At 61.6% G+C, this 41326-nt stretch carries 41 protein-coding genes and 2 pseudogenes; 15 read left to right on the top strand and 28 right to left on the bottom strand.

The genetic code is table 11. From position 1 onward, the window contains the following. Positions 1-397: 397 nt before the first annotated feature. The 4 genes from HMPREF2875_RS14190 to HMPREF2875_RS11060 all read right to left on the bottom strand — a co-directional run bounded on the left by HMPREF2875_RS14190 (position 398) and on the right by HMPREF2875_RS11060 (position 4261). A complete protein-coding gene (locus tag HMPREF2875_RS14190) occupies positions 398-646 on the bottom strand; it encodes a hypothetical protein (RefSeq protein ID WP_070673156.1) in 249 nt (82 codons plus the stop codon). A gap of 431 nt (positions 647-1077) precedes the next feature. Further along, on the bottom strand, positions 1078-1434 hold the full coding sequence (locus tag HMPREF2875_RS11050) for a hypothetical protein (RefSeq protein ID WP_010187715.1): 357 nt from the start codon (positions 1432-1434) through the stop codon (positions 1078-1080). An 11-nt stretch (positions 1435-1445) separates the two neighbouring features. Beyond that, positions 1446-1838, bottom strand: a complete 393-nt coding sequence (locus tag HMPREF2875_RS11055; RefSeq protein WP_070673158.1) for a TetR/AcrR family transcriptional regulator — start codon at positions 1836-1838, stop codon at positions 1446-1448. 182 nt (positions 1839-2020) lie between these two features. Further along, positions 2021-4261 (bottom strand): LamG-like jellyroll fold domain-containing protein, encoded by a 2241-nt coding sequence (locus HMPREF2875_RS11060; protein ID WP_070673160.1) that lies wholly within the window; start codon positions 4259-4261, stop codon positions 2021-2023. Positions 4262-4398: 137 nt separating this feature from the next. Here HMPREF2875_RS11060 and HMPREF2875_RS11065 point away from each other — a divergent pair, with 137 nt between their 5' ends. Continuing rightward, a complete protein-coding gene (locus HMPREF2875_RS11065; RefSeq protein WP_070673162.1) occupies positions 4399-4827 on the top strand; it encodes an OsmC family protein in 429 nt (142 codons plus the stop codon). 407 nt (positions 4828-5234) lie between these two features. Next, positions 5235-6164, top strand: a complete 930-nt coding sequence (locus HMPREF2875_RS11070; protein WP_070673164.1) for a DUF1906 domain-containing protein — start codon at positions 5235-5237, stop codon at positions 6162-6164. Between the two features lie 7 nt (positions 6165-6171). Here HMPREF2875_RS11070 and HMPREF2875_RS11075 read toward each other — a convergent pair whose 3' ends face one another. The 7 genes from HMPREF2875_RS11075 to HMPREF2875_RS11105 all read right to left on the bottom strand — a co-directional run bounded on the left by HMPREF2875_RS11075 (position 6172) and on the right by HMPREF2875_RS11105 (position 12265). Further along, the gene (locus HMPREF2875_RS11075) at positions 6172-6975 is read right to left on the bottom strand and encodes a hypothetical protein (protein ID WP_246817100.1); all 804 of its coding nucleotides are present in this window, start codon (positions 6973-6975) and stop codon (positions 6172-6174) included. A gap of 264 nt (positions 6976-7239) precedes the next feature. Continuing rightward, the gene (locus tag HMPREF2875_RS11080) at positions 7240-8886 is read right to left on the bottom strand and encodes a solute symporter family protein (RefSeq protein ID WP_070673169.1); all 1647 of its coding nucleotides are present in this window, start codon (positions 8884-8886) and stop codon (positions 7240-7242) included. A gap of 3 nt (positions 8887-8889) precedes the next feature. After that, positions 8890-9234: a DUF485 domain-containing protein gene (locus tag HMPREF2875_RS11085; protein ID WP_070673170.1), complete on the bottom strand. Its 345-nt coding sequence runs from the start codon at positions 9232-9234 to the stop codon at positions 8890-8892. A gap of 251 nt (positions 9235-9485) precedes the next feature. After that, positions 9486-9773 carry an HAD family hydrolase gene (locus tag HMPREF2875_RS11090; protein ID WP_246817101.1) on the bottom strand — a complete coding sequence of 96 codons (288 nt, stop codon included), beginning with the start codon at positions 9771-9773 and terminating at the stop codon, positions 9486-9488. Then, positions 9766-10164: a hypothetical protein gene (locus tag HMPREF2875_RS11095; protein ID WP_034989679.1), complete on the bottom strand. Its 399-nt coding sequence runs from the start codon at positions 10162-10164 to the stop codon at positions 9766-9768. Before HMPREF2875_RS11095 ends, HMPREF2875_RS11090 begins: the two co-directional genes overlap by 8 nt. Before the next feature lie 24 nt (positions 10165-10188). After that, positions 10189-11403 carry a cysteine--1-D-myo-inosityl 2-amino-2-deoxy-alpha-D-glucopyranoside ligase gene (mshC, locus tag HMPREF2875_RS11100; RefSeq protein WP_005390932.1) on the bottom strand — a complete coding sequence of 405 codons (1215 nt, stop codon included), beginning with the start codon at positions 11401-11403 and terminating at the stop codon, positions 10189-10191. A 16-nt stretch (positions 11404-11419) separates the two neighbouring features. Continuing rightward, positions 11420-12265, bottom strand: a complete 846-nt coding sequence (locus HMPREF2875_RS11105; protein ID WP_005396288.1) for an undecaprenyl-diphosphate phosphatase — start codon at positions 12263-12265, stop codon at positions 11420-11422. 70 nt (positions 12266-12335) lie between these two features. Between HMPREF2875_RS11105 and HMPREF2875_RS11110 the strand changes: the two genes are divergently transcribed. Both HMPREF2875_RS11110 and HMPREF2875_RS11115 read left to right on the top strand, forming a co-directional pair. Continuing rightward, positions 12336-13388, top strand: a complete 1053-nt coding sequence (locus HMPREF2875_RS11110; RefSeq protein ID WP_011116971.1) for a YncE family protein — start codon at positions 12336-12338, stop codon at positions 13386-13388. A gap of 11 nt (positions 13389-13399) precedes the next feature. Beyond that, a complete protein-coding gene (locus HMPREF2875_RS11115) occupies positions 13400-14479 on the top strand; it encodes a quinone-dependent dihydroorotate dehydrogenase (RefSeq protein WP_005390938.1) in 1080 nt (359 codons plus the stop codon). On the opposite strand, the gene HMPREF2875_RS11120 is transcribed toward HMPREF2875_RS11115, so the two are convergent. From HMPREF2875_RS11120 to HMPREF2875_RS11150, 8 genes and pseudogenes are all read right to left on the bottom strand, one after another. Next, positions 14476-14832, bottom strand: a complete 357-nt coding sequence (locus HMPREF2875_RS11120; protein ID WP_005390939.1) for a hypothetical protein — start codon at positions 14830-14832, stop codon at positions 14476-14478. The two genes, HMPREF2875_RS11115 and HMPREF2875_RS11120, sit on opposite strands and share 4 nt — an antisense overlap. Before the next feature lie 10 nt (positions 14833-14842). Then, the gene (locus HMPREF2875_RS11125) at positions 14843-15376 is read right to left on the bottom strand and encodes a YbhB/YbcL family Raf kinase inhibitor-like protein (protein WP_005390941.1); all 534 of its coding nucleotides are present in this window, start codon (positions 15374-15376) and stop codon (positions 14843-14845) included. Positions 15377-15397: 21 nt separating this feature from the next. Beyond that, a pseudogene (locus HMPREF2875_RS14195) lies at positions 15398-16097 on the bottom strand (ATP-binding cassette domain-containing protein); the annotation flags it as partial. A gap of 219 nt (positions 16098-16316) precedes the next feature. Next, a pseudogene (locus HMPREF2875_RS14200) lies at positions 16317-17203 on the bottom strand (ABC transporter transmembrane domain-containing protein); the annotation flags it as partial. Further along, entirely contained in the window at positions 17204-18766 is a 1563-nt protein-coding gene (gene tetA / locus HMPREF2875_RS11135) for a tetracycline efflux ABC transporter TetAB subunit A (protein ID WP_349018405.1), read from the bottom strand. It abuts the pseudogene before it with no gap. A gap of 195 nt (positions 18767-18961) precedes the next feature. Then, positions 18962-19822, bottom strand: coding sequence for an aldo/keto reductase (locus HMPREF2875_RS11140; protein ID WP_070673174.1), 861 nt, complete (start codon positions 19820-19822; stop codon positions 18962-18964). A gap of 62 nt (positions 19823-19884) precedes the next feature. Next, complete coding sequence (locus HMPREF2875_RS11145) at positions 19885-20241, bottom strand: FKBP-type peptidyl-prolyl cis-trans isomerase (protein WP_039674461.1); 357 nt, start codon at positions 20239-20241, stop codon at positions 19885-19887. Between the two features lie 166 nt (positions 20242-20407). After that, positions 20408-21700, bottom strand: coding sequence for a citrate synthase (locus tag HMPREF2875_RS11150; protein WP_083311926.1), 1293 nt, complete (start codon positions 21698-21700; stop codon positions 20408-20410). 151 nt (positions 21701-21851) lie between these two features. On the opposite strand from HMPREF2875_RS11150, the gene serC reads away from it, so the two are divergent. From serC to HMPREF2875_RS11165, 3 genes are all read left to right on the top strand, one after another. Then, a complete protein-coding gene (gene serC / locus HMPREF2875_RS11155; RefSeq protein ID WP_070673176.1) occupies positions 21852-22982 on the top strand; it encodes a phosphoserine transaminase in 1131 nt (376 codons plus the stop codon). 156 nt (positions 22983-23138) lie between these two features. Continuing rightward, positions 23139-24341: a septation protein SepH gene (gene sepH, locus HMPREF2875_RS11160; protein ID WP_070673178.1), complete on the top strand. Its 1203-nt coding sequence runs from the start codon at positions 23139-23141 to the stop codon at positions 24339-24341. A 16-nt stretch (positions 24342-24357) separates the two neighbouring features. Then, positions 24358-25188, top strand: a complete 831-nt coding sequence (locus HMPREF2875_RS11165) for a DUF6928 family protein (RefSeq protein WP_070673180.1) — start codon at positions 24358-24360, stop codon at positions 25186-25188. Here the strand turns inward: HMPREF2875_RS11165 and HMPREF2875_RS11170 are convergent. From HMPREF2875_RS11170 to HMPREF2875_RS11180, 3 genes are all read right to left on the bottom strand, one after another. Beyond that, a complete protein-coding gene (locus HMPREF2875_RS11170) occupies positions 25140-25961 on the bottom strand; it encodes a TrmH family RNA methyltransferase (RefSeq protein WP_070673182.1) in 822 nt (273 codons plus the stop codon). The genes HMPREF2875_RS11165 and HMPREF2875_RS11170 overlap by 49 nt on opposite strands. A gap of 38 nt (positions 25962-25999) precedes the next feature. Further along, on the bottom strand, positions 26000-27403 hold the full coding sequence (locus HMPREF2875_RS11175) for an NCS2 family permease (protein WP_070673184.1): 1404 nt from the start codon (positions 27401-27403) through the stop codon (positions 26000-26002). A gap of 124 nt (positions 27404-27527) precedes the next feature. Then, entirely contained in the window at positions 27528-28157 is a 630-nt protein-coding gene (locus HMPREF2875_RS11180; protein ID WP_295805759.1) for a DUF3027 domain-containing protein, read from the bottom strand. 56 nt (positions 28158-28213) lie between these two features. On the opposite strand from HMPREF2875_RS11180, the gene HMPREF2875_RS11185 reads away from it, so the two are divergent. Next, positions 28214-29080, top strand: coding sequence for a glutaminyl-peptide cyclotransferase (locus tag HMPREF2875_RS11185; RefSeq protein ID WP_070673186.1), 867 nt, complete (start codon positions 28214-28216; stop codon positions 29078-29080). Positions 29081-29091: 11 nt separating this feature from the next. After that, positions 29092-29691: a DUF2771 domain-containing protein gene (locus HMPREF2875_RS11190; protein WP_070673188.1), complete on the top strand. Its 600-nt coding sequence runs from the start codon at positions 29092-29094 to the stop codon at positions 29689-29691. Between the two features lie 120 nt (positions 29692-29811). Here HMPREF2875_RS11190 and HMPREF2875_RS11195 read toward each other — a convergent pair whose 3' ends face one another. Beyond that, positions 29812-30192 carry a cold-shock protein gene (locus HMPREF2875_RS11195; protein ID WP_039674441.1) on the bottom strand — a complete coding sequence of 127 codons (381 nt, stop codon included), beginning with the start codon at positions 30190-30192 and terminating at the stop codon, positions 29812-29814. A gap of 530 nt (positions 30193-30722) precedes the next feature. Between HMPREF2875_RS11195 and HMPREF2875_RS11200 the strand changes: the two genes are divergently transcribed. Beyond that, entirely contained in the window at positions 30723-31409 is a 687-nt protein-coding gene (locus HMPREF2875_RS11200) for a resuscitation-promoting factor Rpf1 domain-containing protein (protein ID WP_070673190.1), read from the top strand. An 85-nt stretch (positions 31410-31494) separates the two neighbouring features. On the opposite strand, the gene HMPREF2875_RS11205 is transcribed toward HMPREF2875_RS11200, so the two are convergent. Further along, positions 31495-32493 carry a hypothetical protein gene (locus HMPREF2875_RS11205; RefSeq protein ID WP_070673192.1) on the bottom strand — a complete coding sequence of 333 codons (999 nt, stop codon included), beginning with the start codon at positions 32491-32493 and terminating at the stop codon, positions 31495-31497. A 67-nt stretch (positions 32494-32560) separates the two neighbouring features. On the opposite strand from HMPREF2875_RS11205, the gene HMPREF2875_RS11210 reads away from it, so the two are divergent. Further along, positions 32561-33163 carry a TetR/AcrR family transcriptional regulator gene (locus tag HMPREF2875_RS11210; protein WP_246817102.1) on the top strand — a complete coding sequence of 201 codons (603 nt, stop codon included), beginning with the start codon at positions 32561-32563 and terminating at the stop codon, positions 33161-33163. Between the two features lie 115 nt (positions 33164-33278). Here HMPREF2875_RS11210 and HMPREF2875_RS11215 read toward each other — a convergent pair whose 3' ends face one another. The 3 genes from HMPREF2875_RS11215 to HMPREF2875_RS11225 all read right to left on the bottom strand — a co-directional run bounded on the left by HMPREF2875_RS11215 (position 33279) and on the right by HMPREF2875_RS11225 (position 35224). Further along, positions 33279-33464 (bottom strand): hypothetical protein, encoded by a 186-nt coding sequence (locus HMPREF2875_RS11215; protein ID WP_042529958.1) that lies wholly within the window; start codon positions 33462-33464, stop codon positions 33279-33281. A gap of 201 nt (positions 33465-33665) precedes the next feature. Continuing rightward, positions 33666-34802 carry an MFS transporter gene (locus HMPREF2875_RS11220; RefSeq protein WP_070673196.1) on the bottom strand — a complete coding sequence of 379 codons (1137 nt, stop codon included), beginning with the start codon at positions 34800-34802 and terminating at the stop codon, positions 33666-33668. Continuing rightward, on the bottom strand, positions 34799-35224 hold the full coding sequence (locus HMPREF2875_RS11225; protein WP_370552135.1) for an ArsR/SmtB family transcription factor: 426 nt from the start codon (positions 35222-35224) through the stop codon (positions 34799-34801). Before HMPREF2875_RS11225 ends, HMPREF2875_RS11220 begins: the two co-directional genes overlap by 4 nt. A 74-nt stretch (positions 35225-35298) precedes the next feature. Here HMPREF2875_RS11225 and HMPREF2875_RS11230 point away from each other — a divergent pair, with 74 nt between their 5' ends. The 4 genes from HMPREF2875_RS11230 to HMPREF2875_RS11245 are packed head-to-tail and all read left to right on the top strand — an operon-like array spanning position 35299 to position 40843. Further along, complete coding sequence (locus tag HMPREF2875_RS11230; protein WP_070673211.1) at positions 35299-37401, top strand: helicase-associated domain-containing protein; 2103 nt, start codon at positions 35299-35301, stop codon at positions 37399-37401. A gap of 30 nt (positions 37402-37431) precedes the next feature. Then, positions 37432-39069 (top strand): DNA repair helicase XPB, encoded by a 1638-nt coding sequence (locus HMPREF2875_RS11235; RefSeq protein WP_070673200.1) that lies wholly within the window; start codon positions 37432-37434, stop codon positions 39067-39069. A gap of 4 nt (positions 39070-39073) precedes the next feature. Beyond that, positions 39074-39712 (top strand): DUF3239 domain-containing protein, encoded by a 639-nt coding sequence (locus HMPREF2875_RS11240; RefSeq protein ID WP_070673202.1) that lies wholly within the window; start codon positions 39074-39076, stop codon positions 39710-39712. Next, positions 39713-40843, top strand: a complete 1131-nt coding sequence (locus HMPREF2875_RS11245; protein ID WP_070673204.1) for an aminotransferase class I/II-fold pyridoxal phosphate-dependent enzyme — start codon at positions 39713-39715, stop codon at positions 40841-40843. A gap of 228 nt (positions 40844-41071) precedes the next feature. Here the strand turns inward: HMPREF2875_RS11245 and HMPREF2875_RS14100 are convergent, their stop codons facing one another. Then, positions 41072-41194, bottom strand: a complete 123-nt coding sequence (locus HMPREF2875_RS14100) for a hypothetical protein (protein ID WP_256389716.1) — start codon at positions 41192-41194, stop codon at positions 41072-41074. Between the last annotated feature and the right edge of the window lie 132 nt (positions 41195-41326).

Genomic DNA, 41326 nt, shown 5'->3' on the forward strand with positions numbered 1-41326 from the left:
CCCTAGACGTTGACACCGACATGCCCCGCCGAGATACAGCAGGTCATAGGACAAAGACCTCTTACTCCGGTCATCACTGAATCGATCATCAAACCACCCCGGCGGGAGCTGACGGAAAATCTCTGAAGTCAAACCCTCATCAGAGATGACTTTCTTTGCACGGGATACTTCCCGTCGTGAACACCCCAATGCGTGTGTGATCTGCGCCTAGCTAGCACCATCAAGGCACATCGCAATGATCTGCTTGAAGTTGGCCACAAGGACCAGCTCCTTCCAAGTAGAAGTTGACGCAACACCAGCGGATTGTGGTGTCGCCAACATCAACTATGAAAGAAAACCCCATGCAGTACCGGATACACGGAACACCGGTACCAACTACGCGGACTCGCGGTACCAACTACCCCAAATCGACACCGATTGCCATGGCTGCCAGCACCAGGCCAGACAACATCGTGCAGAGGTCCAACGTATTAATCAGGTACAGCGGCAACACGAAGATGATGGCAAACTCGCCGATTGCTACCGCACCAGCGGTGATATTGCCCCACGAGAACGTGGAATAAGAAAACAATTCAAGATACAACAGCGCCGAGCGGTGACCCCGCTCGCGGTGCTTTTCCAACCTGATTAACAGCGCGAAGCCCACGGCCGAAATCGTGCGCCCTAGCGGAACCGGTGAAATAGCCGCGTTTTCGAACCAGGTCCAGCCAAAGAAGCTGAATGAGGATTGGGGCTCCCACCAGCCTAGGTCGGGCCCTCGATAATCGCGAATACCAGGACACCCATTCCGTCAGTGCACCACCGGCAAGCGGTCCGACCGCTGCCGCACCGGAAATCACCGCGCCCCACACACCAAAGGCTGCTGCGCGGTATTTGCCGCGGAATACTGAAGCGTCCCAGGTTTTGTTCCGTCCGAGTAGATAGGACAAAAACTGGGGCACTTTAACTCCAGAACCGAGAGCCGTTCAGCCTAAACGTGTCATTCACGGTAAATAATGGACGAAAACTCGCCGCCGCGGTTTTCACACGCTTTTTACTGTGAATGACATCAGGTTCTGGCGCTGGCTCACGTCAGGCTCAGGCGGCCTGAGCCTTTTCGTTGATGCGCGCTACACATTCAGCCGGGTTATCCAAGGACACGATGAGCCGATCGAAGTGCTCTTCCTTGAGCTCAATGACAACGGCATTCTCATAGCCGCTGACGTTCCAGAATTGTCGGCCACCATCCGCGTGGAAGGTGCCCGCTAGCTTCTGTCCACTGCGCAGCCCCGGCGCACGGAAACCTTTTGGTTCGTGCTTCATGCCGGGGTCATGAGTAGCGCCGCGCACATGCTCCCACGGAATCGTGATGCTGCCGGTCAGAGACCAAAGCTTGTCTAGCCCGAGAGGTTCGACGATGAGCTCAGCATCTGTCAGAGTGAGTTTGTTGTTCATGATGGTTCTCCTTAGTGTTCGGTTTCTTGTGCACGGGCCAGCACGTGCTTCCCTAGCGCTTCTGAACTGTCGAAGCACAGTTCACAAGCTCGCTGAATAAGCTCGCGTAAATCTTTACTGACTGGCGCCACCTCAACCAGTGCCACCACCACGAAGTCCTTTGCAGCATCCGATACTCGGCCGCCTTCAGCTTCAGCACACACGGTTTCTGCCGCAGCACGAAACAATCCATGCTTTGAGCCATAGAGGTTGTAGAAGCTGGACCGGTTAAGCCCCAGTTGATTGACCACCACGTCCACTGACACTGCATTGAATCCGCTCCTGCCAAACAACGTGATCGCGCCAGAGAGAACTTCTTTTTCATTGAATTTACGAGGCCGTCCCACGAGTTTCATACTACTCATTCCAGAATAGTTTGTCCATAACTGGATTAGCTTCGACTACACTGCGAAGCCGATTCACTCAAGCCACATTTCTAACAACTAGCCATATTTCTAACAATCAGGGGCCGAAATCGGGTCGTGCCGTGCAGCAAAAATCCCCCGCCTCAGTGCGAAGCGGGGGACGGAGTTTCGTGGGCTGAGCGCTAGTTCAGGCCCGGAATCTTCGGCAACTTCGGCTGCGGGATGTTGAGGCCGAAGAGTTGGTTGATGGTCGGGATAAGGGCGTAGGCGGCGGCGCCGACGGCTGCAATGACGGCGACGATGGGGAGGATGATCTTCGCGCCGTGGCTGGAGCCGGCGAAGAAGGCCTGGCCAATGTCACCAGAGGAAGGCTCCTTCGTGTTGGTCGGCTTAGCGGGCGTGCTCGGCTCGGTGGTGGTCGTCTCAGCCGGGGAGGTGGTCGCGGAGGAGGACGGTTCCTCATCCTTCACGGCTGGGCGGGCGGTCAACCACTGGTCGGAGTCCAGAACACCCTGGGTCAGGCGGGTCTCACCAATCCAGCCGTACCACGGGTCCTGTGGCTTGCGGTTATCAAAGCCAGCGCCCATGACCCACTGCAAATCGCGCGGGAGAAGCCCCTCAGCACCCTTGGCGTTGCGCAGGATGGGGGCACCGTTGATGAACATCTCCACGGTGTCGGAATCCGGCTTGTTCACCACGGCGATGTGCATCCACTCATCGGTAGGTACCTCGTGAGACCAAACGGTGGAACCTTCGCCTTCCTTGGGCTCCGCCCACCAGCGCAGCTCACGCAGGTTGGAGATGCCGAACATGACGGTGGGGTCGGTGTCGTCGGAGCCGTCGACAAGCTCAGCGATGCTGGAGTCACGGGAAAGCGCACTGCCCCAGCCGTGCTCAGAGCCGTTGAAGTCCTTCGGAATCTTCACGAAGGACTCGAAGGTGTAGCCCTCGGAGGTATCAACCTTGTTAATCTCAGCGCCCTCCTTGGAGCGGAACTCCGCCATGGCGGCCTGACCAGCCGGGTCGGACCAGTAGAGGGAACCAGAGTCGGAGGACAGCGGGTGGTGGTCCTTGGTGTAGGTGATGCGTTCGCCCTCATTGGACGGGCCACCTTCGCGAACGAGGTCACCGGCACCATCAGCACCGAAGGCATCCGGAATGATGGCGCCTTCGGTGGCCACGTCGCCGTCGGCAAGCTGCTTGCCGTCCTTGTTCTTGGTCTGGCCCGGGCGCCAGTGGAAGACGGTCTTGTCAGACTTCACGAAGTCATTCGGACCCTCCGGAAGCTGGTCCTCCGGGATGGTGTACGGGGTGTAGCCTTCCTCAACGATGTCGCGGGCCTTCTTGCCCAAATCGGCGTCGTCCTCATCACCGATGGTCCACTCCGGAGCGAAGTCAGCAAAGCGCTCCTTGAAGTTGAGCGGCACGTGGTAGCTATCGCCCTTGCCGTCGAGGATGAGCTTGTCGAACTGCGTGAGCTCCTTAGCCGGCTTCTGCGCGACCCACGGGGACAGGGCGGTCATCTCCAGCTCATTGCCGCTCAGGTCGAACTCGAGCACGCCGAGCAGACCGTTACCGCCCTGGTAAGCCATCTGGTAGTCCTGCAGGATGCCGACGACATCGTGTCCAGCATCGTTCTTGTCCACGCGGTAGCCCGCGCCGTGGTGGTGGCCGCCCATGGTGAGGAAGATCTGGTCGTTCTTCTTAATGAACTTGTCCCACAGGCCCTTACCGTAGTCCTCGGAGTAGAAGACCTCGCCGGCGCCATCGATGTTGAGCACCTCATGGCTGGTGAGGATGACCGGCAGGTCTGGGTGCGCGTCGAGAACTCCCTGCGCCCAGTCCAGCGCCGCATCATCCGCGCGCCACGCCAGTGCCAGGACCAGGTACTTCTGGCCCTCGGCCTCAAAAATGTGGTACTCGGAGTCATTGTTGACCGCGGTGTGACGCTCCTGGAAGGTATCCGGGTTAGCACCCTTGGCACGCTCGGCGCTGAAGTAAGCGTTGTACGGGTGCGCCGACTTGTCCTCAATCATATCGTGGTTGCCCGGCAGGATGGAGTAGTTCAGGTCGGAGTCATCGAGGACCTTCATGGCCTTGTCAGCGATCTTCCACTCCCCTTCAACATCTGCCTGGTCCACCACGTCACCGAGGTGGGTAGCGAAGTCCATGTTCAGGGCCTTCTGGTTCTTCACCAGCCATTCGGTCTGCGCGGTGTAGGGCTCGCTGCCGTAGCGCGCCTGGGCCAGGTTGCCGGTCTCCGGGGTGGAGTAACGGGAGTAGAACTGCGTATCCGGCAGAACGCCGATGGTGAAGCGAGAGCCCATGCCCTCCTCTGGTTCAGCAGCAGAAGCAGGAGCAACCAAGAAGGTTCCGGCCACCGAAGCGGTGACCACGGTGCCGAGAAGGCGGCGAGTAGTCATAGTTCTTCCTATCCAAGTGAGGGTTGACGTTATTCAATTGAAAGAGACGAAGAACAGAATATGATTCGCAGTTTGCAGCCACGTGACCGCGATATTAACTTCTTTTTAAATCGCGGCTCACCGCTAGGATGGCGGGCATGAGCGAAGTCACCAAGAAGTACGGAGTCGACGTCACCCGCGTCAATACAGGCCACTACCGCGCAACGAATGCTGACGGGGCGAGCCTCGAGTTCGGAAGCGGCGAAGGGCTTTTGAGCCCGGTGGAACTACTCCTGGCCGCGGTCGCGGGCTGCTCGGCAGTTGACGTCGATGTCGTCACTTCGCGGCGAGCAGAACCAGAGCTTTTCGACGTCCACGTGGATGGCACCCGCGTCAACGAAGACGGCGCCTCACGGCTGAGCGAGGTCAACGTGGAGTTCTCCCTCCGCTTCCCTGATACCGACGCCGGCCGCCAAGCACAGTCCATGGTTGAGCGCCTAGTCCGCATTTCTCATGAGAAAGACTGCACGGTTTCCCGCACGGTGGAGAACCCCACCACCGTCACCTTCCGTACGAAAGACGCTTAAGCAAAGGGGTTGTCCATCGCCGTAAACATCGACCCGGCAGCGTCACTAAAGGGATTGCGTCCAGCGCGCAGTAAGTCACCGCGGTAGCGCTCAAGGTTCGCCTGTGCCATATAGTCCGGATCATCGCCTGCAGCCCTAGAATCTCAACTTTGAGCATGCTGTAGCTAAAGAAGCCCGAGGGGACAGAGGGGTTGCGCATATCCGCCTTGTCGAATGCCAGCACCTCATCGTCAGTCACCATATTCATGCATCACGAGGGCCACTTTTCCCGTTACAGGTGGTGCAATTTTAAACCAATGTGACTACAGTGTTTCCAGATACTACTTTCACCGTCAACTGTAGTGACGCGCGACAACCTTCTACACCAGTCGCCGCCGTCATCCGCAATCCCCCTTGAGGAGAAAACCGTGTCCCTGTCCCGTCGTTCCCTATTCAAGGCGAGCGCCATTGCGCTAGCCGCTGGTGCCGTTGGCAGCCAGGCCCCCGCCGCCCTCGCCGTGGGCCCGGCCCTCGGCACGATCATTGACTTCTCCGCTGGCGTTCCTTCGGCCAGCGCCATCAAGGCAGCCGGACACCTCGGCGCCATTCGCTACGTGTCCCAGCGCCGCCCGGACGCACAGTGGATGAAGGGCAAACCCGTAACCTTGGCAGAGACCAAGGCCAATGCCGCAGCGGGCCTCCAGACCGCCTCCATCTACCAGTTTGGTCGCGCCGAGACCGCCGACTGGCTCAATGGTGCAGCCGGCGCCGGTGTCCACGCGCCGCAGGCCATCGCTATCCATAAGGCCGCGGGCGGACCGACCGGCCGCCCGATTTACATCGCCATCGATGACAACCCCACCCACGCCCAATATGAGAAGCAGATTCGCCCCTACCTCAAGGCCTTCTCCGCGGCGCTGACTGCCGCGGGCTACCAGACCGGTGTGTATGGCAATTACAACGTCATCGACTGGTGCGTTGCTGATGGCATTGGAGAGTTCTTCTGGATGCATGATTGGGGCTCCGGTGGCAAGATTCACCCGCGCACCACAATCCACCAGAAGGCCAAGACGCAGGCCACCATTGACGGCATCACCTGCGATATCAACACCGTGTATGCCCGCGACTGGGGTCAGTGGACGCCGGGGCAGGGTGCGGCAGCTTCACGCCCGAAGCTCAAGGACCTTCCCGCGGTGCCTAACGACGCCCCACTGCCCAACATTTCCCTCCCCGATCCCACCGGCCGCGGCTCCAGCGTGGGAGGCGATGGCATCACAATCGCTGGTTCCTCGGTGAGCAATGACCAGGTGCGCGGAGCCATTGATGTTCTCAACACCGTGCGCAAGGCAATGGGCTAGCGCTTCCCTACTTCTTGTCTGTTGAAGGCGACGTTGACGCGACAGTCGGCGTCGCCTTTGTCGCTGTCGTTGACGTTGATCCCGACGTCGTCTGCATGTCGGAGGACGTCGTGCTGGGCGACGTCGTGATGCTTGACGGCGTGTGCGTCGAGGAGAAGGCTTGCGGATTCACCAAGGCTTCCTTGTTGAGGTTATTGCCCTTTACCAGGTTCTTACCGGTGATTTCCTTGCGGACGTAGGAAGTCAGCTCGTCGGCAGAGCCCTCGATAGAGGCCGCGACGACGAAGTTCTCGCTAAAGGAAACTGAGGAGTGCCGGTCCTTGCTGTCAGACCATCCCCACTTCGTCCCGACGACGTCGCTAAGCGCTGCAGTGCCATAATCCTGTTGGTAGCCATCAGCAGAGACCTCATCCGCGTGGGCCATCGCCACGAGCACTGGATGGGTTGGGTCATCTTCCATGAGCTGGACAATGAAGCGCACGACGTCATAAGTCGAGGTCTTCGAGTGTCCCCAGTCCTTCCCGGCGCTGGTGGAGGTCAGACCATACTCCTTCGCGATGGAATCGATGGACCTAGGGTACTTCTTAAAGAGCCTTCCGGCGCTCTCATCTGAAGAGTCAGCGATCATGTCCAGCGCCACGTACTTGTCCTCGAAAGAGCCGTGCTCGATGACGTAGGTGGCGATATAGAGCTTGATTAGGCTCAGCGCGTAGCGCGGCGTGTGCTCAGTGGGCGAGCCCATGTGCATACCGGTTTCGATGCGGTAGTACGTTATCGCCTTCTTATCATCGCCCTTGAGGATCTGCCCCACTTTATCGTCGACTGCCGCCAGCTGTGAAGCTCCCTTCCGGTGAGAGATGGGCGCCGGTGTAGCGGGAGCGGAGCTCGTTGCACGCGAGGAGTCTGCGTCCTGTTCACTAGGCGGAGTACAGGCGCTGAGAGCCGATGCGCCAAGTGCGCACGCCAGAAGGGCGGCACCAGCTCGTGCTGATGCCGCCCTGTGTAAAGGCTGCGAGTAAAACACGACGTGTGAGTTTACCTGCTGAGCCCTTAAAAGTACTGATCCAGGTGACCTTTAGTGGTCAACCGGAGCCTCAACGCCCACACCAGTGAGGGAGCGAACCTCCATCTCAGCGGAGAGCTCTTCAAGGTTATCCGGCGGAGTCATGATGGAGACGATCCAACCGGCGAAGAAGGCCAGCGGAATGGTCACAAGACCCGGGGAGGACAGAGGGAAGATAGACCAGTCAGCGTTGGGGAACATCGAGGTGGGGGTGCCAGACACTGCCGGGGACAGGAAGATGAGCACCAGGCAGGAGATAACGCCGGTGTACATCGACGCTACAGCGCCTGCAGTGTTGAAACGGCGCCAGTACAGGGAGTAGAGGATGGTCGGCAGGTTGGCGGAGGCCGCAACGGCGAAGGCCAGGGACACCAAGAAGGCCACGTTCTGGGTCATGGCGAGGATGCCCAGGATGATGGATGCGATACCCAGGATAACCACGGTAATCTGGGAGACGCGGACCTGCTCTGCCTCGGTGGACTCACCGTTGCGAATGACCGAGTGGTAGATATCGTGCGCGATGGAGGCCGAGGCGGTAATGGCGAGGCCAGCAACAACCGCCAGAACGGTAGCGAAGGCGACCGCGGAGATAACCGCCATGAAGACGGAGCCACCAATTTCCAGCGCCAGCAGCGGAGCTGCAGAGTTAGCACCACCCGGTGCAGCGAGAATGCGGTCTGGGCCAACCAGGGCCGCAGCGCCGTAGCCCAGAACCAGGGTCATGAGGTAGAAAGCACCGATGATGACGATGGCCCAGGTAACGGAACGGCGGGCCTCAGTTGCGGTCGGCACAGTGTAGAAGCGCATCAGGACGTGCGGCAGACCGCCAACACCCAGCACGAGAGCAATACCCAGGGAGATGAAGTCAAGCTTGGTGGTGAGATTCTTGCCGTACTTCAGGCCTGGCTCCATAATCTGGGAGGCCTCGTAGCCCTTTTCCTGGATGACAGCGGAGCTCGCGTGCATGTCAACGGCCGAGCTAAACAGCGTGTTGAAGCCACCCTTGATCATGACGAAGGTGAGGATGCACATGATGACCACGCCGGTAACCAGGAGCACGGCCTTAATCATCTGCACGTAAGTCGTGCCCTTCATGCCACCGACAAGGACGTAGACGATCATGAGGATGCCAACGATGCCGACCACAACGGCCTGCCACTTGAACTCGTGAATGTTGAGCAGCACAGCCACGAGGGAACCTGCACCGGCCATCTGCGCAATGAGGTAGAACAGCGAGACAAACAGCGTCGAAATAGCTGCGGCCACGCGGACCGGACGCTGCTTCAGGCGGAAGGACAGCACGTCTGCCATGGTGAAGCGGCCGACGTTACGCATCGGCTCTGCGACGAGCATGAGAGCAACCAGCCAGGCCACGAAGAAGCCGACCGAGTAAAGGAAGCCGTCGTAACCGTTGAGTGCCACAGCACCGACGATGCCGAGGAAGGATGCTGCGGAGAGGTAGTCACCGGAAATCGCGAGACCGTTCTGGCGACCGGAGAACGAGCCACCACCGGTGTAGAAGTCAGAAGCTTCCTTGGTGGACTTACCGGCTTTCAGCACCACGTACATGGTGACAACAAGGAACGCCGCGAAGACTGAAATATTGAGAATCGGATTGCCGGCGGAGGATTCCGCTGCGGCCAAAGTAAAGGTCTGCATTGTTTAGCCCTCCAATTCCTGGCGAATGGCCGCTGCCTGCGGCTCAATGTTCTTGTTGGCGTAATTGACGTAGATGTACGTAATAACGAAGGTGGTCACAAACTGGGCCAAGCCGAAGACAAGCCCTACGTTCCAGCCGCCACCAATTTCGGTTCCCATAAACTCCGGGGCAAACACAGCCGCCAGCACGTAGAGCACGTACCAGAGGAAGAAGGCCACGGTCATAGGGAAGGTAAATTTGCGGTAGGTGCCGCGCAGCTTGGCAAACTGCGGGCTTTCGCGCATCTCGATGAACTCCTGCGGCGTGGGTTCGCGGCGTGAGTCAAGCGAAGCAGGTGCGTCAGTCATGTCGCTCTCCTTAGTAGGGGTCATTTCTGCACAAATCGATGTGAGAGACGAGAGATAGTGTCCTCAGTCACGTTTTGTCCTGCCTAGTAAGTTACCGAACACGCCATGCAAGGTTGTAAATCCTGCCAAGAAAAGTTGTCCGAGTTTAGTTTCCCTACCCCCAATAACGCTTCTGAAGTGCGGGTTTTATAAATTTCATAACACCCCCGCGAAGAACAAATACATAAGAATCTAATTTAGCTAACCGAAAGTTAGCAGGAAATCGGGCGTTTCCTTCGCACTCTGCGAAGAAACCTCCCACATCCGAACATCCAGGTGCGGTAGCGCTCCAGGTCGCCGTCTTTAAGCTCGTAGCCCGCCCACTCGGCCACCACGCTCAAGGTGTTGGGGAAGCTGCCGCCGATAGTTTTAGCGCGCACCTCCGGGGTGAGCGGGCGGCCCAGCAGCTCGCCGAGCTCGAAGGTGGCCTTGCCCCACAGCGGTTCGGTGTCGATGAGGGTGCCGTCCATGTCCCAGAGGACGGCCTTGGGCCTACTCAAGTTCCGGAAGCTCGTTGAGAGCCTCGTCCGTGGCGCCGGTGGCGGCCGCCGCGCGGAACACCAGGGTCTCGATGTCGGCCTTCTCCTCCGGCTCGAGCACCGCGTTGGCGTGCTTCTCGTTGAACGCCTCGAGGTTCTCGTAGAACGGCGCGACGACCTTCACCAGCGCATCGCCCTCAGGGTCGTCGCCGAGCAGGTCGAGGGCGTCCAGGAACATCTCCAGGAGCTTCTTCAAATCCGGCAGCACCGCCGGGTCGAAGGGCTCTTCCCACAGTTCCTTGTCCTCATCCTGCAGGTAGGAACCGGTGGCGAAAGTGGTCAGGTCGTCGATGAATTCGTCTACCTCGGGCTGAAACTGGGCCCGAATCGAGTTGTCCGCAGGTGCGCTCATGCGCCCCATTGTGCGTGAGACGCGTTAAATGCGCACCCCGAGCAGCCCGTCGAGGGCGGTGGCGATGATCTGATTGCAGTCGCCTGCCGCGCCGTCGAGAAGCGAAAGTGCCTCCGGGGTGTTCAAATCGTCCGCAAGAATTGCGCGAAGCTTATCGACGACATCCGTCGCCCCCGCCTCGCTCACCTCGCCGGCGAGCTGCTCGCGCCAACGCGCGAGGCGCTCCTCGGCCTCAGCCAGGATCGCGTCGGAGAAGTCCCGGTCCTCGCGGTAGTGGCCGGAAAAAACGGCCAGGCGGATTGCCGACGGGTCGTGGCCCGCCTCCGAGAGCTTGTGCACGAACACGAGGTTGCCCAGGGACTTGGACATCTTCACCCCGTCGAGGGCGATCATGCCGGCGTGGACGTAGTGCCCGGCCATGCGCTCGACCTTCAGCGCGGCCTCCGCGTGCGCGGCGGAGAACTCGTGGTGCGGAAATGCCAGGTCAGATCCGCCGCCCTGGATGGCGAAGTGGCTGCCCAGGCGGTTGGTGGCAATCGCGGAGCACTCGACGTGCCAGCCCGGCCGGCCCGGGCCGAACGGCGAGTCCCAGGCGGGCTCGCCCTCGCGGTGGCCGCGCCACACCAGCGCGTCCAGCGGGTCGCGCTTGCCTTCGCGGTCCGGGTCGCCGCCACGTTCCGCGAAGTACTCCTCCATTGTGGCGCGGTCCAAGTTGGACTCGTAGCCGAACTGCTCGGTGGCGTCGATGGAAGCGTAGATGTCGCCCTGGTCGAGCTCGTAGGCCGCGCCGGCGTCGAGAAGCTGCTGCACCATTGCGATCACCTCGTCGACTGACTCCATCGCGCCGATGTAGTCGCACGGCGGGATCACGGACAGGATCTCCATGTCGCTGCGGAACAAGTTGATCTGGCTGGTGCCGAGTTCGCGCCAGTCCACGCCGTCGCGCTCTGCGCGCTCGAACAGCGGGTCGTCCACGTCGGTGATGTTCTGCACGTAGTGGACCTTGTGGCCGTTGGCGAGCAGCTGGCGCTGCGCCAGGTCGAAGGTGAGGTAGGTCGCGGCGTGGCCGAGGTGGGTGGAGTCGTACGGGGTGATGCCGCAGACGTACATCCCCACCTCCCCGTTCGCATCCGGGGTGGTGTCTACTTCCTTGACGCGCTGATCGGCGGTGTCGAAGAGCTTCAGCGGCACCGGGGTGCCAGCGACTGCGGGTACGGACGGGTCGGGCCATGCATGCATGCGGACAACCCTACAACTAGGCGGCCATCACGCCAGTGCCGAGCAGCGCCATCACGAGAAGGCCCAGCGGAATGCGGTAGGCGGCGAACCACGCGAACGAGTGGTTGGACACGAACTTCAGCAGCCAGGCAATGGAGATGTAGCCGACCACAAACCCGATGCCGGAGCCGACGAGCAGCTGCAGCCCGCTTGCCGCCTGGCCTGCCTGGGGGTCGAAGGCGTCCGGCAGGGAAAACAGCCCGGAGGCAAGCACTGCCGGGATGGCCAGCAGGAAGGAGAAACGGGTGGCCACTTCGCGGTCCAGATTGAGGAACAGGCCGCCGGAGATGGTGCCGCCGGAGCGCGACACACCCGGGATGAGCGCCAGGCACTGCCACAGGCCCATCACAACCGCGTCCTTCATAGTCAGTTCCTCGAAGCCGCGGGTCTTTTTGCCGCGGCGCTCGGCCAGGATGAACACCAGTGAGAACAGGATCAGCACTGTGGCGGTGATCCAGAGGTTGCGGAAGTTCTCGCGGATGAGGTCTTTGAGTAAAACGCCCGCAAGACCGACCGGGATGGTGCCGGCGATGACCATCCAGCCCATGCGGTAGTCGAAGTTCCGCTTGGACTTGTCCGCGAGGCCGGCGAACCAGGCGGTGAGGATGCGCCAGATGTCTTTGGCGAAGAACACCAGCACGGCCAGCTCCGTGCCCAGCTGGATCACAGCGGTGAAGCTGGCGCCGGCGTCTTCGCCCCAAAATAGTTGGGAGACGATGCGCAGGTGGCCCGAGGAAGACACGGGCAGAAACTCGGTGAGGCCCTGGACAATGGACAGGACGATCACCTGAACCCAGGACATTGTGGTGGCGGGATCAGTCATGGCGAAAGACACTACCCCGCCTACTTAGCCATCGCGGTGCGCGACGGGCGCGTTGCTAGGCTTTGACCTTGTGAATGCTCGTTTGTTTGCCCCCAGTTCCCGCCTCCGCTTTGCCGCAGTTTCCGGTGCCGTCTCGGCTGCCCTGGCGCTGAGCGCCTGCGGCGCGTCTCCTTCCGCCAAGATCGAGGAAGCTGGCGGTGAGGCCGCTGCGAACATGGGCAGCGCTAAGCCTGTGCAGTCCCCGCAGTCGTCGGACCCGGCGGGCGCGGTGGTGGACTTCGAGCCAGTGAGCGATGTGGACGTCACGAACGGCCGCATCGGCGTCCGCACGGAAAACGCGCTGACGATCGGCACGCTCGAGGAGATCCAGCAAGGCAAGGCCGCCCGCCACGAGCTGGACCAATCCTGCGGCGAGGCATCCGCCAACGCCGGCACCTTCGCGCTTGCCTGCGCGGGCGAGATCAAGCTCTTCGGCGACCGGGAGGAGACTATCGCCACGGATAAGCCGGTCACGGTGGCCACGGTGGCGTCGACAGGCGAGGTGCTCGCAGGCAGCGACACTGAGCGCAAGGTGTGGGTCTTCGACGGCGGAGAGCTGAAAGACACCATCGACGTCGCACGCGAGACCGATCAGCTCCAAGCGGTGCAGGTGGACGGCCAGCGCGACTCCGTGGTGCGAACCAACCGCTTCGACACCACCATCCAGGACATCGACTGGAACGGCTCGCGCCAAGGCGGCACCCTGCGCGTCGGCCTGGGAGTGGGCAAGGTGCGCGGCGGCGAGCACGGCCTGGTGCTGGCTGCGGATTCCACCGGCAACCAGCTCCACGTCTACACCACCGACGGCATCATCCGCCTCCAGCAGTCCGCGCCGGTGCCGGAAGGACCCTGGGATGCCGCGTGGGACCCCGCGCAGCGCCTCGCCTGGGTCAGCTCGCTGGCCAGCAACACCGCCACCGGCTACGACATCTCCCAGGGCATTCCGGTGAAGCGCAAGCACTTCGCCACCGTCGCAGATGCCCAGAGCATCATTACGCTTGACGACGGCACCGTGGTCGCCGCCTCCGCATCCGGCGACGGCATCCAGATCGTCTCCCCCGCCGACCAAACCGAGAGCAACTAGGAGAAAAACCCATGACGCTCTACGACCGCGCACTCAAGCTCATGTTCCTGCTGCCGCCGGAGCGCATCCACGGCATCATCAGCGGCGCGCTGCAGACGCTGCACCTGGCCACCCCGGTCAACCGCGTGATGGAAAAGGCCGTGCGCGTGCACGACCCGGTGCTGCGCCAAACCGTTTTCGGCGTGGACTTCCCCGCCCCGCTGGGGCTGGCGGCCGGCTTTGACAAGAACGCCGAGGCGATCGACTCCTGGGGCGCGATCGGCTTCGGCTACGCTGAGATGGGCACCGTGACCCCGAAGTCCCAGCCGGGCAACCCCACGCCGCGGCTGTTCCGCCTGCCGGAGGACAAGGCGATTTTGAACCGGATGGGTTTCAACAACAAGGGCGCGCTCGTGGTCGCCGACAACCTCCGCGCGCGGCGCTCCCGCGACGTGGTGGGCATCAACATCGGTAAGAACAAGACCTCCGAGGACGCCGTGGCGGATTACCGCGCCACCTCGACGCTTCTGGGTCAGCTTGCGGACTACCTGGTGGTCAATGTCTCCTCCCCCAACACGCCGGGCCTGCGCGACCTGCAGGCGGTGGAGGAACTCCGCCCGATCCTGGAAGTGGTGAAGAAATCCACCACCACCCCGGTGCTGGTGAAGATCGCGCCGGATCTTTCCGACGAAGACATCGACGCCGTGGCTGACCTCGCCGTCGAGCTGGAATTGGCCGGCATTGTGGCCACCAACACGACCATTTCCCGCTCCGGGCTGAAAACACCCGCCTCCAAGGTGGAGAAGATGGGCGCGGGCGGCATCAGCGGAGCCCCGTTGGAGAACCGCTCGCTTGAGGTGCTCAAGCGCCTCCACGAGCGAGTCGGCGACAAGCTGGTGCTCGTCAGCGTCGGCGGCATCTCCACGCCCGAGCAGGCGTGGGAGCGCATCACCGCGGGCGCGAGCCTGCTGCAGGGCTACACCCCGTTCATCTACGGCGGGTTGGGCTGGATCCGCGGCATCCACCGCGGGATCGCCGCGCAGATCAAAGCCCACGGCCTGGACTCGATCGAGCAGGCCGTGGGCAGCGGGCTGGAGTGGAAGGCGCTCTAAGCGTGTCCGGCTGCGCTGCGGCGCAGCACCACCGCGCAGAGGCCGGCGGCGAGCGCCCAGCCGATCAGCCAGAACGGCGTGGTGGCCATCAGCTCGGTGTCGGGCGCGATGAAGCCGAGCCCGATGAGCACCACGGCCACGATTAGCGCGCCGACCTGGGTGCGTGAGCCTTCCTGCTTGGTGTTGTAGGTGGCGAAGGCGCCGACGATGGCGACCGCCACGATGATGGAGAGCACCTGCGGGGTGACGGGGAACGCGGCGTCGCCTCGAAGCAGCGCCAGCACGGCGTAGAGCACGAGCACGAGTGCGATGCCCATGAACGCGCCGCCGACGCGGAGTTGCACTGGAACCATTCGGCGAATCTTACTGGTTTTCGTACCAGCCCCAGATGATTGCCCGGCCGAGCGAGTGGAAGTTCAGGTTGAAGCCGAGCTGGGTGGGGTTGGCAATCTCGTCCGCGGGAAGCTCCGTGTCCACCGCGTGGACGGCGAACAGGTAGCGGTGCGGGCCGTGGCCGGCCGGCGGGTTCGCGCCGTAGTAGCCCTTGACGCCGCTGTCGCCGGTGAGCACCACAGCGCCAACGCCGAGGTCGTCCTTCGCGCCCGCGCCGGCGGGCAGCTCGGTGACGTCAGCCGGGATGTTGAACGCGGACCAGTGCCAGAACCCGGAGGCGGTCGGCGCGTCCGGGTCGAAGCAGGTCACAGCGTACGTCTTGGTGCCCTCCGGGGCGCCGGACCAGGACAGCTGCGGGCTAGTGGCATTGTCGCCGGCCAGCGAGTCGGCGAGGCGCTCGCCGTCGACGATGTCCTCGGACGTGATGTCGAAGGACGGCACGTCCGCCAGCGCGGCGTACGGGTCGGGGCCGGGGAAACGGTCGGAAACATAATTTGCAGTCATGTCCCCATTCCTACCGGAGAGTTAGTGACCGCCGCCACTCCACGCAGCGAACAGTTGCGCGTATCTCCCGTCGGCGGCGACGAGTTCGGTGTGGGTGCCGTCCTCGATGATGCGCCCGGCGTCCATGACCAGGATCCGGTCCGCGGCCGCCGCCTGGTCTAGGCGGTGCGCCACCACCAGTGCCGTGGTGTCTGCGGTGATCCGCGCGGCGGCGTCCTCCAGCGCGTTCGTGGCGTCGCTGCCGGCTTCCGCTGTGGCCTCGTCCAGGATGAGCACCTTCGGGCCCGACAGCGCCACGCGTGCGAGCGCGAGCTGCTGCTCCACCTCCGGGGGTATGTCCTCCGCGCCTGCGCCGACGGCGGTGTCCAGCCCCTTCGGGAACAGGCGCGCGAACTGGGTGCCTTCAGGGTCGAGCCCGACACTTGCCAGCGCCCGCAGCAGGTCCGCGTCGGTCGCATCCTGTGCGGCCATCGAGAGGTCCTCGCGCAGGGTGCCGGCGAACAGGTGGACGTCCTGGGTGAGCAGGGTGACGTTCTTGGCGGTCCACGTGTCGCTGACCTGCGAGGTTTCCACGGCCCCTACCCGGATGCTCCCAGCTGTGGGCTCCACCAGCCCCGCAATGAGCGCGGCGAGCGTGGACTTGCCGGCGCCCGAAGTGCCCACCAGCGCGGTGGTTGTTCCGGCCTCGAGCGTGACAGAGAGGTCTTCCAGCACGTTGGCGCCGCCCGGGTAGGCGAACGAGACGTGGTCCACCTCCACATCCACGAGTGCAGCAAGGTCCGCCGGCACGGCCGTGGCGTCGCGTCCGTCCGCGAGCTTGGCCAAGCTCACCGCGCGACCCACGGCGGTGGCAGCGCCCTGCAACTCGCCGACGAAGAACAGCGCGTTGAACACCATGACCTCTGCGCGGATGACCATGAACACCGCAGCGCTCGCCTGGCCCGGGGTGACAACTCCGGCCGACGCGAGCCACGCGCCGACGCCAAGCGTGAGCAGCACCCACGCGGCGAAAGCGACCTGGCCGATGCCTGTGAGCCGGATGAACCAGGGCACACGGTCCATCTCCGCCTCCACCGCGCCCCACGAGGTCCGCCGCATCCGTGCCAACGCCCAGCGCTCCAAGTCGAAGGCGCGCAGCGTGGGCAGGCCCCGGACGGTATCCAGCAGCACCGCGTTGCGACGCGCCTCCGCCACGCTCACCGCGTTGGAGGCATCCGGGATGGCGCGGACCACCGCGCGGGCGAACGGGTACGTGCAGATGCAGATCAAAAGCAGGATCAAGGCGAAGCGGACGTCGATAAGCAAAAGCCCGATAAACGTGATCGGAAAGACGAACACGGTGGTGAGCACGCGCGAGCCGATGGCGGTGATGGTTTGGACGACGTCGTCGATGTCCTTGGTCATGCGTGTGATCACGTTGCCGGTGCCGAGCTCCATCACCCGCGGCACAGGTGCGCGCAGGATCGCGTCGAGGCAGCGACGGCGCAAGTCGATGGACGCGCGGGCGACCTTGAGGCCCACCACGTAGTTACCGAGGGCGCGCAGGAACATCTCGACGAGCATGCAGGCCAACGCCAGTCCAACAGTCCACACAAAGGCGCGGGTGCCGGTGCCCAGTAGCGGCACCTCGCCTCCGGTGAGCGGGTCGACGCTGCGCCCGAACAGGTTCGACTGCGTGGTGTACACGGCGACGATGAGCGCCTGGATGAGCAGCAGACCCGCCCACCAGCGTCTGTCCAGCGCGTTGGGCAGCGCCGAGAGGTACGCGAAGGTCTCCTTCACACTTGCGGGTGCGACCGCGTCTGTGCGTGCGTAATCGGGCGCCATCTACGCCACCTCCAATTCGGTTCCAGCGTGCTGCCACGCGGCGTTTCCGGTGATGACCACGGTGGTTTTGTCTGCTCTGAGCGCGGCGACGGCTGCCACGACGTCCGCCTGTGTCACGGAATCGAGCCCCGTGGTCGGGTCGTCCAGGATGAGCACCTCCGGGTCGGCGGCGAGCGCCCTGGCAAGCGCGACGCGCTGGCGCTGCCCGCCGGAAAGGTTCAGGCCGGCCTCCCCCAGCGGCGCGTCCGGCAACTCGCCTGCTTCGTTGATACCGCCGAGCCTGCGGAGGATGTCTTGGCAGTGGGCGGCGGCGAGCGCCTGCTTGACGACGTCCTCCGGCACATCCCCGCGCGGGTTCACGTTGTCTGCGATGGTGCCCTCAAACACGTTGACGGTGTGCGGCGGGAACAGCACGTCTGCGCGCTGCGCCCACGCGGCGGCGGTGGCGTAGGAACGCTCCGCCGGCTCGAGAATCCACAGCCCCGCGCCTGGGACCGGTGTGTCTGTTAGCTCGGGCCCCGCGGTGTCGTCGCCCGCGTGGTGCAGCTGCTCGATGCGCTGGCCACTCGCGACGGCCCTGCCCCACCCGCTGGCCAGGTCGCCGAACGCTAAGCCCGCCATGGTCAACGCAGGCTGCACCAACAGTGCCACGGATGTCAGCTGCCCCGGGGTGATCTCCCCGCGCAGCGTCATCCACGCGCTCAAGCCCACGATGCCAAGGTTGCACAGCCACGCCACGCAAAACCTGGCGAAACCGAGCCACACCTCCACACGCAGGTGCGTGAGCATCAAGCGCTTCGCCTTCGCCGTTTCGGCGTGAAAACGTGTTGCCACGGTTGCACCCGCGCCTAGGCCTTTGACGGTGCGAATGCCTTGCGACGCATCCGTGGCCAAGCCAGCGACATCCGCCTCCGCGGCGCGACGCTTCAACGACACCCGCGTCACCGGCCCCGCGGTCCACGCGGCGAACAGAGCGATGATCAGCGCGCTGGCCGGGATGGCCAGTGAGATCCACGGGGAGACCGACCACATCGCCACCATCGCGCAGACCGCGTAGCCGATGGCCATGAGCGGAAACGACAGCAGCTCGCGGTAGCGGCCGACGGTGTTCGCGTCCGCGTCGATGGTGTTGAGTACGGTGCCGGGGCTCATCGCTCCCGCCCCGCGGCGCAGCACGCCCGAGGACAGGTGCTGCTGCGCGTTGTGGGTCACGCGGCGCACCGAGGCTGTGGCCAGGCCGTCGCCGGTGGCCTCGCCGATGAATTGGATGATGAAGATGCCGACCAGCACCGCGAAGAGCCACCATGCGTTGAACTTTTCTTCCCCCACCAGGCCGTCCACGATCATGCCCACCACCACCGGCACAAACGCGGCGATGCCGGAGCCGATGAGGTAGCTCAGAATGTGCAGCACCAGCACGCCCGGGTAGGCGCCAACCATGTCCCTGACCACGCGGTTCCCGCTGCTCCAGCGCGCCGGGTGGAGCCGCGCCGGATCGTCCGCTGGCGGCGCGGGCGGGACGAACCAGCTGTACGTCTTCATTCTGCGCGGCGGTGGCATCATTCTGGAAAATCTAGCACACACATCCTCCCCTACCCCACCAACGCCCCACGGCCCCACGCCTTCGAGACATAAGAAAAGCCCGTCTCCCTTCAGCCCACTCAGCTTCTCCCCCTCCCCTCGCAACAACTGCGGGGCGGACTAGGAAAAGTGGAAGTGGTGAAGAAAGACGGGCTACGTCAGTCCCCTACTGCTGACCTACTCGGCGCCCGGGAACTCGCGCGGGTCCTTGAACATGCGGCCGAAGCCTTCCTTGCCATCGAGCGAGTCGATAGCCGCGATGTCTTCGTGGTCCAGTTCAACTGTGGCGGCGGCAAAGTTCTCCTCAAGGCGCTCGCGGCGGCTGGACTTCGGAATGACGGAGATCCCCTTCTCCATAAGGTAAGCCAGCACAGTCTGGCCGGGCGTAATCTCGTGCTTCTCGGCCACGGTAATAACCTCTGGGTTGTTGAGGATGACACCGCGGGCCAGCGGCGACCACGCCTCGGTCACAATGCCCTGGCTGTCGTGGAACTCACGCAGCTCCGGCTGGGTGAATCCTGGGTGCAGCTCCACCTGGTTGAGGACAGGAGCGATTCCTGTCTTAGCAATAAGCTCCTGGAGGGTCTCCTCGTAGAAGTTCGCCACGCCAATGGAAGCAATCTGCCCCATGCCTTGGAGGCGTGCAATCTCTTCGAAAGTCTCGACATAAAGCCCGCCCTGCGGCCACGGCCAGTGGATGAGATACAGGTCTAGATAGTCCAGCTGCAGCTTGCCCAAGGACTCACTGAAGGCTTGATCCACCTTGCCTTTCCCGTGATGGTCGTGCCACACCTTGCTGGTGATGAACAGTTCATCACGAGTGACATCGCCGGCCTTCATGGCGGCAGCGAGCGCCTGGCCCAGCTCCTCCTCATTCTCGTAGAGGGTTGCGGTATCGAAGTGACGGTAGCCTAGCTCGATCGCTTCGCGCACGGAGCGGGTGAGATCCTCTCCGCGCAACTTGTAGGTTCCGAGACCCAGCAGCGGCATCTCGCGGTCATCATTGAACGTGGTTTGTGGGACACTCATGCCATCCATTGTGCCCCACTCAGCGCTGTCGCGTGGCCGTGATGAGAAATCAGGGCACGCGCCAGCCGTTGTTAGGCGCGGATCAGATCGATAACGAAAGTCAACGTGCGGCCCGACAGCGGGTGCGCGCCACCGGCGGGGCCATACGCCTTCTCCGGCGGAATGACCAGCTTGCGGCGACCACCCACCTTCATGCCTGGAATACCTTCCTGCCAGCCAGCGATGAGGCCCGTAAGAGGGAACTCAATCGACTGACCGCGGCCCCACGAAGAATCGAACTCCTGGTTCGTCTCGTAGTCAACGCCTACGTAGTGGACCTCAACGAAGCCGCCCGGCTGGGCCTCGGCACCGTCACCCACCACAATGTCTTCAATGACAAGGTCTTGGGGAGCGGGCTCGGTGGCCGGCTCGATTACGGGCTTGTCCATTGGGGGTTCTCCTCCTTGGATAAATCTTTATTCTTTGGTGGCCACATGCGCGTCAGGCCGAGCCACATCGCTCCTAGTATAAGGGGTGACGGGTGGCTCGGCCCTAGAAGTGCAGCGTATGGGGGTCATACACCGCGCATCGGGGCGGTCTGTAGAAGACCGCTGCTTAGCGCTCGCTGCGCGGGGTAACCTTTCGCAGGGTTTCGCCGGTGTAAATCTGGCGCGGGCGGTTGATCTTGGTGTTGAGCTCAAGCTGCTCGCGGTACTGAGCAATCCAGCCCGGCAGACGGCCGATGGCGAAGAGGACGGTGAAGAAGTCCGTCGGGAAGCCCATGGCACGGTAGATCAGACCGGTGTAGAAGTCCACGTTCGGGTACAGCTTACGGGAGACGAAGTAGTCGTCATTCAACGCAATCTCCTCGAGCTTCATAGCCAGATCCAGCATCGGATCTCCGCCGAGGTGCTCAAGAATCTCGTGTGCGGTCTCCTTGACGATGGCAGCGCGTGGGTCGTAGTTCTTGTACACGCGGTGGCCGAAGCCCATGAGGCGAACGCCCTTTTCCTTGTTCTTCACGCGGTTCATGAAGTCGGTAGCGTCACCATCGTGGTTATTCTGGATATCCTCGAGCATCTCCAGAACGGCCTGGTTAGCACCGCCGTGCAGCGGGCCGGACAGGGCGTTGATACCACCGGCGATGGCCACGAACAGGTTGGCCTGCGCGGAACCGATCATGCGGACAGTGGAGGTGGAGCAGTTCTGCTCGTGATCGGCGTGGAGGATAAGGAGCTTGTCCAAAGCCTTTGCCACAACCGAGTCAACCTCGTACTCCTCAGTCGGGTAACCAAACATCATGCGCAGGAAGTTCTCGCGTGCATTGAGCTTGTTATCCGGGTACATGTAAGGCTTACCCTGGGACGCACGGTAAGCATAAGCGGCCAGCATCGGCACCTTAGCCAGAAGGCGGACGGTGGCCTTATCCAGCTGCTCCGGGTCCAGCGGATTGAGCTGATCCTGGTAGTAAGCGGACAAAATGTTAAGGGAGGAGGCCAGAACCGCCATCGGGTGCGCGTTGCGCGGGAAGATGTTGAACGCAGCCTTGAAGTCCTCATCCAACAGGGTGTGATGGCGAATTTCGGTATTAAACTTGGAGAGCTCATCCTCCGTTGGCAGGTGGCCCTTAATAAGCAGGTAGGACACCTCGTTGAAGGTAGCGTTTTCAGCCAAGTCAGCAATGTCATAACCGCGGTGACGAAGGATGCCTTCCTCGCCGTTAATGAAGGTAATCTTGGACTCGGTCGAACCGGTAGCTGCGTAACCTGGGTCGAAGGTCACCAGTCCAGTTTCATTGCGGAGCTTGCCAATATCGAAGCCGGAGTCACCTTCGGTGGACTGCTTGATGTCCATCTCGTATTCGCCGCCGGGGTAGTGCAGTACGACCTTGTTCGCGTCAGAAGCCACGAGCTTTCCTTTCTCAATATGTAACGCCGGCTCACGCCGGCGCGACCTAAATTAAACCTCTTCACACTTTAGCAAAGTTTGTGACTCTGCCAACATTGGCAATCCTGGCAAAATATCTAGTGTGCGAACGAAATTAAGCTAGACTGCCCACATGAGCAACACAGAACTCGTCCTGCCAGCAGATCTCCTCCCTGCCGACGGCCGTTTTGGCTGCGGGCCTTCCAAGGTTCGCCCCGCCCAAATTGAGGCAATCACCGCCGGCGCCAACGCAATTATCGGCACGTCTCACCGCCAGCCAGCAGTCAAAGATCTGGTCGGTTCCATTCGTGAGGGCCTTAGTGATCTTTTCTCCCTGCCGGAGGGCTACGAGATTGTTCTTTCCCTCGGTGGCGCTACGGCTTTCTGGGATGCAGCCACCTTCGGGCTGATTGACAAGAAGTCCGCACACCTGAGCTTCGGCGAATTCTCTTCCAAGTTTGCTAAAGCTGCCGACAAGGCACCCTGGCTCGACTCCCCTCTCATTACGGAGGCTGAAGTCGGTACCGCTCCAGACCCCAAGACCGCCAACGCAGACGGCGCGGATGTCATCGCGTGGGCACACAACGAGACGTCAACGGGCGCCATGGTGCCGGTAACCCGGCCCCACCCGGACACCACTGACCAGCTCGTCGTCGTCGACGCCACCTCCGGCGCTGGCGGCCTGCCGGTTGATATGACCGAGGCAGACGTGTACTACTTCTCCCCACAGAAGTGCTTCGCTTCCGACGGCGGCCTGTGGCTCGCAGCTATGTCCCCGGCGGCCATCGAACGCATCGAGAAGATCAACTCCTCCGACCGATTCATCCCGGCCTTCCTCAACCTGCAGACCGCAGTGGAGAACTCTCGCAAGAATCAGACGTACAACACCCCGGCGGTGGCGACGCTGCTCATGCTGGACAACCAGGTCCAGTGGATGAACGCTAACGGCGGCCTCGACGGCATGGTGAAGCGCACCACGGACAACTCCACCGTCCTCTACAGCTGGGCCGAGTCCCGCGCAGAGACCACTCCGTTCGTGGCGGAGCCTTCCGCTCGTTCGCTCGTGGTCGGCACCATTGACTTCGACGAATCCGTCGATGCCGCCGCCGTAGCTAAGACTCTGCGCGCCAATGGCATTCTCGACGTCGAGCCTTACCGCAAGCTAGGCCGCAACCAGCTACGAGTGGGCATGTTCCCAGCTATTGATTCCGAGGACATCACGAAGCTCACCAAGGCCATCGACTACGTGCTGGATAACCGCTAACTTTCACTCACCACGCGTGCCGCTCCGCACAGCAACTTGTGGTGCAACTTAGTGTTGCGGCACTCAACATGCCCCACGCTCTTGCCAGAGTTTGGGGCATGTTCTGGGTAAAGTGGACTTCATCACATGTCCGCTACCAGGCTAAGGAGCGCCACCATGCGCGAGATTTTCCTCGCACCCAGCGACTCAACTGACACCTCGCTCGTCCTTCGAGCAGAGGATGGCGAGGAGTTCTTCCTCGAAGTCACCGACGAGCTTCGTGAGCTGCTCGCGCCTGCTAGGTCTACCAGCGCCGCAGACTCCCCTGAGTCCGCTGATGCCGCAGCAGACCAGGACGCGAATCAATCCACTACCGAGGCTGAGGCGGATAATGCCGAGGCGCAGGCATCCACTCAGGAGCACTCCACTGGCCTGCACACGGTCATGCCCTCCTCGTACAAACCCCAGGAAGCGGATAACTCATCTGCTTCTTCGCAGCCCATCAGTCTGCGCCCCAACGAGATTCAGGCACGCATTCGCGCGGGTGCCTCCGCTGCCGACATCGCAGAAGAGCTCGGCGTCCCGGAATCCCGTATCGAGCCTTTTGCCCACCCGGTGTTGCTGGAAAGGGCGCGGATTGCGGACGTCGCCAAGCAAGCCCACCCCATCCGCGAAGATGGACCGGCCAAGCTGACCTTGTGGGAAATCCTCGCCACGGCCTTCGCCGCGCGCGGACATTCCCTCTCCGAGTCCACGTGGGATGCCTACCGCCACCAGGGCGAGCCGTGGATTCTGCGCATCACCTGGAAGGCTGGACTGTCCTCCAATGAGGCGGAGTGGACCTTTAAGCAGACCATGACCTCCCCGGCTACCGTGGAGGCGCGCAACTCCGTAGCCGCGGATTTGACCGATCCTGACTTCGTGCAGCCAGTTCGCTCACTGACCTCGGTGGGACGCGGCGAGCGCTACGACGAAGCCATTGATGGCCGCGAACAGTACGCAGAGCGCGACGATATTGAGTCTGCTCGCGCCGGTGACCCGGGCGTGACGGATTTGTCTGTGTATTCCGGCAGTGCTTCTGATGCCGAGTCCGAGGATCACTATGCGGAGCCTTCAGTGCTGCCGTCACCGCGTGGCGGCGAGGAGCCAGGTGCGGATGCCGAGGATGATGCTTCACGCGGCACGAGCGAGAAGGATGCTCCAGCAGCGGCAGCAGAACCTGACGCCGCGCAGGACAAGGACTCCGCCGTGGACGAGGACTTTCTGCAGAATCCTGACCCGGAGCCAAAACCGACGAAGCGCCGCCGCAAGGCTGTCACCCCGCACTGGGAGGATGTTCTGCTCGGCGTTCGTGCTAACACGAAGCGCCCCCGCGAGTAAATTCAGGTAACACACCGTGGACACCCAAAGCGCCGTTCTCACTCTCTGGTACGTCACTGCGTCCGACCCCGCTGAGGTCCTGCGCAGTGAGCCTAAGGCCGACCGCGGCTTCGGCCGAAAATTTCTCGCACAGCTCAACCCGGCACTCCCTGTCACTCCTATTGGGCAATTCCCGCTCAACCGCTCCGCCGAACCCGGCACGAGCGAGTTCTACATCGGCGGCTACCCCGGCGTGACCGTGGTGCAGACCATCATCCGTGATGACCAGCTCACCCTCTCGCAGCTCTCCCGCTCATTGCGCGAGGCCGTGCCGGCCCACGAAATTTATGCCTTCGCCTCCAACAAGGACACCGGCTATGCAGGATTTGCCCACTGGACGGGCGCGCGCCTGCGCCGTTCCCTGTGCGGAACGCGCTTCAACCTGTATGAGGATCACGGCCTGCCGGAGATCTTTGAAGCGCCCTACTGGGCCGGTGAAAAGAATGAGCCGGTCGGCGGCATCGCGCTGCCCTTCGAGCCGCAGAGCATTACCGAAGCCGCCCAGGCCTACTGGCTCGGCATCGAGGTCGGAGCAGATGGCCCCGACGTGGACGTGGTGGGCTATGCCACCGATGGCCGCCCCGAGCCGAAAGTGGATACCCCTCCCCCGCGGCGCAGCGTGGCTGAGGTGGCGACAACCTCCGTGGCGAAGCTGGGGCTTAATGACTATGACGATTACGAGGAGCACGACCTCGAGCCGGAATCCACCGGTGAGGAAATCGTGCGCACCGCCAAGCATCTGGGCGGGCTCGTGCGCCGCTACGCGGTCTCGACGTCCCGAACTCTCTGGGAGCGCTGGCGCTCATAGAAGGCAATGGCCGCCGACGTTGCCACGTTGAGGGAATCGGTCCCCTCCGCCATGGGGATGCGGGCACGCACGTCCGTAGCCTTCATCGCATGTTCGGTCAGGCCCGGGCCTTCCGCACCGACGAGCAGTGCTACTTTCTCAGCGCCTTCAAGGGCCTCAGCAATGTGGACGGCGTCTGGGTGCGGCGTCAGCGAGACGAGTTTAAAGCCCTTCTCGCGCAGTTTTTCCAGCCCACGCTGCCACGTGGTGAAGCCACCGTCGAAACGAGCCCAAGGCAGTCGCAGCACGTGCCCCATGGACACGCGCACTGAGCGGCGGTAGAGCGGGTCCGCGGCCCCGGAGCCGAGCAGGATACCGTCAACCTCCATGCCGGCAGCATTGCGGAAGAGCGAGCCGATATTCTCATGGTCGCCCACGCCTTCCATGATGGCAAGCGTGCGGGCGCCGTCGATGACCTCGTCCACGCTCCATGCTTCTGCGCGGTCGGCAGCAGCCACCAGGCCGCGGTGCATATCGAATCCGGTGACTTCCCCCAAGGTGTGGCGGGTGACCTGATAGACGGGGATATCGCCTACATCGTGCGATTCCAGAAACGTATCGAGTTTTGCCTCAAAACCAATGATGCAACGCACCGGAAAGCGCGAGGCCAGCAGGCGCTCCACGCACAAGGGGCCTTCACCAAAGACGAAACCCTCGCCGGATTTATCCGCGTGTTTCAAATCGCGGATATCGTCCAAGCGAGGGTCTGCAGGGTCATCGATGATAAAACGCATGAGGCCCAGTTTAGCGCTGGGCTAGCGCGGATCGGCCCTTAGGCCAGCGCTGCGGTAATCGGCCCCATAGCGAAGTAGACCACGAAAAGCGCGGCAACCAGCCACATGATCCAGTGAACCTTCTTGGCCTTACCAGCAAAGGTAGCCATGAGTGCATATGCAATGAAGCCCACACCGATACCGTTGGCAATGGAGTAGGTAAAGGGCATAACCACGATGGTCAGGAAGGCCGGGATGGCCTCCTCCATGCGGGTCCAGGCAATGTCTTTGAGCTGTGCGGCCATCATGACGCCCACGATGACGAGAACCGGCGCAGCCGCCTCAATCGGCACAATTTCATAGAGCGGGGTAAGGAACATGGCCAGCAGGAAGATCACACCGGTGACCACGTTGGCGAGGCCTGTCCGGGCACCATCACCAATACCGGCAGCGGAATCCGCAAAGACGGTGTTGGAAGACACTGAACCGGCACCACCGGCCACGGCACCCACGCCTTCCACAACCAGCGCGGTCTTCATGTCCGGCAGGTTGCCGTTCTCATCGACGAGGTTGGCCTGCTTGCCCAGACCGTTCATGGTGCCCATGGCATCGAAGAAGTTGGTAAGCAGCAGCGTGAAGATGAGTAGCACGGTGGAAACCACGCCGAGCCTGGTGAACGCACCAATGGGATCCACCTGGCCCACAATCGACAAGTCCGGAATGCCGCCGAGGGAGCTCGGGATTTCCGGCGTCGCCATGCCCCAGCCCTCACTACCAGTGAGAGCCTGGATAATCATGGCGATGATGGTGGTGATGACGATGCCAATGAAGAGGCCACCGCGCACCTGACGAATGACAAAGAAGCCGGAGAGAATCAGGCCCACAATGAAGACGAAGGCCGGCCAGGTGGAAATGGAGCCGTTAACGCCGAGGCCCACCGGAACAGTCGTCATCGCCGCATCCGGAACACGGGTGACAAAGTGGCCGTCCACGAATCCGATGAGCGCAATGAACATGCCGATACCGACACCCATCGCCGCCTTCATGGAGGCAGGAATGGCGTCAAAGACGGCCTGGCGGAAACCAGAGATAGCCAGTAGGACAATGATGATGCCTTCAATAACAACAAGGCCCATGGCCTCACGCCACTCCAGCCCGTTGAGAGACACCATGGTCACGGCCACGAAGGTATTCATGCCCAGGCCCGCCGCCATGGCGAACGGATAGCGGGCGATAACGCCGAAGGCAATGGTCATGACACCGGCCACGAAAGCGGTAGCGGCAGCCACCCGGGGGATGCCGAGGGTAGTGCCGGCGGAGTCTTCCGAGGTGCCTAGGATGAGAGGGTTGAGGAGAATGATGTAGGCCATCGCAAAGAACGAGACCACACCGGCACGCACCTCGGTGCCGATAGTGGAGCCACGTTCCGTGACCTTGAAATAGCGATCGATAGCTGCGTTCATCGTGAGAGAGCGCCCCTTCTATCTAGAGAAATGAAGTTTTACCTGCTAAGGGTGCTCCACCTGACCACTAAAACGCAAAACCCGCCCGCTACATCATCGCTGCGAGCGGGAGGTGACGAGCGCTTTAAAAGATTGGTTTCTCGTCGTCGAAGGGCCTTTCCTGCTCAGATCCCTCTTCACGGATGGTCGTACCCGAATGCGCACCACATCCATAAGTGGCGTGCACCACTTTGCCGTCCGCAGAGTATTCATTGGCACACACGCCAAAATTGGGTAGAAGCTTCAAAAAGAAAGCGCAGGTTTTGCACTGCAGCTGCGCCTGCGCGGCCATCTCCGAATTCGGCCCGTACTTCTTACGCCAGCGCTCCTTAGCCTCCTTGAGGCCAGTCTCAGAAAGCTCACCGTCTGCAAGGCGGTCATCGTCAAGCGCGGGCGGCATCAGGTCCCCCGGGCCAAGGTCACCTGGGCGCAGCCGCTCGGAATAGGGCACCCACTCCGGGGCCTGAAGGGCCTGACCTCCAGGGACCAGGGCTACCTCGTTGACCGTCGGCGTGCGCGACCCTTCAGCGCAGGCGACCACTGCATGCCACTCCCAGCCGGGGTAGCCAGGAACGTGCGCCTCAAAGCGGTGGGTAGCCACGTTACGGCCCACTCCGGCGACACCGCGGTGCTTGCCGACGTCCCCCTCACCCACCTCTTCCACAGCCCGGCGCGCTAGGTCGACTGCGGCGGAATCGAGGAGCGGGGAATGCATCTTTTTCTTGCGAGTCACCCTCCCATTATCCATCACGGCCGTCACCATAGTGCACAATGACAGACATGCCGCTCTCTTCCCGCATCTGCACGCCCCGCCTTGTTGCCGCTGTACTCTCCGCAACGGCCCTTCTCGCATCCCTCTCCTCCTGCTCGTCGAGCCCCGAAGGCGAGGAGACTGCGCCGAGTACGCATGCCATCTCCCAGGATGCTTCTGCTAGCGCGTCTAAGGCCGAACGCCTAGGGGTAACTGTCCTCGACACCGTCCCGCTTCTCCCCCACACCTTTACCCAGGGTTTGGAAGTAGACCCTGATGGCAACCTACTCATCGGCACCGGCCTCTACGGCAAATCCACACTACTGCGCGTGCGGCCGGGATCGCTCAACCCGTTGGAAGAGATTGCACTGAACAACTCCCACTTCGGCGAGGGCATTACCCAAACCGATGCCGGTATTTGGCAGCTGACATGGAAATCCGGCACGGCCATACTGCGCGATTCCACCACGTTTGCTGAGCTCAACCACGCCGAGTACGACGGCGAAGGATGGGGCCTGTGCAACGCAGGTTCCGAGCTAATCATGTCTGATGGCTCCTCCGAGTTGCGCCACCTCGACCCTGAGAACTTTGAGGAACGTGGCTCCCGCACCACGGTTACCTTGGAAGGTTCTCCCGTGGACAACCTCAATGAGCTCGAATGCGTTGACGGGCAGGTCTATGCCAATGTGTGGATGAGCGAGGACATCCTGCGCATTGATCCTAAGACCGGCGAGGTCACCGCAGTGATCGACACCGCTAACCTCAACCACCGCCCCTATGACGACCCCAATGCTGTGCTCAACGGCATTGCCCATATCCCAGGTACGGACGAGTTTTGGATCACCGGCAAGCTCTGGGATGACTTGTACCGGGTGCGCTTCGAGTAGGATTCTCAGCCATGGCAACCGTGAAGCAAGCAAGGAAGAAGTCACTGCTGCAGTTTCTGGCGCTCATTATCGCCGTGGCGGTGATCGTCGTGGCGGTAGTGCTATTCCAGAAATGGTGGAATGACCGCCCCGGTCCCGAGCCGCAGGACGTCACCATCACGGCCTCGGTGGGTGATGAGACCGTGGAGGTCTCGCCGTACAGTATCTGCGAGCCCGGAACCGAATGCCAGGAAGGCGAAGTTCCTAACCTCACGGTGGGGCCAGATGACACCCTCAAGCTGGAAATCCCTGAGGCCATATACAACCACGAGTGGTCCGTGCTTTCGATTTACGATGCCCCAGCGGCCAATGACAGCACCTCTCACGGCGCCAACGACACCACCTCGTTGGAGATCCCTGGCTCCGTCGACCCCATCGAGGTCTCCACGGGCGAGCGCCCACAGCTGATGGTGGTGGAGATTTCCACCCTCATGATTGGCCACGATGCCAACGGCGAGGAAACCCCGATGCACACCGTGTGGTCCCTCTCCACGATGACCGAGGAGCAGCTCAAGGAATCCAAGGCCACCGGTGATGCAGAGACACCCGCAGAAGCTCCTAAAGACAAGTAGCCGCGCTGCAGCATACCCTTCCGAACAAACAAAAGTGCCCTAACTGCCAAAAGTAGGACTGATCATTCAAAAATCAGCCAGACTTTCGTCAGTTAGGGCACTTTTCAAGACTTTAAGCCCCTAGCTATCCAAGTCCTTAGCAATAGCGCGCAGAATCTCCGCCACCTGGCGGCCCGTCTTACGCTCTGGGTAACGGCCCTGGCTTAAGACCGGCTGGACCTGGGTCTCGAGCAACGTCATGACGTCGGAAAGCATGCTCGACAGCTCCTCCGGCTTGCGGGCCGGGGTGCGACGGCGCGGCGCATCGAGCACTTTGACGCGCAGGGCCTGCGGGCCGCGGCGACCAGCGGCGAAATCGAACTCGATGCGCTGGCCCTGGAATAGCTCATCAACGCCCTTAGGCAGCACGTTGCGGCCCACGTAAACGTCTTCATCGCCGGGGTTGCTCACAAAGCCGAAACCCTTGTCGGCGTCATACCACTTCACTTTGCCGATAGGCATGGTTCTTCACTCACTTTCTTTCCGTCTCTCCTCTATAGAAGTTTAGGCGCTGCCGGGGGCACGTAACCCATGAGCGTTCGACTCCCGGAAGAGGAGGCGCGGCGAAGCTCGGTTGAGGTTTGTCAGGCCGCGCGCGGGAACTGTCCGGTGGAACTAATAAAGAGATTCATTCTAACCCCTGGCGCCCCCACCGAAGAAACCTACGGTATGTATCGACCCAACCACGACACCCGTTACAGGTGTGACATACCTAACATTAAGCTTGCGAGCTGGGGAAACAGGCTTATATCACGACTCTTGTTACCGTTTTGAGTCATTTAACGTGACTGATTCGTTATAAACCGCTACTGTTTCCCTCAGGCACTTCGGCCGCCGGCCGTGGAAGTCTCGCCCCAGACACAGTCCGGGCTTCCACACAGCGGCCAACAATGATGTGCATGAAAATGAACATCTTTCACATAAACATTTGCCGGACTGGGCACTATCTGGGCGCGAGAAAGCAAGAGACAACCTAGAGAAGGAATACTTTAATGGGACGCCACTCCGCTAAGAACAAGTCCATCGCAACCAAGTTCGCCGCTTCCACCGTTGCCGTGGGTGCTGCTGCAGCCATCATGGCTCCGAACGCTGCCGCTGCCCCGGATTCTGATTGGGACCGCCTCGCACAGTGCGAGTCCGGCGGTAACTGGGCTATCAACACCGGCAACGGCTACCACGGCGGTCTGCAGTTCAACGCTCAGACCTGGCAGGCATACGGCGGCGGCGAGTTCGCTCCGACCGCTAACCTGGCTACCCGCGAGCAGCAGATCGCTGTTGCTGAGCGCACCCTGGCACAGCAGGGCTGGGGCGCATGGCCGGCTTGCTCCGCAAGCCTGGGCCTGAACTCCGCTCCGACCCCGCGCAACGTCAGCGCTGCTCCGGCACCGGCCGCAACCCCGGCTCCGGCTAAGGAAGAGACCGCTCCGAAGGCTCCGGCCGACGCACCGGAGGTCGTGAAGGAAGCTGCCGAGGAGCAGCCGACCGACGAGCTGGCCGTTGATGCTCTCTACACCTTGGTTGAGGACACCGCTACCCAGTACGGCCTGACCATCCCGGCATCCTTCACCGAGCAGTACAAGGCTAACCGCCACGACTACGATGCGTTCTACTCCGCAAACCGCCACGTCATCGACCCGCTGGCACAGTTCCTGACCATCATCGCCGCTCAGGAGTCCTAAAAAGACTTAGCGCTCACAACAGCGCAGACAGCGAAAGGGGGCCGACCGGACATTATCCGGTCGGCCCCCTTTCACGTTCCTTTATTTACTCAGTCACCTCTGCAACCACAGGCTTCGGCTTGGAACGGTCAAAGACCAACAGCACCAGTCCGACCACAATCCACAGCGCTAGTATCCACCACGCGCTGCCGCTTCCCTGGCCGTCAAAGAAGGACAGCGAACGAACGAGAAAGCCCGTTGCGCCAATCGGCATCCACTGTCCCAGCGTTGCCCACCCCGCAGGCAAGAGCCACGGTCCGGTTGCCAGACCGGAGAGAGGGTTCGACAGGAAGATGGTCAGGATCGCTCCGACACCAATACCCACAGTGCCAATGAGGCCCGCAAGCCCTGCGGTAAACAGGGACGTTGCAAGAATTCCCGCTGCAATCGCCGCCCACTCAGCAAAAAAGCTCCCACTCAGAGTTCCGTACACCGAGTGCAGCATCCACGTGGCAACCAGCGCGCCCAGCACGGCAATTCCGCACAGCACTCCCAGTTTTGCCCACTTCTTACCACAGAACCCAAAGGTCGCAATCACAGCGGAAATGACACCACCAAATGCCAGCGGCAATCCAAGCAGCGCAATTCCACTTGCTTGCGGGTCATCGGCAGTCGTGGGCGCTATATCTTCCTTTTCCACGGACATACCCTGGGCCTCAAGCTGGCTCGCAATGCCGTCGATCAGCGCTACATAGGGGGCACCATTTCCGGAGGCCGTAAACGCCTTCGCTCCCTCTGGTGCAAGGACCAATCCGCCCACGGCCTCACGGTTGAGAACCGCGTCACGTACTTCTTCTTCGCCGTGCTTGACGACGATCTCCGGCGCATCCTCTCCCGCGCCTTCTTCAATTTTCTGCACAATACTGTCCTGCATGGGCTCCGGCGCAGACAGCGCGATCGGGACGCCCGCGGGCCCCGACGCGAAGGTTGGCGCCAAGAAGGCCCACAGCATAAGCCCAATGACAATGGGAATTCCAACGATCGCTGCCATCGACTTCGCAGCCACAGACGGCTTTTTCTTTTCCTGAGGTATCGCGTTTGGCATTTTCCACTCTCCAAATGGATCACAGTGCTTCACTTACAAAGTGGAGCGTAGTGTTCCATTTGCTATGATGCAACTTGTGAGACAAGACGCAACAGAAAACAAGCAAGCCATTGTTGCCGCAGCGCGGCAACTGCTCATTAGCGAAGGACCAGGCGTGTCCATGCGCGCAATCGCTAAGAAGGCCGGCGTGGGCGTCGCCACAGTCTCACGCCACTTCCCCGAGCGGCTTTCCCTCATTGACGCTGTCAGTGGCGCGGAAGTAGCACGAATCAAGGAAGAAATCGACAGCCACCTACAGAGCTTTGACGAAAACCCAGAGGGCACGTGGCGCGACACCATTCATCGCATCGCCGGCCTTAACTTCGCCGCGGTTGTTCAGGCAGCGGCAGCCGAGGTGAATACGGCCACGTTCTCAGATGAGGACGTGCAGAAGATCGTCACTCATCGCACCACAGAACTTGAGTCGATTTACCAGTCCATTCTCGAGCCCGCTCAACGCGCACACCTCTACCCCAAGTCGCTCACCCCACTCGAACTTCACATCGGCATCGGCCTCATCACCCGCCCACTGCCCGGCGCGCCAATGAACGCCGAGTACCTGTCGGGATTGCAGGCCAGGCTCATCGATACATTGCTCGATGGATTCAAGGCCCAAGCCCGTGCCGTTTAGGTACGGCACAAACACGTATAGCCCCACCGAGGAGAACATTCTCGGAGGGGCTTACTAGGCCGCGTAAAGCGCGGCCACATCATATGCCGGGGGTGCGTAGCAACCGCGCGCCCGCTTAGCGGTTAATGCGAGTGTACGGGTGAACGTAGTTCAGCTTCTCTGCCGGCATCGGCAGAATCAGATCGTCACCGAAAGGGCTGGATGCGCCAGCAAACGGTGCGGAGATCTCAGTAATGGCGTGCTCGCGGGGGCTGTTCTTTGGCCAAGCCGGGGAAATGTGGCCTTTGTTCTCGTTCGACATGCCTCCCATTATTCCAAACCCTGCGGCAAAAAGTAACTCAACTCAGCAACGAGTGCCCCAACCCTCCCCCATCAAGAAATGACTCTCGTTGCAACGCCTTCATCGGCCCCCGAAACCAAGCCCCGACCGTGGCACCGTAAGCGTTGAACTGCTTGATCGCTCGAATCAGCCTCCGCCCCCACGGCGTTGAGATGCATATATCTACGCCTTGAAACCCATGCGCTGTCGAACAAGCTGGCAGAGCAGTGCGAACACGGCTACGGCCGAAGCGGAACCACACAGAACAGTCGGCGCCACATGCGCAGCGACTAACAGTGAACCGATGGTCGCCCCCAGTGCCGAGCCCAGGTAGTTGGCCGAAGCATTCGCAGCCACAGCCGTAGCACCATCGGTAGGATTCGCCTGAAGGAGCACATGCTGCTGAGGCGCGAGAGACGCCCAACCACACAACCCCCAAATGAACAAACTAACCACCAGTATTCCTGGAATCTCACTTTGAGTCATACCGGCAAGTGCACATGCAAGGGCAGCAAGAATGACAGCACTCAAGCGAAGGGGGTCACACCTGTCCACGAGCCACCCGATTCCTAATGCCCCAACCGCCCCGCCGAGACCCCACATCCAAATCGCCATGTTCTGGTGCGATGCGAGACTTCCCGCGGAAAGTACGACAGCCAGGTAGGTGTAGAGACCCAGAGAAGCGACGCCTGTCAGTAGAGTCACGGTGACTGTAAGTAGATTTTTTGGACGCGTTATGGACCGCAGCCGTTCAGCGGGGACTGAGGCTGGAATTGCTGGCAATTCCCCGCCACGTAGCGCGATGCCTGCCAGCGCTGCACCACCGATGACCACGATCAACAACATCGCGGCGCGCCAGCCGCATCGCTGCGCCAGCGCCAAACCGACAGGGACTCCGAACACGGTGCCGACCGCCAATCCGGCAAGCACCAGCGCCACAGCGCGCCCTCGACGTTCCTGTCCCGCGAGTTCGGCGGCGACTGCGGACGACAGCGGCGAGTAAACACCTGCTGCTGCGCCAGCCACCACACGAGCGACCAGAAAGAACCCCACTGTAGGCGAAAGCGCCGTAGCCAAGTTCGCCACAGTAAATACCAGCAAGGAAGCGAGAAGGCTGCCCCGTGACTTCTGCCCAGCTCGTCCTGCCAGTAAGGGCCCCACGATCGCGTAGGAGCCCGTGAAAGCCGCAACACCCAGTCCGACCGTGGCTTCCTTAGCATCAAGAGATTCTGCGATGAAAGGCAGGAGACCCGCTACAACGTATGCATCCAGGCCGAGCGCTACGCTACCTAGCACGAATGGCCATAGCCGATGCATCATGGCTTATCCACCCCGCAATCTGCGTTGGCGATTGCCGTTGCAAGCACTCCCGGAAATAGCTGGTCCAGGTCTTCTCGCCGCAACCGGATCAAACACGCGCGACCCGCACTCCGAGTCCACGTCACCCCTGCCTCCCGCAACATGCGTGTGTGATACGTCAGCGTCGACCGGGGCAGATCGTCCGCCAGCTCCAGACTGTCATGTTCCTCCCCGTCTGCCAGCCGTCGGATCATTTCCAGCCGCGTCGGGTCACTCAAGGCGGCAAACACCCCAACCAAAGTGATTTCGTCGGTACTCGGATGGCGGTAAACGCGAGGTGACATCAAGCCTCCAGAGATTGTGCAGCAATTCTTGCACAATAACCGTACAAGAATTACTGCACAATCACAATGGCCTGCTAGCGCCTCAATCAACGTCCACATCGGTGCAGTGCTCTCCGGAGCCTCAGACCGGTCCCGTCTTGCCGTTCATCGAAGCACTAAGCTTGGGGTCCATCATGACCTCTCCTAAAAGCCGTGCCCGCATCACCGACAGCTACCGCGAGTGGCTCAGCCAGCTGCCCGAGGAGGACCTGCGGGCGCTGTTGGCGCGCCGCAGCGATGTCGTGGCACCGACGCCGGAGAATTTCGATACATTGGCCACCCGTCTAACGCTGCCCATGTACGTGGTGGATGCACTGTCCGCGAGCAACGCAGAACAGCTCGCGGCCTTGGAGGACATTGCACAGCGCGGCGGCGAGGTGGGCATGGTGGAGGACACCAATCCGATTGTCACGCAGCAGCTCAAAGAGCTCGGGCTGGTCTTCGGCAATGCCCCGCAGGTACGCATCGTCACCGCAGTGATGGGCTCGCTTCCTACCGGCTGGTCGCTGCTCAACCAAGAAAGCTTCGAAGCAGAGGACATCGAAGCGCTCAGCAAGGACGAGCGCCGCCTCCTTGAGACCTTGGCCGCCGGCGAGGGCGTGGGATACACCACTGACACTGAGCCGGATATCAACTCTGATGACCCCACCAAGCGGCTCCTAGCCAAGGGCTTTCTTGAGCGCATCAATGCGCACTCAATGCGCCTTCCGCGAGCACTTGCCCGCACACTTGCCGGGGATGCCACCCCACCTATTCCCACCACGCCGTCAGGACGCGCCGGCACCCCGGAGCCGGATTCAAAGGCGGATGAGGCCGGAGCAGCCGCCGGCCTGGGGGTGGTGCGTAACATGGAGCAGCTCATCGAGATTCTCGGTGCTCATCCAGTGCCATTGCTCAAGGACTCCTCCGTAGGCGTGCGCTCGCTTACCCAGCTGGCGAAGGAGCTGGACCTAGATAAAGAGGACGTCGCGCAGCTTATCGGCTTGGGTTATCACGCGCGGCTGCTCTACCGCGGCGAGCCTGACGGCCTCGAGGGTCATTTTCTGGCCCCCACCACCGGCTCCCAGGAGTGGCTCGAGGCTGACCTCGGGGAAAAGTGGCGCATTCTGCTGGAGGCCTGGCGCGATTCACCATGGGCGAGCTGGGAAGGCACCCGCGCGTTGGAGGAGGATACCCACGTGCGCCGCCTCCGCCATTTCCGAAAATTCATTCTCGACGTCTATGCGCACTCTGCCGTCGCACTCACCGAGGAGGAATTCTGGGAAGACCTATGTTTCCGCTCCCCGCTTTTTGCCAGCCATACCCGCAACCGCACCATTGAGAAGCTGCGCGCCGAGGCCGAATGGATTGGTGCGGTCGCTCTGGGCAAGGCCACGCAGGTGCTTATCGACGCCTCCACCGCCGCCCACCTCGTCCCCGATACCGTCTCCGAGTTCATCATCCAGCAAGACCTCACCGTCCTCGTGCCGGGGCCGCTAGAACCCGCCACGCACCGCACGTTGGCCTCGCTGGCGGACCTCGAATCGCCAGGTCTGGCCAGCGTGTACCGCATCAGCGAATCCACCATTCGCCGCGGTATGGACCATGGACTCACCGCGGAGGAAATGACGGACTTCCTTAAAAAGCATTCACCCACGGGCGTGCCACAGGCGCTCCAGTTCGCCATCGGAGACGTCGCCAAGCGCCACGGCACCCTCCGCACCGGACCCGCACTGTCATATTTACGCAGCGAGGACCCTGCGCTGCTCGAGCTCGCTGTTGCCTCCGTTCCGGGGCTGCGCCTGCTCGCGCCCACCGTGGCGGTCTCGCAGCTGCGCGTCGGCGAGCTGCTGGAGAAGCTCCGCAACAAGGGCCTTTCTCCCTCCCCAGAGGATGAATCCGGCGCCTCGCTTACTGCTGCCCCGGAACCCTACCTTCTGCCTACGCCGCGCAAGCAGACACGCGCGCACGAACCGTTCTCGGTGGACCAGGCCGTGCAGACGTTGAAAAAGTCTGCACAGAACCCTGCCTCGAAGGACGAGGAAGAACCGGATCCCCTCACTCTGGCCCGTGCGGCCGCCCGTTTCCACGCTGATATCGTGATTTCCTACGCCGATAAGGGCGGCAGCATCCGTACCGTCACAGTGAAGCCGCTGTCTGTCGAAGGCGGCTACATCGATGCCCTCGGTGCAGAGGGCAAGCCGGTGCGATTCCCCGTGCACCGCATTTCCACCGTCCGCTTCGCCAGCGACGATTAAAACCGACCAGAAAGGACTCGTTCCCACACTATGTCCGGACCGCTCATTGTTCAGTCGGATAAGACAGTCCTGCTGGAGGTCGATCACCCGCAGGCCAGTCAGGCCCGAGCAGCGCTTGCGCCTTTTGCTGAGCTGGAGCGCGCGCCAGAACACATCCACACCTACCGGATTACCCCGCTGGCCTTGTGGAATGCGCGCGCCGCCGGCCATGATGCGGAGCAAGTTGTCGATGTATTGGAGAACTTCTCCCGTTTCCCAGTCCCGCAGGCACTGCTTATCGACGTCGCCGAGACCATGTCACGTTACGGCCGCGTCCGGCTGCTTGCCCACCCGGCCTACGGCCTCATCCTCGAATCGGACGAACCCGCTATTCTGGAAGAGCTCACGCGCCACAAGAAGGTGGGCGAGCTTTTGGGCCAACGCATCGATGACAACTCCATCGCCGTGCCGCCTTCTGCGCGCGGTCGGTTAAAACAAGAGCTTCTCAAAGCCAAGTGGCCGGCAGATGACCGCGCCGGCTACGTCGATGGCGAATCCCATCCCATAGCTCTGAGCACGGAGGAAGTGGACTGGCAGCTTCGCGATTATCAGCAGTACGCCGCCGAGTCCTTCTGGGCCGGCGGCTCCGGCATCGTGGTTCTGCCGTGCGGTGCGGGCAAAACCATCGTCGGCGCAGCCGCCATGGCCAAGGCCCAGGCCACCACCCTCATCCTCGTCACCAACACCGTGGCTGGGCGCCAGTGGCGCGATGAGCTGCTGCGCCGTACCAGTCTCACCCCGAATGAGATCGGTGAGTATTCCGGCGAGAAGAAAGAAATCAAACCTATTACCATCGCCACCTACCAGGTGGTCACCCGCAAGACTAAAGGTGAATACCGAGCGCTCGAGCTCTTCGACTCCCGGGACTGGGGCCTTATCATCTACGACGAGGTCCACCTGCTCCCCGCCCCGGTCTTCCGCATGACCTCCGACCTCCAATCGCGCCGCCGCCTAGGGCTTACCGCTACCCTCGTACGCGAGGATGGCCGCGAAGGTGACGTCTTTTCCCTCATCGGGCCCAAACGCTATGACGCGCCGTGGAAGGAGCTGGAAACCGCCGGCTATATCGCCACCGCAGACTGCGTTGAGGTGCGCGTGGACATGACGCAGGAAGAGCGCATGCTCTATGCCACAGCAGAGTCGCGGGATAGGTACAGAATTGCGGCGTCGGCAAGCGCGAAGCTCCACACCGTGGACACTCTGCTCAAGAAACATAAAGGCCAGCAAGCGCTCATCATCGGCGCCTACGTGGATCAGCTTGAGGAACTAGGCCAGCACTTAGACGCGCCCGTCATCGATGGCAAGACCTCGACCGCCAAACGCGAGAAACTCTTCCAACAATTCCGCGAAGGCGAACTCACCACGCTCGTCGTCTCCAAAGTGGCGAACTTTTCCATCGACCTGCCGGAAGCCGCCCTCGCTATCCAGGTCTCCGGAACTTTCGGCTCCCGCCAGGAGGAGGCCCAACGCCTGGGCCGCCTGCTGCGGCCCAAAAAGGACGGCCAAGAAGCGACGTTTTACACGCTCGTGGCCCGCGAATCCCTTGATGCGGAGTACGCCATGCACCGCCAGCGCTTTTTGGCGGAACAAGGCTATGCCTACCGGCTGGTGGACGCAGTAGACTTGTGACCTAATGAAGATTTTCAAGTTTGATGTCCACGAGGACTTTGCCAAGCAGAACAACGAGCTCCTGCGTGATTCTTCACGCCTGCGCAATTCCGGTCTCATCATGGGGCTGCTGCTCATCATTGGCGGCATTGCGCTCTATTTCGGGATCGACGCCACCTGGCGCATCACCGTAGGCCTAGGCATGGTGCTCTTTGGTATTTTCTGCGCCGTTATTGGTGTGCTGGCCTCCCGTCAGATCGGTTCGGCGCAAAAGCTCTATGACTCCTACCCTCTCGCACCCGCGGTGGTAGCGGAGGTCAATGAGCGTGACATGGTGCTTCTGGCCCTGGTAAACACCAACGTCGACCCCAAGCTCCCCCCGCGCTGGGGCGCCTGCCTGCGTACCGTTAGCAACATTCCCGGCATCAAACGCATGGTCGGCACCAAGGTTCCGGTTGCGGCCGTCTCAGGCCAGCGCAGCTCCAGCGACAAGGAGCACTGGCAGCAGATCACGCCGATGCCCATTGCGTGGGGCACCCCGGACGCTGAGACCGTTACCGTGGCACGCAAGGCCATCCCTGAAGATCAGTGGCAACGTCTCGAACGCGCCCGCAAGCGGCTTTCCGATATCAAGGCCACGAAGTACGATCTTCTGGTGCTCTAAATGACTGTTCACAGGCTTGAAGAATTCGGCGAGACTATCTTCGCCACCATGACCGCACTCGCCGTGGAGAATGATGCGGTGAATCTAGGCCAGGGTTTCCCCGATAGCGACGGCCCGCAGCGCATGCTGGCGATTGCCCAGGAGAATATCGCCGGCGGCAACAACCAATACGCTCCTCTGCGCGGTGTACCGGAGCTAGTCAGCGCCATTGCCGAAACCTACACCGTGCCACAGGAGCACGTCGTGGTCACCGCGGGTGCGACCGAGGCCATCACAGCCACGGTGCTGGGCTTGGTGGAGCCGGGCCAGGAAGTTATCGTCCTCGAGCCCTATTACGACGCGTACATCGCTGCCGTCGCGCTTGCCGACGCCGCCCGCATCCCCGTCCCCCTCAAAGCCTCCGGCAATAGCTGGGACATTGACGTCGACGCCGTGCGTGCCGCTATCACGGACAAGACCGCCATGGTCATCATCAATACCCCGCACAACCCGACCGGCTCAGTCTTTTCCCGCGAAGCACTTACCGAACTCGCCGAGCTCTGCGTGGAGAAGGACCTCATCGTCTTGGACGATGAAGTCTACGAGAACCTCACCTTCGGCAACGCCGAGCACGTTAGCATTGCCTCCCTGCCGGGGATGGCCTCTCGCACCGTTACGGTGTCTTCTGCGGCCAAATCCTTCAACTGCACTGGATGGAAGACCGGCTGGGCCGTTGCGGAACCTAAGCTTCTCGACGGCGTCATCAAAGCCAAGCAGTTCACCACCTTCGTCTCCACCACGCCATTCCAGCCCGCCGTGGCCCATGCTCTACGTTATGAACAAGAGTGGCTGGACGGCATGGTGGATGAGCTTGCCCAGTGCCGCAGCATCCTCGTGGAAGGCCTCAAGCAGCTTGATTTCCACGTGCATGACACCGGCGGCACCTACTACGTGGTTGCCGACGTCTCCTCCACCGGCATGACCAGCGTGGACTTCTGCATGCAGCTGCCTGTAACCAAAGGTGTTGCCGCCATCCCGCTGGCCGCCTTCACGGACAACCCCGAGCCATGGAAGTACAAGGTGCGCTTCGCCTTCTGCAAGCGTCCTGAGGTGATACGGGAAGCCGTGCGCCGCCTAACTGCAGAGTCCTAGGCATACGGGCCTAACCCCGGGAAAGTAGACACATCGTGGGTCAGGCCAGACAAAGTTGTAGCGTGGATCTGGACCAGCATTGCGTTTGTTGTCCCGTCTACGCCGAATAGCGCGCTATTCGGCAGGGCGAAGGCGATCCTTCGCCCACTTTTCGGCCTCTTCAGTCGCAGCGGTAGACGCGTCCAAAGCGTTCACGATGCTCAGTTGCTGGCCACCATCAAGACGATCCTACTGCTCGTTCAAGGCCGCGACGATGATCGCCTGGGTGTGCTCGCCACTACTTAAGGTTGCATCGTCAGGATCATAAACAGGCACACCGTGAGTAGCGAGTAGATCATTGATTGGTTTCATGGGTATCAGTTTTTCCTTAGTGGTGGACGCGCATGCGCAAGCACTAGAAAATATTTTTTATAAGTGCTTTTTTAAACAGGATGCTGCATCGGTCGTCGCGTGCACGCTGACCCCAATCTGAGTGTTCCCGAT

This window comes from Corynebacterium sp. HMSC078H07 (assembly GCF_001812805.1).
GTDB lineage: Bacteria > Actinomycetota > Actinomycetes > Mycobacteriales > Mycobacteriaceae > Corynebacterium.

Bases quoted from the DNA above. Each gene is read 5' to 3' on its own strand.
- HMPREF2875_RS11050 (WP_010187715.1), bottom strand. From the start codon at position 1,434: ATGAACAACAAACTCACTCTGACAGATGCTGAGCTCATCGTCGAACCT.
- HMPREF2875_RS11055 (WP_070673158.1), bottom strand. From the start codon at position 1,838: ATGAGTAGTATGAAACTCGTGGGACGGCCTCGTAAATTCAATGAAAAA.
- HMPREF2875_RS11060 (WP_070673160.1), bottom strand. From the start codon at position 4,261: ATGACTACTCGCCGCCTTCTCGGCACCGTGGTCACCGCTTCGGTGGCC.
- HMPREF2875_RS11065 (WP_070673162.1), top strand. From the start codon at position 4,399: ATGAGCGAAGTCACCAAGAAGTACGGAGTCGACGTCACCCGCGTCAAT.
- HMPREF2875_RS11080 (WP_070673169.1), bottom strand. From the start codon at position 8,886: ATGCAGACCTTTACTTTGGCCGCAGCGGAATCCTCCGCCGGCAATCCG.
- HMPREF2875_RS11085 (WP_070673170.1), bottom strand. From the start codon at position 9,234: ATGACTGACGCACCTGCTTCGCTTGACTCACGCCGCGAACCCACGCCG.
- HMPREF2875_RS11095 (WP_034989679.1), bottom strand. From the start codon at position 10,164: ATGAGCGCACCTGCGGACAACTCGATTCGGGCCCAGTTTCAGCCCGAG.
- mshC (WP_005390932.1), bottom strand. From the start codon at position 11,403: ATGCATGCATGGCCCGACCCGTCCGTACCCGCAGTCGCTGGCACCCCG.
- HMPREF2875_RS11105 (WP_005396288.1), bottom strand. From the start codon at position 12,265: ATGACTGATCCCGCCACCACAATGTCCTGGGTTCAGGTGATCGTCCTG.
- HMPREF2875_RS11115 (WP_005390938.1), top strand. From the start codon at position 13,400: ATGACGCTCTACGACCGCGCACTCAAGCTCATGTTCCTGCTGCCGCCG.
- HMPREF2875_RS11120 (WP_005390939.1), bottom strand. From the start codon at position 14,832: ATGGTTCCAGTGCAACTCCGCGTCGGCGGCGCGTTCATGGGCATCGCA.
- HMPREF2875_RS11125 (WP_005390941.1), bottom strand. From the start codon at position 15,376: ATGACTGCAAATTATGTTTCCGACCGTTTCCCCGGCCCCGACCCGTAC.
- tetA (WP_349018405.1), bottom strand. From the start codon at position 18,766: ATGATGCCACCGCCGCGCAGAATGAAGACGTACAGCTGGTTCGTCCCG.
- HMPREF2875_RS11140 (WP_070673174.1), bottom strand. From the start codon at position 19,822: ATGGATGGCATGAGTGTCCCACAAACCACGTTCAATGATGACCGCGAG.
- HMPREF2875_RS11145 (WP_039674461.1), bottom strand. From the start codon at position 20,241: ATGGACAAGCCCGTAATCGAGCCGGCCACCGAGCCCGCTCCCCAAGAC.
- serC (WP_070673176.1), top strand. From the start codon at position 21,852: ATGAGCAACACAGAACTCGTCCTGCCAGCAGATCTCCTCCCTGCCGAC.
- sepH (WP_070673178.1), top strand. From the start codon at position 23,139: ATGCGCGAGATTTTCCTCGCACCCAGCGACTCAACTGACACCTCGCTC.
- HMPREF2875_RS11170 (WP_070673182.1), bottom strand. From the start codon at position 25,961: ATGCGTTTTATCATCGATGACCCTGCAGACCCTCGCTTGGACGATATC.
- HMPREF2875_RS11175 (WP_070673184.1), bottom strand. From the start codon at position 27,403: ATGAACGCAGCTATCGATCGCTATTTCAAGGTCACGGAACGTGGCTCC.
- HMPREF2875_RS11180 (WP_295805759.1), bottom strand. From the start codon at position 28,157: ATGCATTCCCCGCTCCTCGATTCCGCCGCAGTCGACCTAGCGCGCCGG.
- HMPREF2875_RS11185 (WP_070673186.1), top strand. From the start codon at position 28,214: ATGACAGACATGCCGCTCTCTTCCCGCATCTGCACGCCCCGCCTTGTT.
- HMPREF2875_RS11190 (WP_070673188.1), top strand. From the start codon at position 29,092: ATGGCAACCGTGAAGCAAGCAAGGAAGAAGTCACTGCTGCAGTTTCTG.
- HMPREF2875_RS11195 (WP_039674441.1), bottom strand. From the start codon at position 30,192: ATGCCTATCGGCAAAGTGAAGTGGTATGACGCCGACAAGGGTTTCGGC.
- HMPREF2875_RS11200 (WP_070673190.1), top strand. From the start codon at position 30,723: ATGGGACGCCACTCCGCTAAGAACAAGTCCATCGCAACCAAGTTCGCC.
- HMPREF2875_RS11205 (WP_070673192.1), bottom strand. From the start codon at position 32,493: ATGCCAAACGCGATACCTCAGGAAAAGAAAAAGCCGTCTGTGGCTGCG.
- HMPREF2875_RS11210 (WP_246817102.1), top strand. From the start codon at position 32,561: ATGCAACTTGTGAGACAAGACGCAACAGAAAACAAGCAAGCCATTGTT.
- HMPREF2875_RS11215 (WP_042529958.1), bottom strand. From the start codon at position 33,464: ATGTCGAACGAGAACAAAGGCCACATTTCCCCGGCTTGGCCAAAGAAC.
- HMPREF2875_RS11220 (WP_070673196.1), bottom strand. From the start codon at position 34,802: ATGATGCATCGGCTATGGCCATTCGTGCTAGGTAGCGTAGCGCTCGGC.
- HMPREF2875_RS11225 (WP_370552135.1), bottom strand. From the start codon at position 35,224: ATGTGGACGTTGATTGAGGCGCTAGCAGGCCATTGTGATTGTGCAGTA.
- HMPREF2875_RS11230 (WP_070673211.1), top strand. From the start codon at position 35,299: ATGACCTCTCCTAAAAGCCGTGCCCGCATCACCGACAGCTACCGCGAG.
- HMPREF2875_RS11235 (WP_070673200.1), top strand. From the start codon at position 37,432: ATGTCCGGACCGCTCATTGTTCAGTCGGATAAGACAGTCCTGCTGGAG.
- HMPREF2875_RS11240 (WP_070673202.1), top strand. From the start codon at position 39,074: ATGAAGATTTTCAAGTTTGATGTCCACGAGGACTTTGCCAAGCAGAAC.
- HMPREF2875_RS11245 (WP_070673204.1), top strand. From the start codon at position 39,713: ATGACTGTTCACAGGCTTGAAGAATTCGGCGAGACTATCTTCGCCACC.
- HMPREF2875_RS14100 (WP_256389716.1), bottom strand. From the start codon at position 41,194: ATGAAACCAATCAATGATCTACTCGCTACTCACGGTGTGCCTGTTTAT.